49 protein-coding genes and 1 tRNA gene (1 of these 50 only partly in view) are annotated in these 56,388 nt (G+C 73.3%); 27 read left to right on the plus strand and 23 right to left on the minus strand.

The genetic code is table 11. From position 1 onward, the window contains the following. Positions 1-177 precede the first annotated feature (177 nt). Positions 178-1,416, plus strand: a complete 1,239-nt coding sequence (gene manA, locus ABZ565_RS08735; RefSeq protein WP_361022235.1) for a mannose-6-phosphate isomerase, class I — start codon at positions 178-180, stop codon at positions 1,414-1,416. A gap of 286 nt (positions 1,417-1,702) precedes the next feature. Here manA and ABZ565_RS08740 read toward each other — a convergent pair whose 3' ends face one another. The 3 genes from ABZ565_RS08740 to ABZ565_RS08750 form a co-directional block, all read right to left on the minus strand. Continuing rightward, positions 1,703-2,605 (minus strand): carbohydrate ABC transporter permease, encoded by a 903-nt coding sequence (locus ABZ565_RS08740; RefSeq protein WP_361022238.1) that lies wholly within the window; start codon positions 2,603-2,605, stop codon positions 1,703-1,705. Then, positions 2,602-3,573, minus strand: a complete 972-nt coding sequence (locus ABZ565_RS08745) for a sugar ABC transporter permease (RefSeq protein ID WP_361022241.1) — start codon at positions 3,571-3,573, stop codon at positions 2,602-2,604. The genes ABZ565_RS08740 and ABZ565_RS08745 overlap by 4 nt, the downstream gene beginning before the upstream one ends. Positions 3,574-3,659: 86 nt before the next feature. Further along, the gene (locus ABZ565_RS08750; protein ID WP_361022244.1) at positions 3,660-4,982 is read right to left on the minus strand and encodes an ABC transporter substrate-binding protein; all 1,323 of its coding nucleotides are present in this window, start codon (positions 4,980-4,982) and stop codon (positions 3,660-3,662) included. Between the two features lie 268 nt (positions 4,983-5,250). On the opposite strand from ABZ565_RS08750, the gene ABZ565_RS08755 reads away from it, so the two are divergent. Both ABZ565_RS08755 and ABZ565_RS08760 read left to right on the plus strand, forming a co-directional pair. Continuing rightward, positions 5,251-7,650, plus strand: a complete 2,400-nt coding sequence (locus ABZ565_RS08755) for a glycoside hydrolase family 2 protein (protein WP_361022247.1) — start codon at positions 5,251-5,253, stop codon at positions 7,648-7,650. Beyond that, positions 7,647-8,672 (plus strand): LacI family DNA-binding transcriptional regulator, encoded by a 1,026-nt coding sequence (locus ABZ565_RS08760; protein ID WP_361022250.1) that lies wholly within the window; start codon positions 7,647-7,649, stop codon positions 8,670-8,672. Before ABZ565_RS08755 ends, ABZ565_RS08760 begins: the two co-directional genes overlap by 4 nt. Positions 8,673-8,718: 46 nt before the next feature. On the opposite strand, the gene ABZ565_RS08765 is transcribed toward ABZ565_RS08760, so the two are convergent. Then, a complete protein-coding gene (locus tag ABZ565_RS08765; protein ID WP_361022253.1) occupies positions 8,719-9,054 on the minus strand; it encodes a DUF6204 family protein in 336 nt (111 codons plus the stop codon). Positions 9,055-9,259: 205 nt separating this feature from the next. Between ABZ565_RS08765 and ABZ565_RS08770 the strand changes: the two genes are divergently transcribed. Then, complete coding sequence (locus ABZ565_RS08770; protein WP_361022256.1) at positions 9,260-11,227, plus strand: DUF5107 domain-containing protein; 1,968 nt, start codon at positions 9,260-9,262, stop codon at positions 11,225-11,227. A gap of 16 nt (positions 11,228-11,243) precedes the next feature. After that, positions 11,244-11,780 (plus strand): AAA family ATPase, encoded by a 537-nt coding sequence (locus ABZ565_RS08775; RefSeq protein ID WP_361022259.1) that lies wholly within the window; start codon positions 11,244-11,246, stop codon positions 11,778-11,780. 52 nt (positions 11,781-11,832) lie between these two features. On the opposite strand, the gene ABZ565_RS08780 is transcribed toward ABZ565_RS08775, so the two are convergent. The 3 genes from ABZ565_RS08780 to ABZ565_RS08790 form a co-directional block, all read right to left on the minus strand. Then, on the minus strand, positions 11,833-12,186 hold the full coding sequence (locus tag ABZ565_RS08780) for a VOC family protein (protein ID WP_361022262.1): 354 nt from the start codon (positions 12,184-12,186) through the stop codon (positions 11,833-11,835). Between the two features lie 57 nt (positions 12,187-12,243). Next, positions 12,244-13,053 carry a methyltransferase domain-containing protein gene (locus ABZ565_RS08785; protein ID WP_361022265.1) on the minus strand — a complete coding sequence of 270 codons (810 nt, stop codon included), beginning with the start codon at positions 13,051-13,053 and terminating at the stop codon, positions 12,244-12,246. A gap of 177 nt (positions 13,054-13,230) precedes the next feature. Next, a complete protein-coding gene (locus ABZ565_RS08790) occupies positions 13,231-14,727 on the minus strand; it encodes a phosphatase PAP2 family protein (RefSeq protein WP_361022268.1) in 1,497 nt (498 codons plus the stop codon). A gap of 116 nt (positions 14,728-14,843) precedes the next feature. Between ABZ565_RS08790 and ABZ565_RS08795 the strand changes: the two genes are divergently transcribed. The 3 genes from ABZ565_RS08795 to ABZ565_RS08805 all read left to right on the plus strand — a co-directional run bounded on the left by ABZ565_RS08795 (position 14,844) and on the right by ABZ565_RS08805 (position 18,092). Further along, the gene (locus tag ABZ565_RS08795; RefSeq protein WP_361022271.1) at positions 14,844-15,617 is read left to right on the plus strand and encodes an IclR family transcriptional regulator; all 774 of its coding nucleotides are present in this window, start codon (positions 14,844-14,846) and stop codon (positions 15,615-15,617) included. Between the two features lie 96 nt (positions 15,618-15,713). Continuing rightward, the gene (locus ABZ565_RS08800) at positions 15,714-16,964 is read left to right on the plus strand and encodes an aminotransferase class I/II-fold pyridoxal phosphate-dependent enzyme (protein ID WP_361022274.1); all 1,251 of its coding nucleotides are present in this window, start codon (positions 15,714-15,716) and stop codon (positions 16,962-16,964) included. A 36-nt stretch (positions 16,965-17,000) separates the two neighbouring features. Further along, the gene (locus ABZ565_RS08805; protein ID WP_361022277.1) at positions 17,001-18,092 is read left to right on the plus strand and encodes an MBL fold metallo-hydrolase; all 1,092 of its coding nucleotides are present in this window, start codon (positions 17,001-17,003) and stop codon (positions 18,090-18,092) included. On the opposite strand, the gene ABZ565_RS08810 is transcribed toward ABZ565_RS08805, so the two are convergent. After that, positions 18,040-18,666: a VTT domain-containing protein gene (locus tag ABZ565_RS08810; RefSeq protein WP_361022280.1), complete on the minus strand. Its 627-nt coding sequence runs from the start codon at positions 18,664-18,666 to the stop codon at positions 18,040-18,042. The two genes, ABZ565_RS08805 and ABZ565_RS08810, sit on opposite strands and share 53 nt — an antisense overlap. Beyond that, positions 18,663-19,445: an MBL fold metallo-hydrolase gene (locus ABZ565_RS08815; protein WP_361022283.1), complete on the minus strand. Its 783-nt coding sequence runs from the start codon at positions 19,443-19,445 to the stop codon at positions 18,663-18,665. The genes ABZ565_RS08810 and ABZ565_RS08815 overlap by 4 nt, the downstream gene beginning before the upstream one ends. 225 nt (positions 19,446-19,670) lie before the next feature. On the opposite strand from ABZ565_RS08815, the gene ABZ565_RS08820 reads away from it, so the two are divergent. Together ABZ565_RS08820 and ABZ565_RS08825 are read left to right on the plus strand one after the other, a co-directional pair. Beyond that, positions 19,671-20,075: a hypothetical protein gene (locus ABZ565_RS08820; RefSeq protein ID WP_361022286.1), complete on the plus strand. Its 405-nt coding sequence runs from the start codon at positions 19,671-19,673 to the stop codon at positions 20,073-20,075. Positions 20,076-20,158: 83 nt separating this feature from the next. Then, positions 20,159-22,249: a phage holin family protein gene (locus ABZ565_RS08825; RefSeq protein WP_361022289.1), complete on the plus strand. Its 2,091-nt coding sequence runs from the start codon at positions 20,159-20,161 to the stop codon at positions 22,247-22,249. Here the strand turns inward: ABZ565_RS08825 and ABZ565_RS08830 are convergent, their stop codons facing one another. The 3 genes from ABZ565_RS08830 to ABZ565_RS08840 all read right to left on the minus strand — a co-directional run bounded on the left by ABZ565_RS08830 (position 22,250) and on the right by ABZ565_RS08840 (position 24,962). After that, positions 22,250-23,302, minus strand: a complete 1,053-nt coding sequence (locus ABZ565_RS08830) for a LacI family DNA-binding transcriptional regulator (protein ID WP_361022292.1) — start codon at positions 23,300-23,302, stop codon at positions 22,250-22,252. A 74-nt stretch (positions 23,303-23,376) separates the two neighbouring features. Next, entirely contained in the window at positions 23,377-23,949 is a 573-nt protein-coding gene (locus tag ABZ565_RS08835; protein ID WP_361022295.1) for a DUF305 domain-containing protein, read from the minus strand. Positions 23,950-24,026: 77 nt separating this feature from the next. Further along, positions 24,027-24,962, minus strand: coding sequence for a DUF1996 domain-containing protein (locus ABZ565_RS08840; RefSeq protein ID WP_361022298.1), 936 nt, complete (start codon positions 24,960-24,962; stop codon positions 24,027-24,029). A 284-nt stretch (positions 24,963-25,246) separates the two neighbouring features. Here ABZ565_RS08840 and ligA point away from each other — a divergent pair, with 284 nt between their 5' ends. The 4 genes from ligA (at position 25,247) to secD (ending at position 31,251) form a co-directional block, all read left to right on the plus strand. After that, positions 25,247-27,346, plus strand: coding sequence for an NAD-dependent DNA ligase LigA (gene ligA, locus ABZ565_RS08845; protein WP_361022637.1), 2,100 nt, complete (start codon positions 25,247-25,249; stop codon positions 27,344-27,346). A 163-nt stretch (positions 27,347-27,509) separates the two neighbouring features. After that, on the plus strand, positions 27,510-28,322 hold the full coding sequence (locus tag ABZ565_RS08850) for a rod shape-determining protein (protein WP_361022301.1): 813 nt from the start codon (positions 27,510-27,512) through the stop codon (positions 28,320-28,322). Beyond that, positions 28,319-28,915 carry a hypothetical protein gene (locus tag ABZ565_RS08855; protein ID WP_361022304.1) on the plus strand — a complete coding sequence of 199 codons (597 nt, stop codon included), beginning with the start codon at positions 28,319-28,321 and terminating at the stop codon, positions 28,913-28,915. The genes ABZ565_RS08850 and ABZ565_RS08855 overlap by 4 nt, the downstream gene beginning before the upstream one ends. 44 nt (positions 28,916-28,959) lie before the next feature. Then, positions 28,960-31,251, plus strand: a complete 2,292-nt coding sequence (secD, locus tag ABZ565_RS08860; protein WP_361022307.1) for a protein translocase subunit SecD — start codon at positions 28,960-28,962, stop codon at positions 31,249-31,251. A 50-nt stretch (positions 31,252-31,301) separates the two neighbouring features. On the opposite strand, the gene ABZ565_RS08865 is transcribed toward secD, so the two are convergent. Next, the gene (locus ABZ565_RS08865; protein ID WP_361022309.1) at positions 31,302-32,111 is read right to left on the minus strand and encodes a helix-turn-helix transcriptional regulator; all 810 of its coding nucleotides are present in this window, start codon (positions 32,109-32,111) and stop codon (positions 31,302-31,304) included. Between the two features lie 63 nt (positions 32,112-32,174). Here ABZ565_RS08865 and ABZ565_RS08870 point away from each other — a divergent pair, with 63 nt between their 5' ends. Further along, positions 32,175-32,480, plus strand: a complete 306-nt coding sequence (locus ABZ565_RS08870; RefSeq protein ID WP_361022312.1) for a 4a-hydroxytetrahydrobiopterin dehydratase — start codon at positions 32,175-32,177, stop codon at positions 32,478-32,480. 4 nt (positions 32,481-32,484) lie between these two features. On the opposite strand, the gene ABZ565_RS08875 is transcribed toward ABZ565_RS08870, so the two are convergent. Beyond that, positions 32,485-33,447, minus strand: coding sequence for a LysR family transcriptional regulator (locus ABZ565_RS08875; protein ID WP_361022315.1), 963 nt, complete (start codon positions 33,445-33,447; stop codon positions 32,485-32,487). 101 nt (positions 33,448-33,548) lie between these two features. Between ABZ565_RS08875 and ABZ565_RS08880 the strand changes: the two genes are divergently transcribed. Together ABZ565_RS08880 and ABZ565_RS08885 are read left to right on the plus strand one after the other, a co-directional pair. Then, positions 33,549-34,289: a methyltransferase domain-containing protein gene (locus tag ABZ565_RS08880; protein ID WP_361022318.1), complete on the plus strand. Its 741-nt coding sequence runs from the start codon at positions 33,549-33,551 to the stop codon at positions 34,287-34,289. A 78-nt stretch (positions 34,290-34,367) separates the two neighbouring features. Beyond that, positions 34,368-35,303: a class I SAM-dependent methyltransferase gene (locus ABZ565_RS08885; protein WP_361022321.1), complete on the plus strand. Its 936-nt coding sequence runs from the start codon at positions 34,368-34,370 to the stop codon at positions 35,301-35,303. Between the two features lie 85 nt (positions 35,304-35,388). Here the strand turns inward: ABZ565_RS08885 and ABZ565_RS08890 are convergent, their stop codons facing one another. The 3 genes from ABZ565_RS08890 to ABZ565_RS08900 form a co-directional block, all read right to left on the minus strand. Next, positions 35,389-36,225 carry an aldo/keto reductase gene (locus ABZ565_RS08890; protein WP_361022324.1) on the minus strand — a complete coding sequence of 279 codons (837 nt, stop codon included), beginning with the start codon at positions 36,223-36,225 and terminating at the stop codon, positions 35,389-35,391. A 94-nt stretch (positions 36,226-36,319) separates the two neighbouring features. Continuing rightward, positions 36,320-38,119 (minus strand): AMP-binding protein, encoded by a 1,800-nt coding sequence (locus tag ABZ565_RS08895; RefSeq protein ID WP_361022327.1) that lies wholly within the window; start codon positions 38,117-38,119, stop codon positions 36,320-36,322. A gap of 336 nt (positions 38,120-38,455) precedes the next feature. After that, the gene (locus tag ABZ565_RS08900) at positions 38,456-39,340 is read right to left on the minus strand and encodes a LysR substrate-binding domain-containing protein (protein ID WP_361022330.1); all 885 of its coding nucleotides are present in this window, start codon (positions 39,338-39,340) and stop codon (positions 38,456-38,458) included. A 135-nt stretch (positions 39,341-39,475) separates the two neighbouring features. On the opposite strand from ABZ565_RS08900, the gene ABZ565_RS08905 reads away from it, so the two are divergent. Then, complete coding sequence (locus tag ABZ565_RS08905) at positions 39,476-40,489, plus strand: bile acid:sodium symporter family protein (RefSeq protein WP_361022333.1); 1,014 nt, start codon at positions 39,476-39,478, stop codon at positions 40,487-40,489. On the opposite strand, the gene fdhD is transcribed toward ABZ565_RS08905, so the two are convergent. Next, complete coding sequence (fdhD, locus tag ABZ565_RS08910; RefSeq protein ID WP_361022336.1) at positions 40,486-41,322, minus strand: formate dehydrogenase accessory sulfurtransferase FdhD; 837 nt, start codon at positions 41,320-41,322, stop codon at positions 40,486-40,488. The two genes, ABZ565_RS08905 and fdhD, sit on opposite strands and share 4 nt — an antisense overlap. 268 nt (positions 41,323-41,590) lie before the next feature. Between fdhD and ABZ565_RS08915 the strand changes: the two genes are divergently transcribed. The 7 genes from ABZ565_RS08915 (at position 41,591) to ABZ565_RS08945 (ending at position 49,872) form a co-directional block, all read left to right on the plus strand. After that, the gene (locus ABZ565_RS08915) at positions 41,591-42,541 is read left to right on the plus strand and encodes a beta-ketoacyl-ACP synthase III (RefSeq protein WP_361022339.1); all 951 of its coding nucleotides are present in this window, start codon (positions 41,591-41,593) and stop codon (positions 42,539-42,541) included. A gap of 147 nt (positions 42,542-42,688) precedes the next feature. Continuing rightward, on the plus strand, positions 42,689-43,870 hold the full coding sequence (locus tag ABZ565_RS08920) for an ROK family transcriptional regulator (protein WP_361022342.1): 1,182 nt from the start codon (positions 42,689-42,691) through the stop codon (positions 43,868-43,870). 65 nt (positions 43,871-43,935) lie between these two features. Next, positions 43,936-45,462 (plus strand): sugar ABC transporter ATP-binding protein, encoded by a 1,527-nt coding sequence (locus tag ABZ565_RS08925; RefSeq protein WP_361022345.1) that lies wholly within the window; start codon positions 43,936-43,938, stop codon positions 45,460-45,462. Further along, the gene (locus ABZ565_RS08930; RefSeq protein ID WP_361022348.1) at positions 45,459-46,493 is read left to right on the plus strand and encodes an ABC transporter permease; all 1,035 of its coding nucleotides are present in this window, start codon (positions 45,459-45,461) and stop codon (positions 46,491-46,493) included. Before ABZ565_RS08925 ends, ABZ565_RS08930 begins: the two co-directional genes overlap by 4 nt. A 58-nt stretch (positions 46,494-46,551) precedes the next feature. After that, positions 46,552-47,592 carry a substrate-binding domain-containing protein gene (locus ABZ565_RS08935; protein ID WP_361022351.1) on the plus strand — a complete coding sequence of 347 codons (1,041 nt, stop codon included), beginning with the start codon at positions 46,552-46,554 and terminating at the stop codon, positions 47,590-47,592. A gap of 49 nt (positions 47,593-47,641) precedes the next feature. After that, entirely contained in the window at positions 47,642-48,853 is a 1,212-nt protein-coding gene (locus tag ABZ565_RS08940) for a Gfo/Idh/MocA family oxidoreductase (RefSeq protein WP_361022353.1), read from the plus strand. A gap of 14 nt (positions 48,854-48,867) precedes the next feature. Further along, positions 48,868-49,872, plus strand: coding sequence for a sugar phosphate isomerase/epimerase family protein (locus ABZ565_RS08945; protein ID WP_361022356.1), 1,005 nt, complete (start codon positions 48,868-48,870; stop codon positions 49,870-49,872). A gap of 24 nt (positions 49,873-49,896) precedes the next feature. Here ABZ565_RS08945 and ABZ565_RS08950 read toward each other — a convergent pair whose 3' ends face one another. Next, on the minus strand, positions 49,897-51,201 hold the full coding sequence (locus tag ABZ565_RS08950) for a DUF2254 domain-containing protein (RefSeq protein WP_361022359.1): 1,305 nt from the start codon (positions 51,199-51,201) through the stop codon (positions 49,897-49,899). Positions 51,202-51,447: 246 nt separating this feature from the next. Here ABZ565_RS08950 and ABZ565_RS08955 point away from each other — a divergent pair. Both ABZ565_RS08955 and ABZ565_RS08960 read left to right on the plus strand, forming a co-directional pair. Further along, positions 51,448-51,532: transfer RNA gene (locus ABZ565_RS08955), tRNA-Leu, on the plus strand. Positions 51,533-51,641: 109 nt separating this feature from the next. Further along, the gene (locus ABZ565_RS08960; protein ID WP_361022640.1) at positions 51,642-52,463 is read left to right on the plus strand and encodes an RNA methyltransferase; all 822 of its coding nucleotides are present in this window, start codon (positions 51,642-51,644) and stop codon (positions 52,461-52,463) included. A 12-nt stretch (positions 52,464-52,475) separates the two neighbouring features. On the opposite strand, the gene ABZ565_RS08965 is transcribed toward ABZ565_RS08960, so the two are convergent. The 4 genes from ABZ565_RS08965 to ABZ565_RS08980 form a co-directional block, all read right to left on the minus strand. Then, positions 52,476-53,072 carry a class F sortase gene (locus ABZ565_RS08965; RefSeq protein WP_361022362.1) on the minus strand — a complete coding sequence of 199 codons (597 nt, stop codon included), beginning with the start codon at positions 53,070-53,072 and terminating at the stop codon, positions 52,476-52,478. A gap of 91 nt (positions 53,073-53,163) precedes the next feature. Then, positions 53,164-53,520, minus strand: a complete 357-nt coding sequence (locus tag ABZ565_RS08970) for a sortase-dependent protein (RefSeq protein WP_361022365.1) — start codon at positions 53,518-53,520, stop codon at positions 53,164-53,166. Positions 53,521-53,622: 102 nt separating this feature from the next. Beyond that, positions 53,623-55,683: an ATP-binding protein gene (locus tag ABZ565_RS08975; RefSeq protein WP_361022368.1), complete on the minus strand. Its 2,061-nt coding sequence runs from the start codon at positions 55,681-55,683 to the stop codon at positions 53,623-53,625. Further along, positions 55,667-56,388 carry the 3' portion of a response regulator transcription factor gene (locus ABZ565_RS08980; protein WP_361022372.1) on the minus strand. Its footprint extends 7 nt past the window's final position, so the window shows 722 of its 729 coding nt (coding positions 8-729); its start codon lies off the right edge, out of view; the stop codon is at positions 55,667-55,669. The genes ABZ565_RS08975 and ABZ565_RS08980 overlap by 17 nt, the downstream gene beginning before the upstream one ends.

Consider the following 56,388-nt stretch of genomic DNA (forward strand, 5'->3'; position numbering starts at 1 on the left):
CGGCCACCGGGCCCGTACCGGCCACCGGGCCCGTACCGGCCACCGGGCCCGTACCGGCCACCGGGCCCGTACCGGCCACCGGGCCCGTACCGGCCACCGGGCCCGTACCGGCCATGCACCCCTGACCCCCGCGAATCCGGGCATGGCGACGCCTGCCGGACCCGTAAGGAAGTACACGTGGAACCACTCGTCAACACCGTGCGCCCCTACGCCTGGGGCTCCACCACGGCCCTGCCCGGCCTGCTGGGGGTCGCCCCGGACGGCCGGCCCCAGGCGGAGCTGTGGATGGGCGCGCACCCCGGCGCCCCCTCACTGGTCCGGCGCCCGGAGGGGGACCTGCCGCTCGACGCCGTGATCGAGGCCGCGCCGGCCGCCGAGCTGGGCGATGCGGTGCTCCGGCGCTTCGGCGCCCGGCTGCCGTTCCTCCTCAAGCTGCTCGCGGCGGACGCGCCCCTTTCGCTCCAGGTCCATCCCGACCTGGCCCAGGCCGCGGTCGGCTTCCGGATCGAGAACGCCGCCGCCGTCCCGCTCGACGCCCCGCACCGCAACTACCGCGACGACAACCACAAACCGGAGATGGTCGTCGCCCTGGGGGAGTTCGAGGGGCTGTGCGGCTTCCGGACGCCAGGGGAATGCGCCGGGCTGCTCTCCGCGCTCCGGGTCGCCGGACTGGACCCGCACTGCGTGGCCTTGCGTACGCACCCCGAGGAGGAGGAGGCGCTGCGGGCGGTGTTCTCCGCGTTTCTCGCGCCCTCCCCGGCCCTCGTCGCGGCGGTGGCCGAGGCGGTCGCGCGCGAGGCGCGGTCGGACGGGCCCCACCAGAAGGACTTCGCTCTCTACGACCGCGTGGCGCGGGCGCACCCGGGAGACGCCGGACTGCTCGCCGCGCTGATGCTGCGGACCGTCCGGCTGGCACCCGGCGAGGGGCTGTTCCTCGGGGCCGGTGTGCCCCACGCCTATGTGCGCGGGCTGGCGGTCGAGATCATGGCCGCTTCGGACAACGTGCTGCGCTGCGGTCTGACGGCCAAGCACGTGGACACCGCGGAACTCCTGCGCGTCGTGCGGTTCGACGCACCGCCCGTGCGCGTCGTGAGGCCGGCCCCGGACGGGCCGGAGGAGGTGTACCCGGCGCCGGTGGACGACTTCCGGCTCTCGCGCGTCCGGGTGGCGGAGGGCGGCCCGGCCGTGGTCCTGGACGCGACAGCTCCGCACATCCTCGTCTGCACGCGCGGGCGGGTGCGCCTGAGCGGTCCGCGGGGTGTCGTCCCACTTGGTGCGGGCGGCTCGGCGTACGCGCCGGCGGGGGAGCGGGTGGCGGTCGACGGGGACGGGGAGCTGTACCGGGCCACCGTCGACACGGGCGCTCCACGGGCCCGCGTCGATGCGTCGATTCACCCGTATTCGGAAGCCCCGTGACTTGACCGGTTTTGTGCAGAGGCGCCAAGGGTCTCCCTCTCCTTTCCCGCTTTACGCGTATCGGTGAGAAAGGGGACGGGCCGTCACATCGCATCGTGCTCGGCAGCGGGCGACAAGGACGATAAGCACTCGCCGGCTCAGCGGCCTTCCGCCGCTGAGCCGGCGAGTGCGTGAACCGGGTCAGGCGTGCGCCCTCGGACACCCGAACCTTCCGTCTCTGCGGGGCACGGCAGTGCACCGACCCTCTTCGGAGGTCGGTGCCGGCCGGGTTCGGGTGGGCGGGCCGCTACTTCGTCGCGCCCTGGGCGAAGCCGTTGTAGATGTAACGCTGGAGGAAGAGGAAGGCGATCAGCGTCGGGATGATGACGAGGACGGCCCCCGCGGAGATGTTCTCCCAGTGCGCTCCGAACGGACCCTTGAAGCGGAACAGTGCGGTGGAGACCGTGCCGAGCTCCGGTGAGGGCATGTAGAGGAAGGGGATGTAGAAGTCGTTGTAGACGGTGATCCCCTTGATGATCACCACGGTCGCGATCGCCGGCTTGAGCAGCGGGAAGATGATCTTCCGGTAGATCGTGAACGAGTTCGCCCCGTCCAGCCGCGCGGCCTCGTCCAGGGATACGGGGATGCCGCGGATGAACTGCAGGAAGATGTAGATCGAGACGATGTCCGTGCCCATGTACAGCAGAATCGGGGCCCAGCGGGTGTCGAACAGGCCGAAGCTGTTGACGACCTGGAAGGTCGCGACCTGCGTGGTGACCCCGGGCACGAGGGTGGCGATCAGGAAGAGCGCCATCACGAGCTTCTTCGCCCGGAAGTGGAACCGGTCGATGGCGTAGGCCGTCATCGAGCCGATCAGCACCGTGCCGGTGATGGAGAACAGCAGGATGAACGCGGTGTTGCCGAAAGCCGTCAGCATCTGGCCGTCGGAGAACGCGGTCGCGTAGTTGTCGAAGTTCAGCCAGTCGCCCGGGAGCGACAGGGCTCCGCCGTCGGTGGCCTCCGAGGAGGTCTTCAGCGAGGTGAGGAAGACGACGGCGAGCGGGAGGACGACCACCAGCGAGGCGATGACGAGCGACAGGTAGACGAGCGACTGGCCGATCCGGCCGCGCGTGCGGGCACGGGGGCGGCCGGGTGCGGTGCGGGCGTGGCCCGCGGTCTTCGGGGCAGCGGTCTGCGGGGCCGTGGTCATACGAGGTCCACCTTTTCGTCGGGCACGAGCCGGCGCTGGATCCAGGTGATCAGCAGAATGATCAGCAGCAGCACCACGGCGGCCGCCGATGCCAGCCCGGTCTTGTTGAACTGGAACGCGAGCTTCACGGTCTGGATGACGAACGTGGAGGTGCCGGTCGCGCCCCCGGTCATGATCCAGGGGATCTCGAACACCGCGAGTGATCCGGAGATCGCGAGAATGACGCTCAGGCTCAGCACGGGCCGGATGCTCGGAGCGATGATGTGCCGGAACTGCTCCCACCTGTTCGCCCCGTCGAGCTGGGCGGCCTCGTACAGCTCCCCGGGAATGGACTGGATCGCGCCGAGGAACAGGACGAAGTTGAGGCCCGTGAAACGCCACACCGCGACGCCGGCGAGTGACGTGTTGGCAGAGGCGGGGTCGCCCAGCCACGCGTGGTCGGGGCTCCGGCCGAACCAGGACAGCACCGTGTCCAGGGTGCCGCCGTCCTGGAAGAAGTACAGGAAGACGAACCCGATGGCGACGCCGTTGATGAGGTAGGGGAAGAAGAGCAGTCCCTTGAAAAGGTTGCGGAACCGCAGGTCGAAGCTGAGCACCGTGGCGAAGTACAGCGCGATCACGATCTGGACCGCGGACGCCGCGAGGTAGTAGAAGCTCACGAAGAAGACCCGGAAGAGCTCGGGCCGGGTGAAGATCTGGACGTAGTTGTCCATGCCCGTGAAGTTCCGGTCGGGGCTGATCCCGTCCCAGTCCGTGAAGCTGTAGTAGAGCATGTTGCCCACCGGCACGTAGGTGAACGTGATCAGCAGGGCCAGCGGCGCCACCAGGAACAGCCACGGCGTCGCGCGGCGGAGCGACCGGCCCCGGGGCCTGCGCCGGCGGGGGCTGCTGCCCGTGGGGGAGGTGCCGCGCCGCTGGGGCGTCGCGCGGGGCGTTTTCACGCTCACCGCCTCGGTCGTCTCGGTCATGTCGGGCCTTTCGTCGTCCGCGTCGGTCATGCGGTGTGCGCGGGAAGGGTCCCAGCCGCTCCTCTGCGGCCGGGACCCGCGCCGGGTCAGGAACCGGCGGTCTTCGCGGCGTCGTCCCATTTCTTGTTCAGCTCGCCGAAGTAGCTTTCGGTGCTGCCCTTCTGCGCCCCCCGGGCGATGTCGATCAGCTTCTGCCGGTAGTCGGGCTTGTTGAGGCCGATCTCGGCGGCGTTGTCGATGTCGTTCACCGTGCCCGTCTTGCGCTCCGAGCGTTCGACGAACATGACATCGTTGTCAACGAATTCCTTGAGGGTGTCGGGCATGGGGGCCGACTTCAGGGTGGGGACGGCTCCCTCCTTGGCGGAGTAGCCGGACTTCTCCGTGAACCAGTCGATCCAGGCCCGGGCCGCTTCCTTGTGGTCCGAGTGGATGTTGACGGCCTGCTGGTAGTCCGAGACGAGCGTCGCGCACTGCTGCCCTTCGTCCTGCTGGACGGGGACGGGCATGTAGCCGATGTCGTCGGGGCTCTTGCCGGCCTTCTCGGCGGCGTCGCGCATCTGTGTGATCGCCCAGGAACCGACCATCATGGAGCCGATCTCACCCTTGGCGAGCTTGCTCTTGGACGCTTCCCAGTTGGTGGTGCTGGGGTCCTTCTCCGAGAGCCCGTCCTTGACGATGTCGAAGAGCAGGTTGTCGATCACTCCGAGTTCGCTGCCCGCCTTCCAGGGCGAGACGGCGCCCGCCAGCTTGTTGTTGGCCTCCTTGTCGCAGCTGACGGAGCCGATGTTGGCGGACCACTGGACCAGCGGCCAGCCGTCCTTGAAGTTGGTGTAATAGGGAGTCGACCCGGTCTTCGCCTTGACCGCCTTGAGGTCCGCGATGAACTCCTGCGGAGAGTTCGGCCAGGCGGTGATGCCGGCCTTCTTCCAGAGGGCCTTGTTGTAGACGAAGCCGTTGGCCGTACCGAACTGGGCGATGCCGTAGGTCTTGCCGTTGACCTCCGACTTGTCGCTGAAGCGGTACTTGTCCGCCATCTCGATGGACGACCCCAGCGGCGCGAAGAACTTGGGGTAGTCGTTCTTGGCGACCGCTGCCGGAATCATCAGCACGTCACCGTATTTGTCCGTGTTCATACGGATCTTGACTTCGCCCTCGTAATCGGTGAGGCCCTCGAACTTCACCTTGATCTTGGGGTAGACCTTGTTGAACTCCGCCGCGTAAGCCTTCATGGCCCCGCTCTTGATCAGGTCCGTCCGCTGCGTCAGGACCGTGATGGTGCCACTCGCCTTGCTCGCGTCCGCCGGGGCGGAGGCCGTCTCGGTCGACGGCGTACCGCTGCCACTGCAACCCGTGGCGGTCAGTGTCGCGATGGCCAGAAACGCACCTGTGAGTGTCCTGGTCTTCCCCATGTGCCCAACTCCTTCGGACGGCGGCTCGGGTCTGCGCCGGATGTCGGCACTATGGCAGGGCGGGGGTGAACCGGTAAAGCGTTTGTTTCCCCTGCGATGCGGAATCGTTACCGCGCCTTGCGTTGTTGCAGGTGAGCGGCGTGTGCCGAGGCGGGCGTGTTGCCGTCCCGTGACTAGACCGGTTTATGGACAGTGATCCATCGGCGGGTTAGGTTGTGCGGCGTCGAACATCTGTCAGCGCGCGCACTGGGCCGATTGGAGCCGCACCATGAAGGACATCACCCCGCTTGCCGAAGGCTGGAAGCTGCGCCATGACGAGGCGCTGCTGCCCGCCCGGGTCCCCGGCTGTGTCCACACGGACCTGCTTGCCGCAGGCCTCATCCCGGACCCCTTCCTCGAACGGAACGAGGCCGAGGTCGCCTGGGTCGGCCGACGGGACTGGGCGTACGTCACCGACGTCTCCCACGACAGTGCCCACGAGCGCACCGACCTGGTCTTCGAAGGCCTCGACACCGCCGCGCGGATCACCTTCGCCGGCCGGGAGCTCGGAGCCACCCGGAACATGCACCGCACGTACCGGTTCGACGCCACAGGCCTGAAGGGGCAGTTGGAGGTGCGCTTCGCCTCCGCGTACGAGGAGGCCGAATCCGTACGGGCGATCACCGGCGACCGGCCCAACGTGTATCCCGAGCCGTTCCAGTACATACGCAAGATGGCCTGCAGCTTCGGCTGGGACTGGGGGCCGACGCTCGTCACGGCCGGCATCTGGCGGCCCGTACGCCTGGAGCACTGGTCGACCGCCCGTCTCGCCACCGTTCGCCCCCTCGTCACCGTCGACGGGGACCGGGGGGCCGTGGAGGTGAGGCTTCAGGTGGAACGCACGGCGTCCGGGGCCGCCACCGGGCTGCGGGCGCGGGCCGCGGTGGCAGGCGAGGAGGCGGAGGTCCGCTTCGAGGGGGACGAGGCGGTGGTGCGGCTGACGGTCGACCGTCCTCGGCTCTGGTGGCCGCGCGGTTACGGGGAGCAGCCTCTCTACGAGCTGGAGGTCACCCTGTACGACGAGGGGGGTGCGCTGGACACCTGGCAGCGGCGCATCGGCTTCCGCACCGTCGGGCTGGACCGCACCCCGGACGAGCACGGCACCGGCTTCACCCTCGTCGTCAACGGCGAGCGCGTCTTCGCCCGGGGCGTCAACTGGATCCCGGACGACGTGTTCCCCTCGCGCATCACCCCCGAGCGCTACCGGACCCGGCTGCGGCAGGCGGCCGACGCCAACGTCGACCTGGTGCGCATCTGGGGCGGCGGCATCTACGAGGACGAGGCGTTCTACGACGCCTGCGACGAGCTGGGGCTGATGGTCTGGCAGGACTTCCTCTTCGCCTGCGCCGCGTATCCCGAGGAGCAGCCCTTGCGGGGTGAGGTCGAGGCCGAGGCGCGTGACAACGTTGTCCGGCTCATGCCGCACGCCAGTCTGGTCCTGTGGAACGGGAACAACGAGAACCTCTGGGGCTTCCGCGACTGGGACTGGGAGCCCGGACTCGCCGGTGACTCCTGGGGTGAGGGCTACTACCTCGGCCTGCTGCCCCGCGTAGTGGCCGAGCTCGACCCCACCCGTGCCTACAGTGCGGGCAGCCCCTGGTCGGGATCGTGGGACCACCACCCCAACGACCCGGCCCACGGGACGTACCACTCCTGGGAGGTGTGGAACCGCCAGGACTACGCCGAGTACCGGGCGAACGTCCCCCGGTTCGTCTCGGAGTTCGGCTGGCAGGCCCCGCCCGCGCTGGCCACGCTCCGGCGCGCCCTCCCCGGCGAGGACCTGGCGCCCGACTCACCCGGCATGCTCCACCACCAGAAGGCCGAGGACGGCAACGGCAAGCTGGACCGCGGGGTCGCCCGCCACTTCGCCCTGCCCGAGGGCGACTTCGACCGCTGGCACTACCTGACCCAGGTCGTGCAGGCCCGTGCCGTCGCCGCCGGCATCGAGCACTGGCGCTCCCACTGGCCGGTCTGCGCCGGCACCGTCGTCTGGCAGCTCAACGACTGCTGGCCGGTCAGCTCCTGGGCCGCCGTCGACGGGGACGGCCGCCTCAAGCCGCTCCACCACGAGCTCCGCCGGGTCTACGCGGACCGCCTGCTGACCCTGCAACCCGGTGACCGGGGGCCGGTGCTCACCGTGGTCAACCAGTCCCCGACACCCTGGCGCACCGAAGTGACCCTGCGCCGCATCGAGGCCGACGGGTCGACCACGGGCCGGGGCGCCCAGGAGGTGACGGTCGCCGCCCGCTCCGTGGTCCGGCTCCCCGTCCCCCCGGGGCTGGCGCCCGCCGAGCTCAGCACCAAGGAGTTCCTGGTCGCCGACGCCGACGGACTGCGGGCCACCTTCTTCCCCGTCCCCGACAAGGAGTTCGCCTACGAGCGGCCGGCCTTCGACATCGTTGTGGAGCCCGGTCCGGACGGCAGTGGTAACGTCCACGTGGTGGTCATAGCACACACACTCATCAGGGATCTTCTCCTGCAGGCGGACCGGCTCGCCCCCGGCGCCACGGCCGACCGGGGCCTCACCACACTGCTGGCCGGGGAGCAGGTCCGTATCCGGGTCGACGGGTGCGGCGACGTCACCGCCGACGACGTCCGGGGGGCCTTGTTCTGCGTGGGCGAGCGGTGAGCGCTCCGGTCCGCGTGACCATCAAGGATGTCGCAGCCCGGGCGGGCGTCTCCAAGGGTGCGGTCTCCCTGGCGTTCAACCAGAAGCCCGGGGTGTCGGACGCGACCCGGGAGCGCATTTTCGCCGCGGCCCGGGAGCTGGGCTGGGCGCCCAACCAGACGGCGCGCACCCTCTCCGGCCGGCGTGCCGACATCATCGGCCTCGTGCTGTGCCGCCCGGCCCGCCTGCTCGGCCTGGAGCCCTTCTACATGGACTTCATCTCGGGCATCGAGGCCGTGCTCGCCGAACGGTCCTGCTCCCTGCTCCTGCGCCTGGTGCGTGATGTCGATGAGGAGATCGAGCTGTACCGCACCTGGTGGCGCAGCCAGACCATCGCCGGCGCGGTCCTCGTCGACTTCCGGGCCGACGACCCACGCGTCCCGGCGCTGGAGGCCATCGGGCTGCCGGCGGTCGCCGTCGGCCATCCGTCGCTCACCGGCTCGTTCCCCGCGGTGTGGACCGACGACGCCACGGCGACGGCGGAGGCCGTCCGCTATCTGGCCGCCCTCGGACACCGGCGACTGGCACGGGTCGGCGGTCCCGCCGGATTCGGGCACAGCGCGATCCGGACGCGGGCGTTCGACGCCACGGTCAGGGAACTCGGGCTGGAACAGGGGACCCAGATCGCGACGGGCTTCGATGAGCGGGAAGGCGCCCGGGCGACGCGCTCCCTGCTGCTGGCGAGCAACCGGCCGACCGCGATCGTCTACGACAACGACATCATGGCGGTCGCGGGGGCCGGCGTCGCGGCGGAGATGGGGTTCGTCGTCCCGGACGACGTGTCACTGCTGGCGTGGGACGACTCCCAGCTGTGCCGGATCACCCATCCCACCCTGTCGGCGATGAGCCACGACGTCCATCACTTCGGCGCCGAGGTGGCCCGCACCCTGTTCGCCCTGACGGAGGGGAAGCACAGCGGTTCCCTCCAGGTGCCGACCCCGTCCCTGACGCCCCGGGGCTCCACGGCGCCGGCGCCCCAGTAGCAGCGGTGCGCCGCGCGCCCGGTCCTCCCGGCCGCGCGGCCCCGCGTCACCGCCGCTTGTAGTTGATCTTCATCGTGTCCATGTCCGTCACCGTGGACCGCAGCTCCCCGTGTCCGTACCCCGCCTCGCGCAGTGTCGTCAGCGCCCGGTCCTCGGCGATCGCGCCGGCCATCTCCTCGCCGTCCTCGGCGTCCGAGACGACCACATAGCGGAAGCTGAAGTGCTTGAGGACCCGGTCGTAGGTGAGCGACCCCTCCTCAGTGAACTGCATCGCGGCCAGCCCGTGCTCCTCGACCTCGGCCAGCAGCCGCTCGCGCGCCGCGTCCGTCAGGTCCTGCCACGTGCCGCGCACGATCACCCGGTACGTGTGCTGCGTACTCATCTGTTCCGCTGTTCCTCTCGGCTGCCGCGTACGTGTCCGCAGGGAGCGTACGGGGGCCGGGAGCGGGACGGAAACGGAATTCCGGGCGCCGCGGGGGTCGGCTCCGTCGGCAAGACACCCCTTGTCCGGGCGGCGACCGGCGTGTTCCATGGTCATCGGGGGGCGCCCGGACCTGTGGCGGCCCGCGCGAGGGAGCGAGGTTGCCTTGGCCACCACCGTACGGCGTGCCGTCCTGACCCTGCCCGCGGCGGCGACCGGGCCGGAGAACCCGCTGCCCGCGCTGCGGCCGCTGGACGAGACCCACGTCATCGACGACCGGGACCGGGCCGGGCTCCCGCGCGACATGGCCCGCCGGCTCGGCCACGCGCCCCTGACCACCGTCCTGCCCGTCCGCCTCCTCGACGGGTACGGGCGCGAGCGCACCCCCACGGACCTCGACGCGATCGTCATCGAGAACGAGCACCTGCGCGTCACCGTGCTGCCCGGACTCGGCGGCCGCATCCACTCCCTCGTCCACAAGCCGTCCGGCCGCGACCTCGTCTACGCCAACCCGGTCCTCCAGCCCGCCGACTTCGCGCTCAACGGCGCCTGGTTCTCCGGCGGCATCGAGTGGAACATCGGCGCCACCGGGCACACCACGCTCTCCTGCGCCCCGGTGCACGCGGCGCTCGTCCCGGCGCCCGACGGTGGCGAGATGGTCCGGCTCTGGGAGTGGGAGCGGCTGCGCGACCTGCCGTTCCAGGTGGACCTGTGGCTCCCCGCCGACTCCGCGTTCCTGCACGTCGGCGTACGGATACGCAACCCGCACGAGCAGCCCGCGCCCGTCTACTGGTGGTCCAGCACCGCCGTCCCCGAGGACGCGGGCACCCGGGTGATCGCCCCGGCCGACGAGGCGTGGCACTTCGGGTACGAGCGCGCCCTGACCCGGGTCCCGGTCCCCGGGAGCGGTGGCACCGACCGCACCTACCCGCTGCGCGGCGAGTACCCCGCCGACTACTTCTACGAGGTGCCCGACGGCGCCCGCCGCTGGATCGCCGCCCTGGACGAGCAGGGCCGCGGACTCGTCCAGACCTCCACCGATCTGCTGCGGGGCCGCAAGCTGTTCCTCTGGGGCAGCGGGCGCGGCGGGCGGCGCTGGCAGGAACGGCTCACCGAGCCCGGCACCGGCGGCTACGCGGAGATCCAGGCCGGACTGGCCCGCACCCAGCTGGAACACGTCCCGCTGGAACCGGGCGGCGAGTTCAGCTGGCTGGAGTCGTACGGGCCGCTCGCCGCCGACCCCTCCGTCGTGCACGGCGACGACTGGGCGGCGGCCCGCGCCGAGACCGAGCGGCGGCTCGCGGACGCCCTGCCGCGCGCCGATGTGGACGCCGCGTACACCGCCTGGCGCGCCCACGCCGACACCGAACCGGGCGAACGCCTCGCCACGGGGTCCGGCTGGGGCGCCCTGGAGGTGCGACGCGGCCGGTACAAGCTGCCCGGCACGCCGTTCGGCGAGGACACGCTGGGTGAGGAGCAGGCCCCCTGGCTCGAACTGCTGGACCAGGGCACGTTCCCCGGCCCCGAGGGGACGGTCCCCGGGCCCACCCTGGTCTCCCGGCACTGGCGCGACATGCTGGAGACGGCCCCCGCCGAACCGCACACCGAATACCACCTCGGCATCGCGCAGTGGCACGCCGACGACCGCGCCCAGGCGGTCCGCAGCTGGGAACGCGGTTTGGCCACGGCCGCCTCCCGCTGGCCGCCGCTGCGCTGCCTGGCCGTCGCCGCCCTGGTGAGCGGCCAGCGCGAACTGGCCGCCGAGTACTACGCGGAGGCGTTCGACGGGCTGAGCGCGGAGCGCCGTGACGGCGACGAGGCGTGGACGGCGGCGACCGCCGCGCTGGGCCGGGAGGCGATCGAGGCGCTGCTCACGGCGGGGCGAACCGAGGCCGCCCGCACGGTGTGGACAGGGCTGCCCCCAGAGGTCCGGACGCGCGGCCGGTTCCGGCTGCTGGAGGCGCAGTTGCTCGTCGCGGAGGGCCGGAAGGACGCCGCGAAGGCCGTGTTCGACGCGGGCTTCGAGGTGGCGGACCTGCGCGAGGGCGCGGAAATCCTCGAGGAGGTGTGGCACCGGCTCACGGACGAACCGCTGCCGGACGCGTACAACTACCGGATGCGCCCGCGCACCTGACAGGGAGAAGCACGACATGATCATCTGGATCAACGGGGCCTTCGGCAGCGGCAAGACCACCCTGGTCGCCGAGCTGCACCGCAGGCTGCCGGACGCACTCGTCTTCGACCCGGAGCACGTCGGCTTCCTGCTGCGCGAGATCGTGGAGGCGCCGGGCGGCGACTTCCAGAACCTTCCGCTGTGGCGCGGGCAGGTGGCCTCGCTGGCCCAGGGGCTGGTCGAGGAGTACGGCCGGCCGGTCCTGGCGCCGATGACCGTGGTCCGCAGACCGTACGCCGACGAGATCTTCGGGGCCCTGGAGAAGGCGGGCGTCCCGGTCCACCACTTCTTCCTCGACGTCTCCGCCGCCGTCCTCGAACAACGGCTGCACGACCGGGTGTTGATGCCGGACGATCCTGAGCGCGACGAGGCGGCACGGCGCTGGGGCAAGGCGCGGATCGCCGAGTGTGTGGCGGCGGTGGGCAGCCTGCGGGAGGACACGGTGGTGCTGGACGGCGAGCTGCCCACGGATGAGCTGGCGGCGCTGGTGCTGGAGCGGGCCGGACTCGGCTAGGCGCTGTCCATCGGATCACGCGGCGAGCCCGGCGTGATCCGAAAGACCCGTCCTAGACCGGCAGGTTGCGGTCGACGTACTCGAAGACCGAGCCGTCCGGGTGCACCGCGATCAGGTTGCGGCCGACCGGGGTCGGGACGGGCCCCGCGATGACGCGGGCGCCGACCCGGGTCAGGGACGCGTGGGCCTCGTCCACGTCCTTCACGGCGATGGTCGCGGTGACCTTGCGCAGGATCTCCAGCTCCGATTCGGGGCCGCTCATCAGCAGGAAGCAGCTGATCGCGGCGACGGACACCCCGCCGCGCTCGAAGCGGAGGGCCCGAGCGCCGGTCAGCTGCTCGTAGAAGGCCACGGCGGCCTCCAGGTCGTCGACGCAGATACGCAGCGTGGTTCCCAGGATCTCCATGGCGGCCAGGTTAGTTGGCCGCCCGCCGCCATGTGATCCCTTCGGCCCCGGTCGCGCTCAGACGCGGCAGAGCACCTCGCCGTGCGGCACCATGAACCAGCCGTCGTCCTGCGCGCCCCACTCGCGCCACGCCTCGGCGATCTCCGCCAGCTGCTCCGCCGTGGCGTGCCCGCCGTCCACCGCGAGCTTCGCGTACGCCGATCCGACGGTGCGGTCGGCCCACAGCCCGCTCCACCAGGCCCGGTTCTCCGGCGTGGCGTAACACCACGAGCCCGCCGTGGGCGTGATGTCGGTGAACCCGGCCCGCCGCGCCCAGGACAGCAGCCGGCGTCCGGCGTCCGGCTCGCCGCCGTTGGCGCGGGCCACCCGCCCGTACAGGCCCGCCCAGCGGTCCATGCCCGGCGACTCGGGGAACCAGGTCATCGCCGCGTAGTCGCTGTCGCGTGCCGCGACGACGCCCCCGGGGCGGCACACCCGGCGCATCTCGCGCAGCGCCTGGACCGGGTCGCCGACGTGCTGGAGGACCTGATGGGCGTGGACCACGTCGAACGAGTCGTCGGGGTATTCCAGCGCGTGGACGTCCGCGACGGCGAACTCCACGTTGTCCAGGCCGCGTTCGGCGGCGACCTCGGCCGCCTGGGCCAGGATGTCGTCGGTGGTGTCGACGGCGGTCACCCGGCCCGGGGCGACCAGCGCGGCCAGGTCCGCGGTGATGGTGCCCGGGCCGCAGCCGACGTCCAGCACGTCCAGGCCCGGGCGCAGTTCGCCGACGAGGTAGGCCGCGGAGTTGGCGGCGGTGCGCCACCGGTGCGAGCGCAGCACCGACTCGTGGTGGCCGTGGGTGTAGACGGCGGTCTCCTTCGGCATGGCCGTGCGTCCTCTCTCGAAACCCGAACCGCGAAAGCGCTGATCGGTAGGACCACCGTAGGGCCTGTCGCCGAATAATGAGATGGGTATCTTGCAATGTGGACAACGCTCCGGGCGTGCGAAGGGGCGGCCGGCTCCGCGTCGACCGCCCCTCGTCGGGCCCCGGGCCCGGTCGTGCTACACCGGCCGCGGGCAGTACACCGTCAGCGCCTCCGGCAGCTTGTCGATCATCAACTCCATCTCGCTGTGCGCCACTTCGCCGTCGTACGCGTACGGCGTCCCCGGCTTCAGGCCGGAGACCCGCACCCGCTGCTGGCGCACCGCCGCGTGCATGGGGGAGCGGGTCAGCGGGCCCGCGACCGCCGCGGCGAGCAGCCTCAGGCCGGGCGTGCGGCCGCCGTGCACCACGCGGACGTCCAGCAGTCCGTCGGCGAGGTTGTGCCGCCGGCCCGGCGCCGGGCCCACCCGCTGGAAGAGCCCGTTGCCGATGAACAGCAGCCACAACGGGCGGCACCGGCCCTGGAGTTCGGCCTCCAGGGGGCGCTCGCCGCGCAGCACGTGCAAGGCCGCGAGCACGCCCGCCGGCCAGCCGCCGATCCGGGACGACCACCGCTCCCGCATCCGCACCAGCTCCGGGTACACGCCCAGGCTGAAGGCGTTCAGGAAGTAGCCGTCGGCGCCGCCGGGCCCCGGCCGGAACCGGCCCACGTCCGCCCGGACCGCGCTGCCGACGACGAGCGCGGAGCAGGCGTCGGCGACGGTCTCGATGCCCAGGTCGTACGCGAAGTGGTTGAGGGTCCCGCCGGGGAACACCGCGAGCGGCACCTCGTGCTCCACCGCCACCGAGGCGGCCAGGTTGACCGTGCCGTCCCCGCCGCACACCCCGAGCGCCGTGCATCGGTCCGCCGCCTGCGCCAGTTCCGAGGCGAGCCGGCCGGGCGGGCACTCCACGATCTCCGCCTCCGGCAGCGCGCTCCGGATCAGCGAGGCCGTCGCGGTCGCCGTCCCCGACTCCTGGTTGGCGACCACCACCAGGCCCCTGCCCCCGGGCAGGGCGGGAGCGTCGGCCGGCGGTCTCCCCGGCGCGGGCAGCTGCCCCCTGGTCGGTATCACCCCCCGCAGGGCGAACGCCGCACCCACGCCCAGCGCCGCGCCCGCCAGCACATCGCTCGGGTAGTGCACCCCGGTGTACACCCGGGACGCCGCCACGGACAGGGCCACGGGCGCGACGACCGCCCCCCAGCCCCGCGACTCCAACGCGACCCCGGTGGCGAACGCGGCCGCCGACGCCGCGTGCCCGGACGGGAACGACGTGGTCACCGGCTGCCGCTTCAGCTGCCGTATCACCGGCACGGCGTCCAGGAGCGGCCGCTGCCTGCGGACCGCCCCCTTGCCCACCGTGTTGATCGCGGCCGACGCCACCGCGAGCGAGGCGATGCCCCGCAGCGCGGCCCGCCGGGCCCGGGCACTGCCCCCGAAGGCGGCCATGCCGGCCGCCGCCCCGACCCACAGGAGCCCATGATTGGCGCTGCGGCTCAGACGGGGCAGCACCGGGCCCGCGGCCGGCCAGTGCCGCTGGGCCAGATTCTGGAACACGGCGAGATCGCGCCGGTGGAACCGGTCGCGCAGCCCGGCGATCCGGGACGGGGCGGAAGCATTGCTCGCTGACGACATGCGACAGCGGATACCCCGCATCGCCGCCCCGAACCAGCAGCCACGCCGAAGGTAGCCTGTGATCGTCATAGCGGTCACCGGCCTGGACGCCGGACAGGAGAGGGGGGTGCACGGCCATGGGGCGACTCGTCCCCGCGGTGACCAGGGCGCTCGACGTGCTCGAACTCTTCCTCCAGGGCGACGGCACGCTGTCCGCCCCCGAGGTGACCCGCAAGCTCCAACTGCCCCGCACCACCGTCCACGAGCTGCTCACCACGCTCGCCGCCCGGTCGTACCTGGTCACGGAGCCGGAGCGGCCCGGACGCTACCGGCTGGGCGTGCGCACCTACCAGCTCGGCAGCCGGTACGCCGAACAGCTCGACCTCGCCGCCGAGGGCCGCCAGGTCGCCCGGCGCGTCGCCGAGCGGTGCGGCGAGTCCGTGCACGTGGCGATCCTGGACGGCACCGACGCCGTCTGCGTGGCCCAGGCGGACTCCACCCACGCCGTCCGCACGGTGTCGGCGGCCGGCCACCGGCTTCCCGCCCACTGCACGTCCGCCGGCAAGATGCTCCTCGCCTCACTGCCCGCCCCGGAGCTCGACGCCCGGCTCGACGGCCTCGAACCGGCCGCCCTGACCCCCCACACCCTCACCGGCGAGCGCGAGCTGCGGGCCGCGCTCGACGCCGTACGGGAACGGGGCGTCGCTACGGAGCACCAGGAGTCCGGCCCGGGGGTCTCCTGTGTCGCCGCGCCCGTGCGCGACCGGTCGGGGCGGGTCGTCGCCGCGCTCTCCGTCTCCGTCCCGATGATCCGCTGGACCGAGGAGCGCGAGCGGGAACTCGCCGCCCTCGCTCTCGAAGGCGCCGACGAGCTCTCCGGCCGCCTCGGTCACGACCGGGGCACGGTGTGAACCGCATCAGAGCAGGCGCCCCGCCCCGTTCCCTCGTATAAAGGTCCGGAGGGCGAACGGTGGGGCGGAGTGGCGGGCGGCGGCGAAGGAGGCCCGATGGGCCGGGAGCGGACCGGGCGGCACCAGCGCGCCACTGACACGGTCCGGGAGGACCGGGGCCCCGTACGGTACGGGCCGCCGGCTCCCTGGCCGGGCCTGCCCGTGCTGCCGGAACTGGCCGAGGTGCTGGCCCGCGCCGCCGGCCGCGCCGCCCCCGAACCCGCCGGCGGATCGGCCGCCCTGCGCGAGGCCGCCTGCGCCTACTGGGACCGGCGCGGACTGCGCGGCGGCCCCGAGCGCGTCGCGGCGGCCCCCGGCACCGCGCCCCTGCTCCTCGCCCTGATCGCCGCGCACGGGGGCGACGTGCTGCTGCCGCGCCCCTGCCCCGCGTCCTGGATCCCGCAGGCCAGGCTGCTCGGCCGGCCCGCCTACCAGGTGCCCACGCCCGCCGAGTGCGGGGGAGTGCCCGACCCGTACGCCCTCCTCGAAACCGTGCGGCGGGTGCGCGCCGAGGGCGGCCGGCCCAGGCTGCTGCTGCTCTCGGTGGCCGACGACCCCACCGCCACGGTCGCCCCGCCGGAACTCGTGCGCGAGGCCTGCGAGGCCGCCGTGGACGAGGGGCTGCACATCGTCAGCGACGAGACCTGGCGCGACACCCTGCACCGCCCGCACGACACGGTCCTGGTCAGCCCGGCCGAGATGTGCCCCGACGACGTCACGGTGGTCTCCGGCCTGTACGGCGCGCTGACCCCGGCCGCCTGGCCGGTCGCCGTCGCCCGGTTCCCGGACACCGCACGCGCCGCCGCCCGCCACGCCCGTACGCTCGACGTCCTCACCGCGCTCGGTGCCTCCGTCGCCGGGCCGGTCGCGGCGGCCGCCGCCCACGCGCTGCGCGAACCGGACGCCGTGACCGACCGCGCCCGGCGCTCCGCCGCCCTGCACGCCCGGCTCGCCACCGAGGCGCACCGCGCCGTCCTCGGCTGGGGCGCCCTCGCCCGGCCCCCGCAGGCCGGCCGCCACCTCTACGCGGACCTCGGCCCGCTCCGCTCCCGGCTCGCCGCCCGGGGCGTCACCGACTCGCTCGAACTGGAGGAGTTCCTGTCCGCCCGGCTCGGCGGCCCCGCCCCCGGCGGACACCGCTTCGGCGACGAACTGGGCGCGCTCCGGGTCCGTCTGGGCACCGGCTCGCTCCTCGGCACGGACCCGGAGCGGCAGACCGAGGCGCTCACCGCCCCGGACCCGCTCGAATTGCCGCACATCGCGGCAGCGCTGAGCATTTTCCGAGCAGCCCTCGACACACCGCGCTGACCCACCGCGCCGGCGCACTCCTGGACGGGAGCCCCGATGACGGACCAGACCCAGAGCCCGGTCGCACCCCCCGTGGTCCGCGGCGCGCTCGTTACCCCGCGCCCCCTCGGCGAGGTACGGACCTGGCCCCGGAGCTTCGCCGACCGGCTCACCGCCCCGCTCCCCGGCGTCCGGGGCATGTCCCGGCTGGCCCGCGAGCACGCCATCCGGCCCAACGCGGAGGGCCTGCGCCACATCCACCGCCTGCCGTACGCCCCCGAGCCCCTGCCGCCCGTGCCGGCGGGGGCCGCGTGCGTCACCTGGGCCGGGCACGCCAGCTGGATCATCCGCACCGGAGGCCTCACCGTCCTCACCGACCCCGTGTGGTCACGCCGCATCCTCGGCACCCCGGCCCGCATCACACCCGTCGGGGTCCGCTGGGCCGACCTGCCACCCGTCGACGCGGTCGTCATCAGCCACAACCACTACGACCACCTGGACGCCCCCACCCTGCGCCGGCTGCCGCGGGACACCCCGCTCCTCGTCCCGGCCGGACTCGGCCAGTGGTGCCGCCGCCGGGGCTTCGGCAACGTCACCGAGCTCGACTGGTGGGAGTCCGCCGAGCTGGGCGGCGTCCGCTTCGACTTCGTGCCCGCCCACCACTGGTCCCGGCGCACCCTCACCGACACCTGCCGCTCGCTGTGGGGCGGCTGGGTCATCCGGGACACCGCCGGGCCGGGGGACGGCGGCCGGATCTACTTCGCCGGCGACACCGGATACGGCCACCGGTTCGCCGAGATCGGCCGCCGCCACCCCGGCATCGACCTCGCCCTGCTGCCGATCGGCGCGTACGAGCCCCGCTGGTGGCTCGGCGACGTCCACATGGACCCGGAGGAGGCCGTGCAGGCGTACGAAGACCTCGGCGCCCACGCGATGGCCCCGATGCACTGGGGGACCTTCCTGCTGTCCGCCGAACCGGTCCTCGAACCGCTCACCCGGCTGCGCACCGCCTGGCAGCGCGCCGGGCACGCCCGCGACCGGCTCTGGGACCTGCCCATCGGCGGCTCCCGTCTGCTGCCGCCCCGGCCGTCCGGCGTCACCGCGCCCACCACGCCCGCGTCCGGCGCCACACCGCGGGCCCCCCGCTGATCAGCAGCGTCAGGCCCACCGCCGCGACCACCCCCTGCCACGGCTCCGGGAACAGCGAACCGCCCAGGATGCCGATCAGCTGGTACGTCGCCGCCCACGCCAGACACGCCGGCACATCGCCCCGGGCGAACCGCCGCAGCCCCATCCCGCCCAGCAGGCACGCCAGCATCACCGGGATCCGCCCGGCCGGCACCAGCCGGGACAGCACCAGGACCGCCGCCCCGTGCTCGTCCAGCTTCCGCTGCGCCTGTTCGAGCCGCTCCGGCGCCGCCCGGTCCCGGATCGTCCGCAGCCACCGCGACCCGTTCTTCGACCGCACCCCCCGCTGCCCCAGCCAGTACAGGGATATGTCCCCCAGGAACGCCGCCGCCGACGCCACCGCGAACACCACCAGCAGCGAGAACGGCGACGACTGGTGGAACGCCACCACGGCCGCCGAACTCACCAGGGCGCCCGTCGGCACCACCGGCACCAGCGCGCCCAGCGCCACCAGCAGGAAGAGCGACGGATAGCCGACCGCCTGCTGCGTCGACTCGGCGGGCAGCTGCGCCGTCTGGCGCAGGAACTCGATCACGCGCAGCCCTCCGGCCGCACCCGCTCGCCGTGTGCCAGCCGGTGCACCGCGACCTCCGGCGCCACCAGCGCCGCCTTGCGCACGAACTCCTCGCCCGGCGCGTGGAACTCGTGCGGCCGGACCCCGTCCATCCCGATCGGCCAGTACGTGCCGTAGTGCACCGGCACCGCCGCGCGCGGCCGCAGCCGGGTCAGCGCCTGCGCCGCCCGCCCCGCGTCCAGGTGGCCGTGGCCCAGGTAGGGCCCCCAGCCGCCGACCGGCAGCAGCGCCACGTCCACCGGGCCGACCGCTTGCGCCATGTCCTCGAAGAGCCCGGTGTCCCCGGCGAAGTACGTACGCGCCGCGCCCTCCACCACGTAACCGAGCGCGGGCGAGCGGTGCGGGCCCAGCGGCAGGCGCCGGCCGTCGTGCAGCGCCGGGACGGCCCGGACCCGCACTCCGCCCACCCGCACCTCGTCGCCCGCGACCACCTCGGTGATCCGCAGACCGCGCGCCCGGCGCAGCAGCCGCAGTCCCGGCACCGACCGCACCGAACCGCGCGGCACGACCACCAGCGCCCCCGGGGCGACCCGTGCCAGCGACGGCAGGTGCAGATGGTCGGAGTGCAGATGCGAGATGAGGACCACATCGGCGACGGCCGCGTCCGGACCGGGCAGCGCGCCCCGGCGCCGCCGCAGATGCGCGAAGCGCCGTACGAACAGCGGATCGGTGAGGAAGCGGACCCCGGAGTCCTCGATCGTGCACGTGGCATGACCCCACCAGGTGATCTCCACCGGCACGCGACGCCTCCTCCTGCTCAACGGACCCTTCGGACCCCTCCACACCTGCCCGGAGGAGCCTACGGCCAGTCATGCCCGGGCGGCCCGCGCACCCCGGCGCACCCGTGGATCACCGGTTCCGGCCCGTGCCCCCGTGCGCCCCCTCGCCGCCCCGGAACGCTCCCTCGGCCTTCGCGCACGGGCGCATAGGGTCGGGGAACGACGAGCACGGGGAGAAGACGGGCCATGGGGGACGTACGCGTGGCGGCCATCGCCAGCCTGACGCCGCTGGAGGAACTGGACGGCGATCCGTTCCTCGTGGACACCAGGGGCCAGCACGTCATGTGCGCCCGCTGGGCCGCCGACCAGGGCTATGTCGTCACCCGGCAGCTGCGCCTCTACGGGCTGCGCCCCGACCACCCGGCGCTCTGGTCCGACATCGAGAGCGGCGAGGTCGAGCTGTTCGTCGCCCCCTGCGACCGGGTCCTCGCCCGCGCCCTGGCCTCGGTGCCGGAGTTCACCGCCGAGTGCGAGCGGCGCGGCGTACGCCTGGAGATCGCCGGGCTCGCCGAGCCGTCCTACACGGCCGAAGGCAAGGCCGGCGTGCACCGCCGCCTCTCCATGCCGACCGCCGGATACGACGGCTGCTGACCGGCCGCAGGGCCCTCCGGCCCGCTGTGAAAGGCTGGGACAGGGCCCGGAACGGGAGGGCCCGGACGTGAGGTGACGACGGCGTGGGCGACAGACGATGGCGGCGGACCGGCGCCGCGCTGATGCGCGTGATCGCGGTCTGGGCCGTCTCGACGCTCACCATGCTCGCGCTCGCCGGTATCCTCCCCGACTTCCGGCTCCAGTCCCCCGACGGCGACAGCACCACCAAGACCGCCTTCACCGCGGCCTGGGGCGCGGGCGCCTTCGGACTGCTCTCCGCGCTGGTCTGGCCCGTGCTGGTACGGGCCCTGCTCATCGTCCCGGCCCTCGTCCTCGGCGCGCTCGTCTTCTTCCTCAATGGCTCGCTGCTGCTGATCGCACTGCGGCTCATCCCGGACGGCCGGGGCGCCGCGGCCCCGGAGACCGCGGTCGCCGTCGCGGCCGTGATGTCCGCCGTCGCCTCCGCGACCTCCACCGCCCTCGCCGTGCGCGACGACAACGCCTACCGCCGCCGCCTCTCCCGCCTGGCCGACCGGCGCCGCCGGCGCAGCGGCACGGACGGCGACGCGCGCGGAGGCCCGCCGGGCACCGTCTTCATCCAGCTCGACGGGGTCGGCCACGACGCCCTCCTCGCGGCGGCCGCCGCCGGGTTGATGCCGACCGTCGCCCATTGGCTGGCCGGGCCCGACGAGCACCGGCTCATGCCCTGGCGCACCGACTGGTCCAGCCAGACCGGCGCCAGCCAGCTCGGCATCCTGCACGGCAGCAACCACGACGTGCCCGCCTTCCGCTGGTACGAGAAGGAGACCGGCGATGTCATGGTCTCCAGCAGACCTGCGAGCGCCCTGGAGCTCCAGCGCCGCGCCGTCGCCCGCACCCGGGACGGCGGGCTGCTCACCCTCGACGGCGCCAGCCGGGGCAACCTCTTCAGCGGCGGCGCCGACCAGCTCGCGCTCGTCCTGTCGATGGCCGCGAGGCTCGGCAAGGGCCGCCGCTCGCGGGCCGGGTACTTCGCCTACTTCTCAGACCCGGCCAACGCCGTCCGCACCGCCGGCTCCTTCGTCGCGGAGGTCTGCCGGGAGATCGCCCAGTCGACCCGCTCCCGCCTCCGCAAGGAGACGCCCCGCATCAAGCGCGGCGGCCTGTACCCCTTCATCCGCGCCTTCGCGACCGTCGTCGAACGCGATGTGGTGGTCGCCGCCGTCATCGGCGACATGTTCGCCGGGCGGACCGCCGTCTACGCCGACCTCGTCGCGTACGACGAGGTGGCGCACCACTCCGGGCCGCGCAGCCGCGACGCGGAGAAGGTGCTCGCCCGCCTCGACCGGGCGCTCGCCCTGATCGCCAAGGTCGCCGAGCAGGCCCCGCGCACCTACCGGATCGTGCTCCTGTCCGACCACGGCCAGAGCCCGGGGGACACCTTCGCCGGGGTGTACGGGCTGACCCTCAAGGACCTGGTGCGTGCGGGCAGCGGACTGCCCGTGCCCCGGCGCGCGCAGCGCACCCGCAGCGCCTCCGAGGCGCGCGACGCGGTCCGCATCGCCCTGCACCGGCCGGTCGCCGAGGGCCAGGAGGAGCACGTCGCGAAACCCTCCGACCCGATAGTCCTCGCCTCCGGGAACCTCGGCCTGATCGCGTTTCCCGACATCGAGGGCCGCGCGTCCCTGGAGCAGCTGGAGCGCCGCCACCCCGCGCTGCTCTCCACGCTCGCCAACCACCCGGGCATCGGCTTCCTGCTCGTCCGCAGCGAGCGGTACGGCTCGGTGGTGCTGGCCCGGGGCGGGGTGCGGATACCCGTGGCGGAGCTGGCGGATGGGCAGGGCCCACTCGCCCCGTACGGTCCCGGGGCGGCGGACGCGATCCGGCGGACGGACACCTTCCCGCACGTCGCCGACGTGATGGTCAACTCCATGTACGACCCCGCCGCCGGCACGGTGCACGCCTTCGAGGAGCAGATCGGCTCGCACGGCGGCCTGGGCGGCGACCAGTCCCGGCCGTTCCTGCTGTGGCCGCGCTGGACGGACCCGCTGGACGCCGTCGCCGGCGAGGACGGGGAGCGCCCGGACGCACTCGTCGGCGCAGAGGCGGTGCACCGGGTCCTCAGGTGCTGGCTCCAGGAGGCGTCGGGGCCCCAGGTGCCGGTTCGGCCGGAGGAGCGGGCCCGCCGCCCGTGATCAGGCGGACTGCCGGCGCACGAGCGTCGGGTGGAAGATCACGGACGCCGGCGGGTCCACCGGCGCGCCGATCTGCTTGAGCAGCAGCCGCGCCATCTCCGCCGACATCTCCTCCACCGGCTGCCGGACCGTCGTCAGGGGCGGATCACAGGCCAGCGCCGCGCTGCTGTCGTCGAACCCGACGAGCGCGACGTCGTCCGGGACCTCCTTCCCGGCCCGCAGCAGCACCGGCACGGCCCCGAGCGCCATCAGGTCCGACGCGATGAACACCGCGTCCAGGTCCGGACGGTCCGCCAGCAGCCGCCGCATCGCCGCCGCGCCGCCGGCATGCGTGAAGTCGCCCTCGGCGGTTGCCACGTCCCGGATGCCGTGCGCCGCGAGCGCGTCCAGGAACCCGGTGAGGCGCGCCTGACCGGCCGGCATGTCCTGCGGGCCCGACACCGTGCCGACGCGGCGGCGGCCCAGCGCGGCGAGGTGGTCGGCCGCCAGCCGCGCCCCGGCCCGCTGGTCCGCCTCGACGTAGGTGAGCGGCGTCGGCCTGCGCGGCTGCCCGGCGAGCACGGCCGGCAGCCGGGTCCCGTGCAGCAGGCCCGGCAGCGGGTCGTCCGCGTGCGACGAGATCAGCACCACCCCGTCGACGTGCCCGTGGCGCAGGTACGAGAGCAACTGGTCCCGCGACTCCTGGTCGTCGGCCAGCATCAGGACCAGTTGGATGCCCACCGGGCGCAGCACCTCCAGGAGACCGGTGACCACGCGCCCGAAGTACGGATCGGAGAACATCCGGCCGACGAACGGCTCGGGCACGGTGCGCCGTTCCCGCTCCGAGACGACCAGCGCGATCGAATCGGTCCGCCGGGTCACCAGAGAACGGGCCGCGCGGTTGGGGACGTAACCGGTGGCGTCCACCGCCGCCTCCACGGTCCGCCGCAGCGCCGGGTCCACGGTGGTCGCCCCGTTGATCACCCGGGAGACCGTCGCCCGTGACACCCCGGCCACTCCGGCGACGTCCTCCAAGGTCACGGGACGGGCGGGCGGCGGCGCGTCGGCAGGCATGCAGTCTTTATACCGGGTGGTACGACCGGCGCGGTAACGGCCGTGCGGGGCTTGGGAGTACGTTGACCCGGAGGTCAGCCGGAGCCCTCGGGCAGGGCGGGCAGCCGGGCGATCTCGGCCGTGCGGGCCGCGACCAGGGAGGCGGCGAGCCGCTTGGCGTCCTGCCGGGTACCGGCCCCGGTCTCCGACCGTGAGACCTGTGCGGTCTGGCGCAGGTGGTCCCCGATCCGGTCCACCAGGAACCGGTCGAAGGCCGCGCCCTTCAGCGAGTGGGCCCTGCGGAGGTCGTCGGCCGTCACCATGCCCGGCATCCGGTGGCCCTCGTGCACATTGGTGTCCGGGAGCCCCATGCGGGTCAGCAGCGGTCGCAGCCGGCCCAGTTCACCGTTCTGGGAGGACCGCAGACGCACGGCCCAGCGCCGTACACCGGCGTCCCCGGAGCGGTCGGCGGCGAGGGAGAGGAGCGCCACCGCCTGCTCGTTCATGGGGGTCATCAGCTGTACCCAGGCGGCGTCCGTCGGGTCGGCGGGGGCGCCGGTGGCCGAGGGGGACGGTGGGGGAGTGCTCCGCGTGCCGGCCGCCGGGGAGCCGCAGCCGGCCAGGAGGAGGAGCAGGGTGAGCGCCGACACGCGGCGGGCCGCATTCATCGCGGGCTCCCTCGGGAGAGGGCCCGCCCGGGGCGCGCGGCTCCGGACGGGCGGGTGGAGACGGGGACGCGGAGGGGTCAGGGGGTGCCGTCGGCCCCGCACTTGATGATGGCGTTGATGCAGTCGCGGACGCGCTGCGCCAGTTCGTTCTCGGGCCACACGTTGAAGAAGTCGCCGTGCATCGTGTAGCCGGGCCCGGACGCCAGCCGGAACCGGGACGGGTCGCCGTTGACCGGGTACCGCAGCACCTGGCGGAGCTTGGGCACCGGCACGGGGTGCGTGGACGGGCACCCGCCGTTGACCGGGTACGACATGTGGCTCTTGTGGTCGGGTGAGTCGAGGTCCTTGCCGTTCCAGCACTGCGGGAAGTCGAGGTACGACTCCAGCATCGCGCCCGCCGGGCAGTTGACGAAGTCGTGCGACGGGTTGACCTCGCCGTGGTGCAGGCACGACCAGCGCGAGATGGTGTTGTCGTTCGGTCCGGTCGCCTTCGCGTTGCCCGCCACGATCCTCAGCCCCCGGGGAAAGGGCCTGATCTGCCGGATGACGTCGTCGCGGACGCCCTCGCCCAGGTAGTAGAACGTGGTGCCGGTGGGCTCCACCTCCTTGTTCCCGTCGTACAGGGTGGGCACCCAGTACGACGACAGGTCGATGTCGGGCGAGCAGGTGGTGCGGGCCTTCTCCAGCGAGGCGAGGTCGGAGCGGCCGTTCGTGGAGTCGTTGCCGAAGAAGCTGTGCATGTGCGAGGCGCCGGGCAGGCCCGGGAAGACGATCGGGTCGTCCGGGGCCCGGTGCGTGTAGGGGCACTCCGCCAGGAACTCGGCCACTCGTACGACGTCGGCGGCGGCCTTGGGGGCGGCGGCGGAGGGGCCGGCGGAGGCGCTGCCGGTGGTGGCCTGGAGGAAGGTCAGGGCGAGCGCGGCGGCGGCGAGCGCCGCCGTGCGGTACCGCCGGGGCGGTGAGGTTCTGCGGTGGCTGTCTGAGCCGCTGCGTCGCGGACGGAAGAAGAGCACGGCACTCCTGTTCGGGGAAGCGGTGGGGGGATGTGCCCTGATCATGGGCGGCTGATCAGGCGAGAGAGCGCTCTCTGTGAGGGAACGTAGAAGCGTGGCGAGGGCATGTCAACAGAGGGTGTGACCCTTCGATTACTTGCGTTTCGCCGCCGAATGGGTGGCGCCAAGGGCTGGAGAGCGCTCTCTCGCGATAATTTTGGCTGTTCCTGCCGCCCGACAGGTGGAGAGAGCGCTCTCCGGGGTTCCGTCGCGCGGCGAGGGCGTTGTCAGTGGCGAACGGCAGGATGGAGGACATGACGAACTCAGCAGTCGTGCTCGCCGATTACGCCTCCTACGCCGCCGCCGTCGAGGAGGCCGCGCAGGCCGCCGCCGCGTACTACGCCACGGGCGAGAGCACGCTCGACGACGACGCGTACGACCGCCTGGCGCGCGGCATCGCCGCGTACGAGCGGGAGCATCCGCGGGAGGTGCTGCCCGCCTCGCCGACCGGCAAGGTGGCGGGCGGCGCGGCCGTCGGGGACGTGCCGCACACCGTGCCGATGCTCTCCCTCGACAACGTCTTCTCCGCCGAGCAGTTCGCCACCTGGACCGCGTCGCTGGAGCGCCGGATCGGACGGCCCGTCACCGCGTGGAGCGTCGAGCCGAAGCTCGACGGGCTCGCGGTCGCCGCGCGGTATCACGGGGGCCGCCTGGAACGGCTGATCACCCGGGGCGACGGGACCGCCGGTGAGGACGTCTCCCACGCCATCGGGACCGTCGTCGGGCTGCCCGAGCAGCTCGCGGAGCCGGTCACGGTCGAGATACGCGGCGAGATCCTGATGACCACCGAGCAGTTCGAGCAGGCCAACGCGGTCCGCACCGAGCACGGCGGCGCCCCCTTCGCCAACGCGCGCAACGGCGCCGCGGGCACCCTGCGCGCCAAGGACCGCGCGTACACGGTGGAGATGACGTTCTTCGCGTACGGCGCCCTGCCGCTGCCCGACTCCGGCGAACCGGCCGCCGCGCTCGCCGAGCTGCCGCACAGCCAGGTGCTCGGCCGGGTCGCGGAGCTCGGCGTACACACCGCCGCGGACACGGAGGTCGCGCCGCGCACCGCCGCCACCGTCGAGGAGGTCCAGGCCCGGATCGAGGAAGTCGCCGCGCTGCGCGCCGCGTTGCCGTTCGGGATCGACGGCATCGTCATCAAGGCGGACCTGGCCGCCGACCGGCGCGACGCCGGTTCCGGCTCCCGGGCCCCGCGCTGGGCCATCGCCTACAAGCTGCCCGCGGTCGAGAAGGTCACCCGCCTCCTCGGCGTCGAGTGGAACGTGGGCCGCACCGGCATCATCGCGCCGCGCGCCGTGCTGGAGCCCGTCGAGATCGACGGCTCGACCGTCGGTTACGCCACCCTGCACAACCCGGCCGACATCACCCGCCGGGACCTGCGCGTCGGCGACCACGTGATGGTCTACAAGGCGGGCGACATCATCCCCCGCATCGAGGCGCCCGTCGCCCATCTGCGCACCGGTGACGAACAGCCCATCGTCTTCCCCGAGGCGTGCCCCCAGTGCGGTTCGGAGATCGACAGCAGCGAGCAGCGCTGGCGCTGCGTGCGCGGCCGTGACTGCCGTGTCGTCGCCTCCGTCTCGTACGCCGCCGGGCGCGACCAGCTCGACATCGAAGGGCTCGGCACGACCCGGGTCGTCCAGCTGGTCGACGCCGGGCTCGTCACCGACTTCGCCGACCTGTTCATGCTGGAACGCGAGCAGCTGCTCACGCTCGACCGGATGGGGGAGACCAGCACCGACAACCTGCTGGCCGCGATCGACGCGGCCCGCTCGCAGCCCCTCTCCCGGGTGTTCTGCGCCCTCGGCGTGCGCGGCACCGGGCGCTCCATGTCCCGCCGGATCGCCCGCCACTTCGCGGAGATGGACCGGATCAGGGCCGCCGGTGAGGAGGAGTTGCAGCAGGTGGACGGCATAGGCAAGGAGAAGGCGGCGGGCGTCGTCGCGGAGCTGGCCGAGCTCGCCCCGCTCATCGACAAGCTGGTCGCCGCCGGTCTCACGATGACCGAACCGGGCGCGACCCCGCCGCCCGCACCCGGGCAGGAGCCCGACGACGAGACGGCCGCCGGTGCCGACGGTGCCCCGCTGGCCGGGATGACCGTGGTGGTCACCGGTGCCATGACGGGCGTGCTGGAGAAGCTGTCGCGCAACCAGATGAACGAGCTGGTCGAGCGGGCCGGCGGGAAGTCCTCCTCCAGCGTCTCCAAGCGCACGACGCTCCTGGTGGCCGGCGAGAAGGCGGGCTCCAAGCGGGCCAAGGCGGAGGACCTGGGGGTGCGGATCGCGACGCCGGAGGAGTTCGCGGAGCTGATGGCGGATTTCCTGCCGGTCGACGCGTAAGCGTCACGCGCTTCGTGCTCGGGGCCGGGCCGTGTCCTTCGATTTTGCGTGGGAGTGGCTTTCTTTGCCTCCCTATTGCATAGTGAGGGCTCGGCCATGCCTCGCGATCAGCGGGTCACTGGGTGTGTGTACGGCCGCGGCTGCGTGCCGGGGGTGAGGGGCGATGCGTTCTTTGCGCGACGGACGGCACCACGACCGCTCCGTCCACCGGCACTACCGGGGCGCCACCCGGGGCCTCGCCCTCGACCTCGGCAGCTCCCGCACCAGGGCGTGGGTCCCCGGCCAGGGAGTCGTCGCGGACACCGTCCATGGGACCGGTGAGTACGGGCCCGGCCGTCCCGTCCGGCGCGGACGCATCGTGGACCCGGAGTCGTGCGGCCGGATGCTGGCCCGCATCGCGGACCGGGCCCTGGGCGAGCGCCGCGAGGACGCGGTCATCGTCCTCAGCCACCCCGTGCTCGCCGGCCCCGGACACCGGGACGCGGCCCGCGACCTGCTCCGCGCGCTCGGCCCCTCGGACGTCATCGTCCTGGACAGCGCCCGGGCCGCCGCCGCGTGCGCCGGGCCGGGGGACGGCGGCCCGCTCCTCGTCCTCGACATCGGCGCCGAGCTGACCGAGGCGACCCTGCTCGTGGACGGCCTGGTGCGCGACGCACGGCTCGCCGAGACCGGGCTCAGCGACCTGGAACCGGGCGAACCGCCCACCGCCGCCGTCCGCGCCGTCCTGGACATGGTCATGGCCATGTGGCGGCAGGATCCGCACGGCGCGCTGCTCGGCGCCCTGCGCAGGGGGCCGCTGCTCGCCGGAGGCGGTGCGCTGCGCCCGGACGTCACCAACCGGATAGCGGTCCGCCTCGGCGTCCCGGTCCGGCGCACGGACGACCCTGCCACCACGGTCGTGCGCGGGGCCGGACTGGTCCTCAGCTCCGTCCTCCGCCACGCCACGGCGCCCGCCCTGCCCGGCCGCCCCCGGTGACCCCGCTCCCGGGGCCGCCCCCGGGGAGCGCGCACCCGGGGCGCCCGTCCGCCGCGCGGCACTGCCTCGTCGCGCTGCTCCTCGCCGTGCTCGCCCTCGTCGGCGGCGCGCCCGCGGAGTCCGGGGCGGGCCTCCCCGTACGCGCGACGGCGGCCCATGCCGCGACGGCCGCCTCCGGCCTCCCCGTACGGGAGGCGACCGCCGAGCGCTCCACCGGGGCGGCCGAGGCGTCCGGGGCGCACCGGACCGCCCCGCCCACCGCACCCCGGACCGCCCCGCCCGCCGCGGCCGTCCCGCCGCCCGCCACCGTCGACCGGGGCCAGGACACCACCCCGTGGGCCGCCGCCGAGCACCCCCGTACCGCACACCAGTTGCCCCCGCCCGGCCCCGGCGGGCTCGTCCCGTGCCCCGCGCGGGCCCCGCTTCCGCGTCGCGCCCCCTGGTCCGTCCGTACCGCCCCCGCCTCCGCCGTCCAGCGCCCGCGCGTGGCGCTGCCCGGCGTGCGCGGGCCTCCGAGTGCCGGTGTCCACCGGCCCGGGGACCGCGTTCCGGTCCCGCGACCCATCAACGCCGTGCCGTTCCCGCCGTCCTGACCGGGGTGGGGGCGCGCCCGGCGCTCCCTCGGAGGAAACCCGCAATGACGCGCGCCACCACGGTGCGGGCGGTACTGGCTGCGGCCGTGCTGCTCGTCTCCGTGTTCATCACGCTGACCATGTCACCCAGACTCGGCCTCGATCTGCAGGGCGGCACCCGCATGGTGCTCCAGGCCGAGGACTCCGACACCGCGAAGGCCGACCGCGAGAGCACCGACCGCACCCTGGAGGTGCTGCGCCGGCGCATCGACTCGCTCGGGGTGACGGAGCCGACCCTCACCCGGTCCGGCGAGGACCGGATCATCGTGGAGCTCCCGGACGTCCAGGACCCGCGCAAGGCCGCCGACGTCATCGGCAAGACCGCCCAGCTGACCTTCCACGCCGTCCAGGGCCCCGGCGCGACCGCCGAGGACGGCAAGGGCCCGACCCTGCCCGACGAACAGGGCCGCGCACTGGCCCTCGGCCCCGCCGCGCTCTCCGGAGCCGGGGTCAAGGAGGCGTCCGCGTCCTTCGACGCCCAACAGGGCGCCGGCTGGACCGTGTCGCTCGACTTCCACAAGGACGCCGGCCGAAACTGGACCCGGCTGACCGGCGAGGCGGCCTGCCACCCGGTGCAGGACGAGCGGCGCCGGGTCGCCATCGTGCTCGACAAGCGGGTCATCTCCTCGCCGCAGGTCTCGCCGACGGTGTCCTGCGGCACGGGCCTGCCCTCCGGCTCCACCCGGATCACCGGCTCGTTCAGCGCGGACGAGGCCCGCGAACTCGCCCTGCTGATCGAGGGCGGCGCGCTGCCCGTGCCCGTCGAGATCGTGGAGCAGCGGACGGTCGGCCCGACGCTCGGCGCCGCCGCGATCGACGCCAGCGCGCGGGCCGCCCTGATCGGCGCGGCGGCCACCGCGCTGTTCATCATCGTCATCTACCGCCTCTTCGGCGCCCTCGCCGCCGTGGCGCTCGCGGCGTACGGAGTGATCTCGTACGCGGCCCTCGTCGCCCTCGGCGTCACGCTGACCCTGCCCGGGCTCGCCGGTTTCGTGCTGGCGATCGGCATGGCCGTCGACGCGAACGTGCTGGTCTTCGAGCGGGCCAGGGAGGAGTACGCCGGGCGGCCCGGCAGGAGCCTGCGCGCCTCGCTCGCCGCCGGGTTCAAGGGCGCCTGGACCGCCGTCGCCGACTCCAACGTGACGACGCTCATCGCGGCCGGACTGCTGTTCCTCCTCGGCTCCGGACCGGTCAAGGGGTTCGGTGTCACGCTCGCCATCGGCGTCCTGGCCTCGATGTTCTCCGCGCTGGTCGTCGCCCGCGCCCTCACCGAGATCGCCGCCCGTTCGCGCTTCGTCGCTGACTACCGGGGCGTCAACGGCATCGCGATCCCGGGCCGGGTGCGGACCTGGCTCACCCGGCGCGAGCCGCAGCTCATGCGCTTCCCGCGCCGCTGGCTGACGGTCTCCGCCGTCCTGATCGCGGTGGCCGTCGCGGGCATCGTGGTGCGCGGGGTGAACCTCGGCGTCGAGTTCACGGGCGGCCGGCTGGTCGAATACTCCACCAGCCGCCCCGTGGACGTGGAGACCGCGCGCACCGCCCTGGCGGGCGCCGGGTTCGGGGACGCGGAGGTCACCACGGCCGGCGCGGGCGACATCTCCGTGCGCACCGGGGAGCTCGACAACGACGGCGAACACGCGCTACGGGCCGCCCTGGCAGCGGAGGGCGGCGAGACCACCAAGGTCCGCGACGAGCTGATCGGCCCCAGCCTCGGCGACGAACTGCGGCGCAACGCCCTGATCGCCCTGGCCATCGCCGTACTCGTGCAGCTGGCCTATCTGGCGGTCCGGTTCCGCTGGACGTTCGCCGTCGCCTCGGTCGGGGCGCTCGTGCACGACGTGATCATTCTGATCGGGGCCTTCGCCTGGCTGGGCCGCACCGTCGACGGCATCTTCCTGGCGGCGCTCCTCACCGTCATCGGGTACTCCGTCAACGACTCGGTCGTGGTCTTCGACCGGGTGCGGGAACTGTGGGCGAAGGCCCGCCGCACACCACTGGCGGACGTGGCGAACCGAGCGGTCCTGCAGACCGTGCCCCGGACGGTGAACACCGGGATGGGCGCCCTGTTCATCCTCACCGCCCTCGCCGTTCTCGGCGGTGACTCGCTGGCGGACTTCGCGCTCGCCCTGCTGATCGGCATCGTCGTCGGTACGTACTCCTCGGTGCTGACCGCCGTACCGGCCGCGCTGCTGCTGGAACGCACCAGCAAGGTGCCGCCGCCCGCCCGCACCCGGGCCCCGCGCGCCCGGCAGGGCGCCGGACGCCGCGACCCGCACGACAACGGGGCGCGGGTGTAGCGCGGACGGGCCCGTGTCACCCCCACCGGCGGACACGGGCCCGGCCCCCCTCAGGGCACCAGCGAGCGCAGATACGCGGCGGTGTCCGCATCGGCCGGCAGCAGCGTCTCGATGGCCAGCTCCGCCACCGTCACGTCCATCGGCGTGTTGAACGTGGCGATCGAGGCGACGAAGGACAGCACGTGCCCGTCGTGCTCGATGACCAGAGGCAGGGCGAACGGCACCGACGACGAGGGCGGCTGCCAGTCCTCGTGCCCGTCCGGGCCCGCCGCCAGCGGGTACCCCGCGACCTCCTCGTACAGCTCGCGCAGCTCCGGCGAACGGACCAGCGCGATCTGGCGCTCCATCTGGGCCAGCAGATCCGCCCGCCACTCGCGCAGGTTCCGGATGCGCGGGGCCAGGCCCTCCGGGTGCAGGGTGAGCCGCATCGCGTTCAGCGGCGGGGCCAGGAGGTGTTCCGGTACGCCGTCGAGCAGCCGGGTCATCCCCTGATTGGCCGCCACCACGGTGTACGTCCCGTCCACGACGAACGCCGGATACGGGTCGTAGCCCCGCAGCAGCCGGTCGAGGCCGTCCCGGAGCGCCCCCATCGCCGGGTCGTCGAGCGCGGTCTCCGCGTAGTGCGGGGCGTAACCGGCCATCACCAGCAGGGCGTTGCGCTCCCGTACCGGCACGTCCAGGTGCTCGGCGAGCCGCAGCACCATCTCCTCGCTGGGGCGCGAGCGGCCCGTTTCGATGAACGAGATGTGCCGGGCCGAGGAGCCGGCCCGCAGCGCGAGCTCCAGCTGACTGATCCGGCGCCGCTCCCGCCAGCTGCGCAGCAGCGGTCCTACCCCCGTGTCGAGCGCGACAGTTGTCATACGGAGACCGTAACGTCACCGGCACCGCCGACCGGCATCGACCACCAGTGAGGGAGCCGCCCCATGCCCGCCGCACCGCTGCCGCGGAACGAGATCGAGGACCGGCTGCGCGAGCTGCCCGGCTGGTCGCTGGATGAGGACCGGATCGGCCGCACCTACCGGCTGCCCTCGCACTTCGCCGCCGCCGCCCTCGCGATGCACGTCGCCGCGATCCAGGACGAGCTGAACCACCACAGCGACCTGACGCTCGGCTACAACACCGTCGCCCTCTCCGTGAACTCGCACGACGCGGGCGGCAAGGTCACCGAGAAGGACCTCGGCCTCGCCACCAGGGTCGCGGCGGTGGCGCCGGGCCACGGGGCGGAGTAGCCCCTCACACCGCGGCGCCGAACCCGGGGTGCGCGGCGAGCCAGCGCGTGTAGCTCTCGCTGCGTTCCACCGCCTGGGCGTACGCCGCCCGGGTGTGCCCGCTCACCGCTCCGGCCGCCGCCGACGCGGCGGCCGAGCGGGGGTGCCACCCCAGCAGGTGGCGCCAGCTGAGCGGCGCCCCGGCGACCGGACGCGTCACGACCCCCGGCGTCGGCGGGAACGTCGCCCGGCACAGCCCCACCGCGCGCCCCACCTGGACGAGATGGACGACGGACGAGGTGTCCGTCTCGTACACCGACACCGGGCGGAAGCCCGCCCGCGCGCACGCCGCCACGAAGCAGTCGGCGAAGCAGCCGTCGCCCGGCACATCCGCCCAGCACTCGTCCGCCAGCTCGGACAGCCCCAACTCGTCCCGGCCGGCGAGCGGATGGGTCTCGGGCAGCATGACGAAGACGGGGTCGACCCCGATGACCTGCCACTCCAGCCGGTCCGTCTCCGGCGGGGCACTCTCGCCGCAGGTCCCGATGAGCGCGAAGTCGAGCCGCCCGTCCACCAGTTGGGAGGCGATCTCGGCCACGGACCAGGAGGTGTAGGTGGACACCGGCGCGGCCGGGTGCGCGGCCGCCAGCCGGTCCACGAGGCCGCCGAGGAGCGGGCCGTGCGTGCCGCCCAGCCGGAACCGCTCCATGGACCCCGTCGCGTTGGCGAACCGGACCGCCTCCTCCTGGAGTTCGCTGACGGCGGGCAGGACGACACGGGCGCGCTCCAGGACGAGTTCGCCCAGCGGTGTCGCCCGCGCGCCCGTGTGGTCACGGTCGAACAGCGGGCCGCCGAGCGCCTTCTCGATCCGCCGCAGCTGTGCGCTGAGCGCGGGCTGGGCGAGGCCCAGCGCGGTGGCGGCCTTGGTCAGGCTGCCCGTGTCGGCGATGGCACGTACGGTTCGCAGATGGCGCAACTCCAGCTCCATCACCGCACGTTATGGCCACCGTCGCCGCACGGCAATACGTTGGTGGTTCAGACCTCTGGTTCGCGCCCACGGACACCGATCATGGCTTGGAGCCCCTCCCGATGCTGGATTACAACCAGGAGGCCGCGGTCTACGACGACACGCGGGGCGGGCTGCCGCGCGCCGAGGCGGCGGCCGCCGCCGTGCTCGGCCTGGTGCCGGACACGGCGCGCTCCCTGCTGGACATCGGCTGCGGTACGGGCCTGGTCACCGGGCGGATCGCCGCCGGCCGGCCCGGGCTGCGGGTGACCGGCTCCGACGCCGCGCACGGCATGGCCGCCGTCGCCCGGCAGCGCGTCGGCGCCGTCGTGCTCGCCGACGCCCGCAGGCTGCCCCTGCCCGACGCGGCGGTGGACGCGGTCTCGGCCGTCTGGCTGCTGCACCTGCTGCGCGAACCGGGCGCGGTCCCGGCGGTGGTGGCCGAGGCCGCGCGGGTGCTGCGGCCGGGCGGGGTGTTCGTCACCACCGTCGACAAGGACGCCGCGCACGACGTGGGCAGCGACATCGACGAGGCGTTCGCCCCGTATCTGGCGCCGACCCCGGCCGACGGCACGGACCTGGTCGTCGCCCATGCGGGGGAGGGCGGCCTCGAAGTGGTGGGCGATGCGTTCTTCACCGGGCACGGGCAGGGCCGGTCGCCGGTCAGCGCGGCACGCGGGGTCCGGCGGGGTTACTACACCTCCCGCCTGGTCCTGCCGGGCGACTCCGCCGAACAGCTCGTCCGGGACCTGGCCGCCCTGCCGGACCAGGACCGCCGGCGCGGCGACCCGGAGTACCGGCTGCTGGCCTTCCGGCGCGGGTAGCCGGTCCACCGCCCTCGGCGACTTGCCGGAACGGCAAGGATGTTTGCCTCCGTGGCGGCGCGTGGTGACCCTGGTGCCATGAGCAACCACTCCGGCCACGGCCACCACCACGACGGCCGCCAGGGCCTGGACCACGAGCCCTCCGCGCACGGGCACCACCACGGCGGGTCCGAACCCGACTGGGACGTCATGGCCCCGCTCCTGGAGCGCAACGCCGAGCTCAGCAGCGCGCAGTACACCGAGGCGGCCCGCTGGATCGCCGCCCTGCCCACCGCCCCGAAGGTCCGCCGGGTCCTCGACGTCGGCGCCGGCCCCGGTGTCGTCGCCTGCCTGCTCGCCGAGGTGTTCCCGGACGCCGAGGTCGTCGCCGTCGACGGCACCCCCGCCCTCCTCGACCGCACCCGGGACCGGGCGCGGCGGCTCGGTCTCGACGGCCGCGTCACCACCCTCCACGCCACCCTCCCCGAGGAACTCTCCGCCCTGGGCGAGGCCGACCTGATCTGGGCCGGAAACACCCTGCACCACATGGGCGACCAGCGCGCCGTGCTCGCCGGCTTCGGCGGGCTGCTGCGCCCCGGCGGCACCGTCGCCCTGGTCGAGGGCGGGCTCCAGGCCCGGCAGCTCCCTCGCGACCTGGGCTTCGGCAGGCCCGGGATCGAGGCCCGGATGGAGGCCGCCGAGGCGGAGCTCTTCCAGGAGATGCGCGCGGAGCTGCCCGACGCCCGGCGCGAGGTCGAGAACTGGGCGGCCCTGTTCGGCGCGGCCGGCCTCACCCCGCAGGGCACCCGCAGCTTCCTGCTCGACCTGCCCGCGCCCCTCGGCGACGCGGCCCGCGAACAGGTCGTCGCGGACTTCACCCGCCGCCGCGACGGGCTGCGCGACCATCTGGACGCCGACGACAACGCCGTGCTCGACCGGCTTCTCGACCCCGAGGACCCGGCGTCCCTGCACCGCCGCCCGGACGTCTTCCTGCTCCTGGCCCGCACCCTCCACCTGGGCCGGCGCGACGCCTGAGCCCGCCCGCGTACGACGAAACCGCCGCCCCCGGCTCGCGTACGAGCGGGGGCGGCGGTCCCGTCAGGCTTCGGCGACCGGGCGATCAGGCGCCGGCGTTGAACTCGCCCGGGTTCGGGCCGAGCCGCTTGCCCTCGTCCAGCGCCGCGAACGCGGCCAGGTCGTCGGCGTCCAGCTCGAAGTCGAACACGTCGATGTTCTCCGCGATCCGCGACGGCGTCACGGACTTCGGGATCACCACGTTGCCCGTCTGGAGGTGCCAGCGGAGCACCGCCTGGGCGGGCGTGCGGTTGTGCTTGCGGGCGACCGCGACGACCGTCGGGACCTCCAGGAGGCCCTTGCCGGAACCGAGCGGCGACCACGCCTCGGTGAGGATGCCGTGCTTGGCGTGCAGGGCGCGCGACTCGGCCTGCTGGAGCTGCGGGTGCAGCTCGATCTGGTTGAGCACCGGCACCACGGAGGTCTCACCGAGCAGCCGCTCCAGGTGCTCCGGGAGGAAGTTCGACACACCGATGGCCTTCGCGCGGCCGTCGGCGTAGATCTTCTCGAACGCCCGGTAGGTGTCGACGTACGCGTCCTTGGCCGGCGTCGGCCAGTGGATCAGGTACAGGTCGACGTAGTCGAGGCCCAGCTTCTCCAGCGAGGCGTCGAAGGCGCGCAGCGTCGAGTCGTAACCCTGCTCGCTGTTCCACAGCTTGGTGGTCACGAACAGGTCGTCGCGGGCGACGCCGGAGGCGGCGATGGCCTTGCCCGTGCCCGCCTCGTTCTGGTAGATCGCGGCGGTGTCGATGCTGCGGTACCCGGACTCGATGGCGGTGGTGACCGCCTTCGTCGCCTCGTCGTCCGGCACCTGCCAGACTCCGAACCCGAGCTGGGGCATCTCGATGCCGTTGTTGAGGGTGAGGGAGGGGACCTGGCTCACGAGCTGAGGATCCTAACGTTGAAGGGGGTGGGACTCCCAGGGTCAACGATCAAGAACGCCCACGCATTCCCGGCCGCCGCGATCCGTCCCCCGCTCAGCGGTACAGCGCGTCCACCTCGGCCTCGTACGCCGTCTCGATCGCCTTGCGCTTCAGCTTCAGCGACGGGGTGAGCAGTCCGTGCTGCTCGCTGAACTGGTGCGCCAGGATGCGGAACGTACGGATGGACTCCGCCTGTGAGACCGCGGTGTTCGCCGCCACCACCGCCCGGCGCACCTCCATCTCCAGGTCCGGGTCGCGGACCAGCTCGCCCGGGGACAGCGACGTGCGCCCCTGCATCGTCAGCCAGTGCTCCACGGCCTCCTGGTCGACGGTGACCAGCGCCGCCACATAGGGCCGGTCGTTGCCGACGACGATGCACTGCGCCACCAGCGGATGCGCCCGCACCCGCTCCTCCAGCGCTGCCGGCGACACGCTCTTGCCGCCGGACGTCACCAGGATCTCCTTCTTCCGCCCGGTGATCGTCAGATAACCGTCCTCGTCCAGCGCCCCCAGGTCCCCGGTGGCCAGCCAGCCGTCGTTGAGCACCGCGTCGGTCGCCTTCGGGTCGCCGAGGTACCCGCCGAAGACGTGGGCCCCGTGCACCCACACCTCCCCGTCCGCCGCGATGTGCACCGTGCTGCCGGGGATCGGCTGCCCGACCGTGCCGTACCGGGTGCGCTCCGGCGGATTCGCGGTGGCCGCCGCCGTCGTCTCGGTCAGCCCGTATCCCTCGTACACCGTCACCCCGGCGCCCGCGAAGAAGAGCCCGAGGCTGCGCTCCATGCCCGAGCCGCCCGACATGGCGTGCCGGATGCGGCCGCCCATCGCCTCGCGGACCTTCTTGTACACGACCTTGTCGAAGAACTGGTGCTGCATCCGCAGCCCGGCCGAGGGGCCGGGGCCGGTGCCGAAGGCCCGGGCCTCCATCGCCTCCGCGTACTTCACCGCGATGTCGACGGCCTTGTCGAACGGCCCCGCCCTGCCTTCCGCCTCCGCCTTGCGCCGGGCCGCGTTGAAGACCTTCTCGAAGATGTACGGCACCGCCAGGATGAACGTCGGCCGGAACGAGACCAGGTCCGGCATCAGGGCCTTCGCGGACAGCTCCGGCTGGTGCCCGAGCTTGACCCGGCCCCGGATCGCGGTGATCTCCACCATCCGCCCGAAGACGTGGGCCAGCGGCAGGAAGAGCAGTGTGACCGCCTCGTCGCCCGGTCTGGAGTGGAAGACCGACTCCCACCGCGAGGCCATGGTGTCCGCCTCGAACATGAAGTTGGCGTGCGTGAGGACGCAGCCCTTGGGGCGGCCCGTGGTGCCCGAGGTGTAGATGACGGTCGCCACCGACTCCGGGGTCACCGCCCGCCGGTGCCGGTGCACCACCTCGTCCTCGACGTGCGCACCCGCCTCGACCAGCTCCGCCACCGCGCCGGCGTCCAGCTGCCACAGCCGCTTCAGCTGGGGCAGCCGGTCGATGACCGAGGCCACCGTCATCGCGTGGTCCTCGTGCTCCACCATCACCGCCGACACCTCGGCGTCGTGCAGCATCCACAGCACCTGCTCGGCGGAGGACGTCGGGTAGACCGGCACCGACTGGGCGCCCACCGCCCACAGCGCGAAGTCGAACAGGGTCCACTCGTAGCGCGTACGCGACATCAGGGCGACCCGGTCCCCGAACCGCACGCCGTGCGCGATCAGCCCCTTGGCCAGCGCCAGCACCTCGTCGCGGAACGCGGCCGACGTCACGTCCTGCCAGTTTCCGTCCGCGTCCTTTCGGCCGAGTGCGACCCGGTGCGGCTCCTCGTCGGCATGCTCGAACACCACATCGGCGAGCCCGCCCACGAGGGGCGCGGCCGCCATGGGGGGGACAGTGAACTCGCGCAATGACCTGCTCCTTGTGGTGCTCCGCACGGCGCCGCGACGCTACCCCAAGGGGCGTCCCCGCGGGAGTGTCCGGAACGGTGCGTACCGCATGGTATCTGCACTGGTCAGGGGCCGAAATTAGGCCAGATGGGCAAGGCTCGGGCGCGCTTGGGACCGCGGGGTAAGCGGCTCGCGCGGGAATCTCCACCGAATCTGTACGCCGCGATCACTGCTGGTGTGGGGGGCTGTGTCCCGGTATGGCCGGTCCGGGGCGATCGGCCCACCCGGCGCCGACGGTCGCGTCCCGGGCATTCTCCCCCTCGTGAGGGCCGGTCATGCCGGTGCACGCCCACGAACCCCGCGGATCAGCCGGTCGCCGCCCGCCAGGATCGCCGTCGCCAGCGCGTCCGCCGCCTGCTGCGCACCGCCCCGGCGCCTGCCGTGCAGCAGGACGAAGTCCACCCCGCCCAGCTCCGGCAGCCCCGCCCGGCCCGGCACCGGTTCCAGGCCGGGCGGCACCAGACCCCGGGTGTGCGCCATCACGCCGAGCCCCGCGTGGGCGGCCGCCACCAGGCCGCTGAGGCTGCCGCTCGTGCACGCGATCCGCCACGAGCGGCCCTGCTCCTCCAGCGCCTCCAGGGCCCGCGCCCGGGTGATGCCCGGCGGCGGGAAGACGACCAGCGGCACCGGACGGTCCGGGTCGAGCCTGATCCCCGGCGCGCCGATCCAGACCAGGGCGTCCTGCCAGACCAGCTGCCCGTGCGTGTCCCCGGCCCGCCGCTTGGCCAGCACCAGATCCAGACGGCCCGCCTCCAGCTGCCGGTGCAGGGTTCCCGACAGCTCCACGGTCAGCTCCAGCTCGACCTGCGGATGGTCGCGCCGGAACGCCTGGAGGATGTCGGGCAGCCGGGTCCGCACGAAGTCCTCCGAGGCGCCGAACCGCAGCCGCCCGCGCAGCCGCGTCCCGGTGAAGTACGCCGACGCCCGCTCGTGTGCCGCCATGATCGTCCGTGCGAAGCCGAGCATCGCCTCGCCGTCCGCCGTGAGATCGACGCGGTGGGTGTCCCGGGCGAACAGCTGCCGCCCGGTCGCCTCCTCCAGCCGGCGCACATGCTGGCTCACGGTGGACTGCCGCACCCCGAGCCGGCGGGCGGCGGCGGTGAAGGACAGGGTCTGGGCGACGGCCAGAAAGGTGCGCAGCTGCACGGGGTCGTACATGCCCGGCAGGCTATCGCCAAGCGTGATGACAGTCAGAGCGGTGTACGGGTTTCCCGATCGGAGGGCCTCCGAGCAGGATGGTTCCCGGGCACGCCCGACCCCATCGGGACAGACGTCGAGAGAAACGTGGAGCAGATGAGCCGCCGCCGCATCCCGCAGCCGCCGTCCTGGCTGCCGGTCGACCCGTACATAGCGGCGCTGATCGGCACGGTCGTCCTCGCGGCACTGCTGCCGGCCTCGGGCCCGGCCGCCGAGGTGGCCGGCGGGGCCTCCACGGGCGCGGTCGCGCTTCTCTTCTTCCTGTACGGGGCGCGCCTGTCCACGGCCGAGGCGCTGGACGGGCTGCGCCACTGGCGGCTCCACCTCACGGTCCTGGCCTGCACCTTCGTCGTCTTCCCGCTGCTGGGCCTGGCGAGCGCGGGCCTCGTACCGTACGTCCTGGCGCCGCAGCTGCAGAGCGGCTTCCTCTTCCTGTGCCTCGTGCCCTCGACCATCCAGTCCTCGATCGCCTTCACCTCGATCGCCCGGGGCAACGTGCCCGCCGCGATCTGCGCGGGGTCCTTCTCCTCGATCGCCGGGATCTTCCTCACCCCGCTCCTCGCCGCCGCGCTGCTCGGCGGCAGCGGGGGCGGGTTCTCCGGCGACGCCCTGCTGAAGATCGGCGTCCAGCTGCTGCTGCCGTTCGCCCTGGGCCAGCTGCTGCGGCGCCGCATCGGGGGCTTCGTCGCCCGGCACCGCAAGGTCCTCGGACTGGTCGACCGGGGCTCGATCCTGCTCGTCGTCTACACCGCGTTCAGCGAGGGCATGGTCGCCGGCATCTGGCACCAGGTGACCCCGGCCAGGCTCGGCGCGCTCCTCGCCGCCGAGGCGGTGCTGCTCGCGCTGATGCTCGCGGTGACCTGGTACGGCGCGAAGCGCCTCGGCTTCGGCCGGGCGGACCGCATCGCGATCCAGTTCGCCGGGTCCAAGAAGAGCCTGGCCTTCGGGCTGCCCATGGCCGGCGTCCTCTTCGGCGCACAGGCGAGCCTGGCGGTGCTGCCCCTGATGCTCTTCCACCAGATGCAGCTGATGGTCTGCGCGGTGATCGCCAGGCGGCGCGCCCGCGACGCCCAGGAGGCGCCGACGCCCGAGGCCGTACCGGTGGGTTAGCCCGCGTCCAGCGCGATGCGGTGCTCTCCGGCGTACACGTTCATCGAGGGCCCCCGCAGGAAGCCGACCAGGGTCAGGCCCGTCTCGGCGGCCAGGTCGACGGCGAGGGACGAGGGCGCCGAGACGGCCGCCAGTACCGGTATGCCGGCCATCACCGCCTTCTGCGCCAGCTCGAACGAGGCCCGCCCCGACACCAGCAGGATCGACCGGGACAGCGGCAGCCGCCCGTCCGTCAGCGCCCGGCCCACCAGCTTGTCGACGGCGTTGTGCCGACCGACGTCCTCCCGTACGTCCATCAGCTCGCCGGTCTCCGAGAACAGCGCCGCCGCGTGCAGGCCCCCGGTCCGGTCGAAGACCCGCTGGGCCGCCCGCAGCCGGTCAGGGAGCCCGGCCAGCAGCGCGGGCTCCACCAGCAGCGGGGGAAGGTCGGCGACGGGGTGCCGGGTCGTGGTGCGGACGGCGTCCAGACTGGCCTTGCCGCACAGCCCGCAGGAGGACGTGGTGTAGACGTTGCGCTCCAGCGTGATGTCGGGGACCTCGACGCCCGCTGCGAGCCCGACGTCCACCACGTTGTACGTGTTGGCCCCGTCGTCGGTCGCGCCCGCGCAGTACACGATCGACCGCACATCGCCCCGGTCGCCGATCACGCCCTCGCTGACCAGGAAGCCCGCCGCCAGCGCGAAGTCGTCGCCCGGGGTGCGCATGGTGATGGCCAGCGGCTTCCCGTTCAGCCGGATCTCCAGGGGCTCCTCGGCGACGAGGGTGTCGGGGCGGGTGGAGACGGCCCCGTCCCGGATGCGGATGGTGCGGCGGCGCTCGGTGACCCGTCCCATGACCGTTGGACCCGATTCTGTACGTGAGGGGCCTGACGGGCCCCGGGATGGTGGCTGCTCGCGGGCGCACGAGACGCGTCCCCGACGGTGACATTGTCGTGCACGCCGGACAGGGCGCCGCAACCGGATGTGCCGTCCGCGATCACCTGCGGCTGTCGAGCCCTCCAAGCCGGGACCGGTATTCCTGTGGGATCACCTGCCCCCGTACCGGGCGGTAGCGACCAAGACTGGTTGGTTCCTGACAGATGGAGCGAGGGGACCTTTGTTTATGACCGGCTCACGTGTCGTGGCGCTCGGCCACTACCAGCCCGCCAAGGTGCTCACCAACCACGACCTGGCGGCCATGGTCGACACCAGTGACGAGTGGATCACCAGCCGCGTCGGCATCAGGACCCGCCACATCGGCGGCCCCGACGAGCCGGTGGACGAGCTGGCCGCGCACGCGGCAGCCAAGGCCCTCGCCTCGGCCGGTCTCCAGCCGGCCGACATCGACCTGGTGCTGGTCGCCACCTCCACCGCCATCGACCGCTCGCCGAGCATGTCGGCCCGGGTCGCCGCCCGCCTCGGCATGGAGGCGCCCGCGGTCATGGACATCAACGTGGTGTGCTCCGGCTTCACCCACGCCCTCGCCACCGCCGACCACGCGCTGCGGGCCGGTGCCGCCACCCGCGCCCTGGTCATCGGCGCCGACAAGATGGGCGACATCGTCGACTGGACGGATCGTTCCAGCTGCGTGCTGATGGGGGACGGCGCCGGTGCGGCCGTCGTCGTCGCCGACCCGGCGGAGACCGGACGCCCCGGCATCGGACCGGTGCTGTGGGGGTCGGTCCCCGCCATGGGGGACGCGGTCCGCATCGAGGGGACGCCGCCGCGCTTCGCGCAGGAGGGACAGTCCGTCTACCGCTGGGCCACCACCCAGCTGCCCCCCATCGCCCGCAAGGTCTGCGAGAAGGCGGGCCTCACCCCGGAGGACCTGGCCGCGGTCGTCCTGCACCAGGCCAACCTGCGGATCATCGAGCCCGTTGCCCGGAAGATCGGCGCGGTCAACGCCGTCGTCGCGCGCGACGTGATCGACTCCGGCAACACCTCCGCCGCCTCCATCCCGATGGCCCTCTCCAAGCTGGTCGAACGGGGCGAGATCCCCACCGGGGCGCCGGTCCTCCTCTTCGGCTTCGGCGGCAACCTCAGCTACGCGGGACAGGTGATCAGCTGCCCGTGAGCCGTGGGCGGCACAGCCTTTGTCCTCGGAGTGGAGAAAGTTCGCCGGATTCCTGCGCTACTTCTTCCCAGTCCCGGCAACCGCTGCTACGTTCCCCTCCCAAGCCCGACGGACAGGCCGACGAGGCGGGAGGGGCGCGTGAGACGTATGACGGCACGACCCGCGAACGCCCACCAGGCGCGACTGCTCCGGCTGTTGCGTGACGGTGGGCCCAACTCCCGGGCGAAGCTGGGCGATCAGGTCGACCTCTCCCGGTCCAAGCTGGCCGTCGAGGTGGACCGGCTGCTGGAGACCGGACTCGTCGTCGCCGACGGGCTCGCCGCGTCCCGGGGCGGACGCCGCTCGCACAACATCCGGCTCGCCCCGCACCTGCGCTTCCTGGGCGTCGACATCGGCGCCACCTCCGTCGACGTGGCGGTCACCAACGCGGAGCTGGAGGTCCTGGGCCACCTCAACCACCCCATGGACGTACGTGAAGGTCCCGTCGCGGTCTTCGAGCAGGTGCTGTCCATGGCGGCGAAACTCCGGGACTCCGGGCTCGCCGCCGGCTTCGACGGCGCCGGGATCGGCGTCCCCGGACCGGTCCGCTTCCCCGAGGGCGTCCCCGTCGCACCCCCGATCATGCCCGGCTGGGACGGCTTCCCGGTCCGCGAGGCGCTCAGCCAGGAGCTGGGCTGCCCGGTCATGGTCGACAACGACGTGAACCTGATGGCCCTGGGGGAGCAGCAGGCGGGCGTCGCCCGTTCCGTGGGCGACTTCCTCTGCGTCAAGATCGGTACGGGCATCGGCTGCGGCATCGTCGTCGGCGGCACCGTCCACCGGGGCGCGACGGGCAGCGCCGGCGACATCGGCCACATCCAGGTCGAACCCGGGGGCCGGCTCTGCGCCTGCGGCAACCGGGGCTGCCTGGAAGCCCACTTCAGCGGCGCCGCCCTGGCCCGCGACGCCGAGGACGCGGCCCGCGCCGGACGGTCCGAGGAACTCGCGGCCCGCCTGGAGGCGTCCGGCCGGCTCACCGCCGCGGACGTGGCCGCCGCCGCGGCCGCCGGGGACGCCACCTCGCTCGTCCTGATCCGCGAGGGCGGCAACCGCGTCGGCCAGGTCATCGCGGGCCTCGTCAGCTTCTTCAACCCCGCCCTGGTGGTGATCGGCGGCGGTGTGACCGGACTCGGCCACACCCTGCTGGCCGCCGTCCGGGCCCAGGTCTACCGGCGCTCCCTGCCGCTGGCCACCGGCAACCTGCCGATCGTCCTGGGCGAGCTGGGACCCGCCGCCGGAGTCACCGGCGCGGCCCGGCTCATCAGCGACCACCTCTTCTCACCCGCCTGACCCGCCCGGCCCGCCCGAGCGGCCGGCCCCACACACCCACACCTCGTCCGCCGAGGGGATTCGTCATGGCTCCGCAACCACCGCTGCTCACCATGTCCGGCATCACCAAGTCCTTCCCCGGTGTCCGCGCCCTCGACGGCGTCGACCTGGAGGTCCAGGCCGGCGAAGTGCACTGCCTCCTCGGCCAGAACGGGGCCGGCAAGTCCACCCTCATCAAGGTCCTGGCCGGTGCCCACCAGCCCGACGACGGCGAGATCACCTGGTGCGGCGCACCCGCCGAACTCAAGTCGCCGCTCGCCGCGATGCGCCTCGGCATCGCCACGATCTACCAGGAACTCGACCTGGTCCGGGGCCTGTCGGTCGCCGAGAACGTCTTCCTGGGCCACGAGTTCACCAGCGCCGGCTTCGTCGTCCGCTCCCGCCGCGCCCGTGCCGGGGCCGCCGCCCTGCTGGCCCGGCTAGGGCACCCGGAGATCGACCCGGCCCGCCCGGTCGGTGAACTCTCCGCCGCCCAGCAGCAGATCGTGTCCATGGCCCGGGCCCTCTCGCACGACGTACGGCTCATCGTGATGGACGAGCCGTCCGCCGCGCTCGACCCCGACGAAGTCGGCAACCTCTTCCGGGTCATCGCCTCGCTGACCGCCGAGGGCGTCGCCGTCGTCTACATCTCGCACCGCCTGGAGGAGATCCGCCGCATCGGCGACCGGGTGACGGTGCTCAAGGACGGCCGGGCCGTCGCCTCCGGGCTGCCCGCCGAGTCCACCCCGACACACGACATCGTGGCCCTGATGACGGGCCGCAGGGTGGAGTACGTCTTCCCGCCCCGCACCCCGCCGCCGGCCGGGCGCGCCGAGGCCGCCCCCGTGCTCACCATCGAAGGGCTCACCAGGGACGGGGAGTTCGCCCCGGTCGACCTGGAGGTGCGGCCGGGCGAGATCGTCGGCCTCGCGGGACTCGTCGGGTCCGGGCGCTCCGAGATCCTGGAGACGGTCTACGGTGCCCGCCGGGCCACCGCCGGGCGGGTCACCGTCGAGGGGAAGGCGCTGCGGCCCGGGAGCGTGCGCTCCGCCGTCGCCGCAGGCATCGGCCTCGCCCCCGAGGAGCGCAAGGCCCAGGCCCTGCTGATGCTCGAATCCGTCACCCGTAACGTCTCGCTGTCCACCATGTCCCGCTACTCCAGGGCCGGTTGGCTTGACCGTATCGCGGAGCGCCGGGCGGCGGGCGAGGCCACCCGGGCCCTGTCGCTGCACCCCGACAACCCGGACACTCCCGTCCGCAACCTCTCCGGCGGCAATCAGCAGAAGGCGGTCCTGGCCCGCTGGCTGCTGCGCGGCTGCCGGGTGCTGCTGCTCGACGAACCGACCCGCGGCGTGGACGTAGGTGCCCGCGCCGAGCTCTACGCCGTGATTCGCCGGCTGGCCGACGAAGGGCTGGCCGTGCTGCTCGTCTCCAGCGAAGTGCCCGAAGTCCTGGGCCTCGCCGACCGGGTGCTCGTCCTGCGCGAAGGGCGTGTCGTGCACACCGCCGACGCCACGGACCTGGACGAACACCGCGTACTCGACCTCGTGATGGAAGGGAGCCCGACGTCATGACCCACCCCGTTCCCACGGCGCGGCAGAGCGGGCCGGACCAGGGCCCCGCCCCCGTGACCCTGAAGAAGAGCGGGCCCCCGCGCACCCTCGGGCTGCGCCTGGACCTGCACACCCTGTCCCTGCTCGGCATCCTCGCCGTGCTGGTGGCCGTCGGGGGATTCACCGAACCCGACGCCTTCCTGGACACCGGAAACCTCCAACTCATCCTGACCCAGGCGTCGGTGATCGGTGTCGTCACCGTCGGCGTGACCTTCGTCATCACCTCGGGCGGCATCGACCTCTCGGTCGGCGCCATGGTCGCCCTGGCCTCCGTCTGGGCGAGCACCGTCGCCACCCAGGAGTTCGGGCTCGCGGGCATCCTGTTCACCGCCGTGCTCGTCGGCCTCGGCGCCGGTCTGGTCAACGGGGTGCTCATCGCGTACGGGAGGGTGGTGCCGTTCATCGCGACGCTGGCGATGCTCGCCTCGGCGCGCGGGGTCGCCCTCATGATCACCGACGGCAAGACCCAGATCGTCACCGTCGACCCGGTCCTGGACCTGGGGCTCCCGGACTCCTACGTCCTGGGCATCCCGCCGCTCGTCCTGATCTTCGCCGCGGTCACCGTCGCCGGCTGGCTGCTGCTGAACCGTACGACCTTCGGCCGCCGCACCGTCGCCATCGGCGGCAACGCCGAAGCGGCCCGGCTCGCGGGCATCGACGTCCGCAGGCAGCGGCTCTACCTCTACCTGCTGTCCGGGCTGTGCTGCGGCATCGCGGCCTTCATGCTGATCATCCTGTCCGGCTCCGGCCAGAACACCGCCGGCAACCTCTACGAACTCGACGCCATCGCCGCCGCGATCATCGGCGGCACCCTCCTCAGCGGCGGACGCGGCACCATCACCGGCTCCGTCCTCGGCGTCCTGATCTTCACCACGATCACCAACATCTTCGCGCTCAACAACCTCCAGAGCGACGTCCAGCAGATCGCCAAGGGCGCGATCATCGTCGCCGCCGTCCTCGTCCAGAGCCGCACCGCCCGTACCGAGACCTGACCCACCGCCGGCCCCACCGCTCCCCGCACCCACCCACCGGATGAAGGGTTCCACCGCCATGCCGCAAACCAGTCGCAGAGGGCTCCTGTTCGGCACCGCAGCCGTCTCCGCGAGTGCCCTCCTCACCGCCTGCACCAGCAACGAGCCCAAGGAGGAGGACGCACCCGCGCAGAGCGGGGCGCCCGCCGCCGACGACAAGCCGGGCAAGCCCGTCACCATCGGCTTCGCCGGACCCCAGGCCGACCACGGCTGGCTCAACGCCATCAACGAGAACGCCAGGTCCCGGGCCGAGAAGTACTCCGAAGTGACCCTGGAGACCACCGAGGGCTCCAACGACACCGCCGCCCAGATCGGCCAGGTCAAGACCCTCATCAACAAGAAGGTCGACGTACTGGTCGTGCTGCCCGCAGACGGCAAGGCGCTCACCCAGGTCGGCCTGGAGGCCATGCGCGCGGGCATCCCCGTCATCAACCTGGACCGGATCTTCGCATCGCCGCAGGCGTACCGCTGCTGGGTGGGCGGCGACAACTACGGCATGGGCCTCAACGCCGGCACCTACATCGGCGAACAGCTCAAGGACAAGAAGAACGCCAAGGTGGTCGAGCTGGCCGGGATCGACAACCTGGAGCTCACCAAGCAGCGCAGCAAGGGCTTCTCCGACGCGCTGAAGAACTACCCCAACATCGAACTGGTGGCCCGTCAGGCAGCGGACTTCACGGTGGAGTCGGGCCAGGCGAAGATGGCGCAGCTCCTCCAGGCGCAGAAGAAGTTCGACGCCCTGTGGAACCACGACGACGACCAGGGCGTGGGCGCCCTCCGCGCGATCAAGCAGGCCGGCCGCGACGAGTTCCTGATGGTCGGCGGCGCGGGCGCCAAGTCCGCCATGGACGCCATCAAGGCCGGCGACAGCGTCCTGAAGGCCACCGTCCTCTACCCGCCGACGATGGCGGCCTCCGCCATCGACCTGGCCCGCGCGCTCGGCCAGTCCAAGGGCGTGTCCGGACTCGCCGAACTGGAGATCCCCACCAGCCTCACGCTCTACTCCGCCGTCGTCACCAAGGACAACGTCGACCAGTACCTGCCGACGGGCTTCAACTGACCGCCCCGCGACCGTACGTGCCGCACCACCGACGAGGAGGAAGCCCCGGATGGCCCAGAGGGATCAGACGCAGGAGACGGCAGCGCCGCCGACGCTCGGGATCGGCATGGTCGGATACGCGTTCATGGGAGCCGCCCACTCACAGGGCTGGCGCACCGCCGGACACGTCTTCGACCTGCCGATGCGGCCGGTGCTCGCCGCGGTCTGCGGACGCGACCGCACCGCCGTCGAGGCCGCGGCGGACCGGCACGGCTGGGCCGCCGCCGAGACCGACTGGCGCGCCCTGATCGCCCGCGACGACGTGCAGCTGGTCGACATCTGCACCCCCGGCGACAGCCACGCGGAGATCGCCGTCGCCGCCCTGGAGGCCGGTAAGCACGTCCTCTGCGAGAAGCCGCTCGCCAACACCGTGGAGGAGGCGGAGGCCATGACGGCGGCGGCCGGGCGCGCCGCCGCCCGGGGCCGGTCGGCCTTCGTGGGCTTCAACTACCGCCGGGTGCCCGCCCTCGCCCACGCCCGCCGGCTCATCGCCGACGGCCGCCTCGGCGCCCTGCGCCACGTGCGCGCCGTCTACCTCCAGGACTGGCTGACCGACCCCGCCTCCCCGCTCACCTGGCGCCTCGACAAGGACCGCGCGGGCTCCGGCGCGCTCGGCGACCTCGGGGCCCATGTGGTGGACCTCGCGCAGTACCTCGCGGGGGAGCCGCTGGCCGCGGTGTCGGCGCTGACCGAGACCTTCGTACGCGAACGTCCCCGGCCGGCCGGACCGTCCGGGGGCCTCGGCGGCGGGGCGGCTGCCGGGGACACCGGCCCGGTCACCGTGGACGACGCCGCCGTCTTCACCGGCCGGCTCGCCTCCGGCGCCCTGGCGTCCTTCGAGGTGACCCGGATGGCGGCCGGCCGCAAGAACGCCCTGCGCCTGGAGATCAACGGGGAGCGCGGCTCGCTCGCCTTCGACCTGGAACGCCTCAACGAACTGTCCTTCCACGACCACACGGAGCCCGCCGCCACGGCCGGCTTCCGGCGCGTCCTCGTCACCGAGCCCGAGCACCCGTACCTGGGGGCGTGGTGGCCGCCGGGCCACACCCTCGGCTACGAGCACACCTTCGTCCACCAGGCCCGGGACGTGGTGTGCGCCATCGCCGGAGGAGGCGCCCACTCCGTGCCGTCCTTCGCGGACGGCCTCCAGGTGCAGCGGGTGCTGGCCGCGGTGGAGGAGAGCGCCGCGAAGAACTCCGCCCTCACCCCCGTAACCCTCTAGGAGGTCCCGTCCCCATGCCCCGTCCCTTCACCCTCTTCACCGGCCAATGGGCCGACCTCCCGCTGGAGGAGGTCTGCCGGCACGCCCGCGACTTCGGCTACGACGGCCTCGAACTCGCCTGCTGGGGCGACCACTTCGAGGTCGACAAGGCCCTCGCCGACCCGGCGTACCTGGACGGCCGCCGGGCCCTGCTCGACACGTACGGCCTGAAGTGCTGGGCGGTCTCCAACCACCTGGTGGGCCAGGCCGTCTGCGACCACCCCATCGACGAACGCCACCAGGGCATCCTGCCCGCCCGCATCTGGGGCGATGGCGAGCCGGAGGGGGTGCGCCGGCGTGCCGCCGCCGAGATGGCGGACACCGCGCGGGCCGCGGCCGCCTTCGGCGTGGACACCGTCATCGGCTTCACCGGGTCCTCGATCTGGCACCTGGTCGCGATGTTCCCGCCGGTTCCGCCGCACATGATCGAGCGCGGCTACGAGGACTTCGCGGAGCGCTGGAACCCGGTCCTGGACGTCTTCGACGCGGAGGGCGTGCGCTTCGCCCACGAGGTGCACCCCAGCGAGATCGCGTACGACTACTGGACCACCCACCGCGCCCTTGAGGCCGTGGACCACCGCCCGGCCTTCGGACTGAACTTCGATCCGAGCCATTTCGTCTGGCAGGACCTGGACCCGGTCGGCTTCCTGTACGACTTCCGGGACCGGATCTACCACGTGGACTGCAAGGAGGCCCGCACACGGCTCGACGGCCGCAACGGCCGCCTCGGCTCCCATCTGCCCTGGGGCGACCCCCGCCGGGGCTGGGACTTCGTCTCGGCCGGCCACGGGGACGTGCCCTGGGAGGACGTCTTCCGGATGCTGCGGTCCATCGGCTACGAGGGGCCCGTGTCGGTGGAGTGGGAGGACGCCGGCATGGACCGGCTGGCGGGCGCCCCGGAGGCCCTGGCGTCCCTGAAGCGGTACGACTTCGACCCGCCGAGCGCGTCCTTCGACGCGGCGTTCGGCGGCAAGGACTGAGGGACCGCTCAGCAGGGGGCCCGCTCAGCCGATCCCCTGCCGGTCGGGCAGCAGCGAGAACTGCCGCTCGTCGGCGTCCGGCACCGCGTGCTCCACCGCCTGGACGAGGAGCGTGCGGTGCCGGACGAGCGGCCCCCGCCGGTCCGGCCCGGCCGGCGGCAGCAGGTCGTCGATCCCGGCGAGCAGCCGCCGCGTCACCTGCGGGACGCCCGCCGCACACCGGCGCACCTCCTCGAAGCCCAGGTCCACCAGGTCCTCCCACCCCGGCACGTCCTGCACCAGCCGCACCGCACCCGTGCGGTCCCGGTGGTGCACCGTGCCCAGCGGCAGCCGCACCGCCGCCGCCAGGAACTGCACGATCCGGTCCAGGCACTGCACGGCCGTCGTCGGGTCGTTCACCGCGGCGGACAGCGCCCGCAGCGCGATGTCCGACAGCTGGCGCAGCCCGAACGCCAGGTCCTGGTGCAGGGTGCGTTCCACGCCCACCGACACCGTGTACCGCAGGGCGTGCCGGGCCGGCGCCGCCCCGCCGTGCACGGCGAGCACCGGCGTACCCGGCACCACGAAGTCCCCGAGCCGGGGGATCAGCCGGAGCACCACCCCCTGTCGCCGGGCGGCCCGGACCAGCCGGGCCACGTTGACATCGCGGAGGACCCCGGCCCGCCCCTCGTACAGGATCTGCCCGGTCTCGCCGGGCAGCGGCTCCGGCCCCGGACGGCCGGCGGGCATCCGGCCCAGCACCCGGAAGGTGTCCCGGGTGATGTGGTCGAGGACGGGCCCGATCTGCATCAGGCGCAGCGTGGAACTGACGTACGCGATGAAGAGGAGCAGGCTCAGCCCGACGAGCAGGGCGGTCAGCACGCTCTGCACGAACGGCAGCGAGGTGACCCGCCGCGGGTCGGTCTCGCTCTCGTACGAGCTGAGGACCAGCAGCGAGAACACGAACGTCGCGAGGAACACCGACAGGGTCAGCTTGCTGATCCGGCTCCGTACGAAGATCCGCACCACCCGGGGCGTGAGCTGGCCGCTCGCCATCTGCACCGCGACCAGCGAGATGCTGAAGACCACACCGATGAAGGTCATCATCGCCGAGCTGACCGTGACCACGATCTGCTTGGTGTCCTCGGCGACCTTCACCAGCTCTTGGATCTCGTCGTACGCCCGCTCCTCGCGCAGGTACGAGACGATCCGCTCGTCCAGCGCCGAGGCGGCGAACCAGAGCACGCACGCGCAGACCAGCGTCAGGGCCGGGGCGAACCAGAACGTCTCACGCAGGTTCTCGCGCAGCGGCGACAGCGTGCGGGGAGGACGGGAGCCGCGATCACTCATGCGAGCGAACGTAACCCGCCCCGTCCGCCCGCCGGTGGAACCCGCCGCCGACCCTCCGGCGGCACGGTCCGTACGTACGCGACGACGGTCCGTACGGGCATGAAGTGACCCCGGGCCGAAGCGCGCCCCCGAGACGCCGGCACCGCACTGACCAGCGCAGTCGGCCAGCGGATATGCAGGTGAGAGCCATGACGAATGGCTGGTATTGTTTTCTTGTCGCCGCGGGAAACCGGGGCGGATCACCTGGTCCGGGTGGCGGAATGGCAGACGCGCTAGCTTGAGGTGCTAGTGCCCTTTATCGGGCGTGGGGGTTCAAGTCCCCCCTCGGACACTCATCCAGTTCCCACGGTTCATCGCGAACCGTGGGAATTTCTGGTTTCCGGGGCGGACCCGTGCCGCCGCCGGAGCGGCCGATCACCCCTTGGAGGACCCCGGTGGCTGTGCAGCGGATCACGACCCGCAACGCCCGCTTTCAGCAGTTCCAGACGCTGCTCACCAACCGGACCAAGCGCGGGCGGGCCCGCGAGTTCATCGTCCAGGGCGTCCGGCCGATCACCATGGCCGTCGAGCACGGCTGGACGATCCGCTCCCTCCTGTACGACGCGAGCCGCCCGCTCTCCCGCTGGGCGGAGGAGCTGATGCGCGGGATCACCACGGAACGCATCGCCATGGCCCCCGACCTGCTCGCGGAGCTGAGCGAGAAGGCCGAGGGCGCCCCGGAGGTCCTGGCCGTGGTCGAGATGGAACCGGACGACCTGACCCGCCTCCGGGTCGACGAGGACTTCCTCGGCCTCGTCTTCGACCGCCCGACGCAGCCCGGCAACATCGGCAGTATCGTCCGCTCCGCCGACGCCTTCGGCGCACACGGGCTCATCGTGACGGGGCACGCGGCCGACCCGTACGACCCGAAGGCGGTCCGCGCGACGACCGGCTCCTTCTTCGCCCTCCCCGTCGTCCGCACCCCCTCCCACCGCGAGGTCGGCGAGTGGCTGGACGCCGAGCGCGACCGGGGACGTCCCGTGCTCGTCGTCGGCACCGACGAGGACGGCGAGTGCGACGCCTCCGACTTCGACCTGACCCAGCCCGTCCTGCTGCTCATCGGCAACGAGACGGCGGGCCTGAGCAACGCCTGGCGCGAGCGCTGCGACCACGTCGTCAGCATCCCGATGACGGGCTCCGCCAGCTCGCTCAACGCCTCGAACGCGGCGTCGATCGTCCTGTACGAGGCGCGACGGCAGCGGTTGGCGAAGGCGCGGGGCTGAGCGCCGCGAGAGTCACTTCCGCTTCGCGTACACGATCAGGTTGTCCACCGGGTGGCCGGCGGTGTCGAACGCGCCGTCGCAGGTGATCAGGCGCAGGGCGCGTTCCGTGGTGCGGCCGTAGACGCGGGCCGTCGGGAAGGCGTGCTTGCTCACCGTCTCCAGGGCGGTGACCTCGAAGCGGACGTCCTTGCCCCGGGCGTCCCGGACCACGATCTCCGCGCCCTTGGCGATCTTCTTCAGGTCGTGGAAGACGGCCCGGCCGAAGCGGGTGTCGTTGTGGCCGATCAGCACCGCCGCGCCGGGCTCGCCGGGCACGGCGCTCCCCGTGTACCAGCCGGTCGTCATGCCCTTGTCGGCCGGTGGGACCTCGACCGAGCGGTCCGGGTTGAGGCCGAGCCGCATGATGTCGCTGTCCACGCCCAGGGACGGGATGGAGACATGGGCGGGCGGCCCGGCGGTGGCGGTGGCGCTGGGGGCGGGTGCCTCGGCGGCCGCCGCCGACGCGGGGGCCTTGGAGGGCTGCGGGGCGGGGTCGCCGGAGCAGCCGGTCAGCGCCGCGAGCGCGGCGAGGGTCAGGGCGGCGGTGACGGGCAGGGCGGTGCGGGGCATGGGACAGGGCTCCAGGGGGCGTACGTACGGCAGTGGCGCCGCCCGGTTCGAACAGGCGGCGCCACTGCGGCTCATCGGCTAGCGGGACGGGTCAGCCGTCGCGGCGGGCGGTGCGGCGGCGGACGACGACCGTCCCGGCGCCGCCCAGCAGCAGCGCGGCGGCCGCGGAGCCCGCGAGGGCGGTCGTGCCGCTGCCCGAGGAACCGGCAGGCTGTTCACCGGCCGCGACGCCGCCGCGCGGCGCCTCGGACGGGACCGCCGAGGGCGCCTCCGTCGCTTCGGCCGACGGCACGGCGGAGGGTTCGGCCGACGGGGCCACGGTCGGCTCGGTGGGTGCGGGCGAGGGGGTGGCCGAGGAGTCGGCGAACGCCGCGGTGGCCGGCACGCAGACCGCACCGGCCGCGACGGCGGCGAGGAGGGCGGTACGCAGGGTGGTGCGCAGGGTCATGGGCAGGGCTCCGTTCCGGATGGCCTCAGGGGCGGCCGCGGTGCGGTGCGCACCGCGGCGCGAGGCGTGCGGACAGGCTCGCGCCACGTTGTGAGGAAGCTGTCAGATCGTTGTGTTCATCGCATCAGGGTCGGGGACGGTGCCGGAGGACGCGGTCTCCCCGGCCGGAAAGCGCAGCGTGAACACCGAGCCCTCGCCGGGGGTGCTCACCGCCGTGGCCGTGCCGCCGTGGGCCTCCGCCAGCTTCCGCACGATCGCCAGGCCGAGACCGCTGCCGCCCGTCCGCCTGGACCGGGACTTCTCGCCGCGCCAGAACCGGTCGAAGACGCGGACCAGGTCGTCGGCCGGGATGCCGCTGCCGGTGTCGGCGACGTCCACCAGCACCGCGTCCCCGTCCTCGGAGCCGTACGCCCGCAGCGTGACCTCCCCGCCCTCCGGGGTGTGGCGCACCGCGTTCGACACCAGGTTGCCCACCGCCTGCCGCAGCCGGACCGGGTCGGCCGTCAGCGGCGGCAGCGGGCGGTCCGGCGGCCGGACGCCCAGCGCGACGCCCGCCGCGTCGGCCCGGGCCTGGTGCGCGGCGGCGACCTGCCCCAACAGCTCCGCCGCGTCCACCGGTTCGGGGTGCAGCCGCAGCGCGCCCGCGTCGGCCTGTGCCAGGTCCTGGAGGTCGTCGATGATGTGCTGGAGCTGGACCGCCTCCGTGTGCAGGAAGGCGATGAACTCCGGGTCCGGGTCGGCCACTCCGTCCTGTGCCGCCTCCAGCCAGCCCCGGATGTTGCTGAGCGGGGTGCGCAGTTCGTGGGCGACGTCGCTGACCATGGCCTTGCGCTGCGCCTCCAGGCGGGCGCGGTGGGCGGACATGTCGTTGAACGTGGCGGCGAGCCGCCCGATCTCGTTGTCCGCGGCGACCACCACCGGCGCGGTGTCCTCCCCGTCCCGCATCCGTTGGGCGGCCCCCGTCAGCGCCCGCAGCGGGCGTACGAGACGGGCGCCGACGAGCACCGACGCGCCCACGGTCAGGGCCAGCACCAGGGCCGCCGCGCCCGCGATCCGCGCCGTGTTCGCCGGCGAGAGGTCGAAGCCGGGCACGGTCGCGCCGCCCGGGTCGCCGATGAACAGCAGGGCGGGCGAGGCCACGTACGAGCTGAGCTGCTCCCGGCGGGCCGTGCCCACGCAGGAGGCGACGGCCCGGTCGTTCTCGCCGGTGGCGGCCGCCTGCTCGTCACCCGGGCCCGGCACCGCGCTGGGCTCGGCGCTGGGTTCTACGAGGGGCGCCTCGGTCGGCACCGCGCTCGGCACGGCGGTCGGCGGCATCGTGGCCATCGGAGCCGCGGGCACCGGCACCGCCCCCGCCGGTACGGGCTCGGCCGCCTGCCCCCAGGACAGGCCCAGCGTGAGGTGGACGCCGTCGCGGCCCTGGCGCTCCAGACAGGCGTCGGCCAGCTGGTTCAGCGCCTTCAGCGCCTTCCGCTCCGTGGCCGTCGGGGCGTCCAGCGCGTCCACGGCGCAGCCGGTGCCCCGGATGCGTTCGGGGTCGTTGCCGCCCACCACCTGGATCAGCGGGCGGCCGCTCGCCCCGGCCACCACATCGGCGGCGATCCCGAAGTCGTCCAGGCAGGCCACGCCCCGGTCGGCGGTCTTCCGCAGCCGGGTCCGCTCCGCCGCGGGCAACCGGAACGGCCCCACCGCGCGGGGGTCGACCCGGTCCGTGGTGGTGCCCGTCGCGCCGGCGCCCGCCGACAGCGCGGTGTCCACGGACAGCGGATCGACCACCGCCGACGCCTGCGCCGGGAGCGCCGCCGCGCCCGGGGCCGCCGAGTCCGCCAGTGGGGCGCGGGCCTGGGTCGTCAGCGCGATCCGCCGCCCGGACTGCTCGGCCAGCTCGCGCACCGTGGCCCCGACGCCGTTCCAGGTCGGATGAGCCGCCGCGTAACCGAGCAGACGGTGGTAGATCCGGGCGTCGGCGGCCAGGTTCTGGCCCTGCTCCTGCCGGATCGCGCCCGAGGTCGTCTGCACGGCGAGCCAGGCGGTCGCCGCCACCGAACAGGCCGCGACCAGGGCGGAGACCGCCAGCAGCCGGGCGAACAGGCTCTTGCGCAGCGGGACGCGCCGCCGTGCGCCGCCCGCTCCCGGACGCCCCGGGCTACGAAGTCGCCGCACGGGCCGCCGCCTTCGCCGGGTCCGTCAGCTTGTAGCCGACGCCGAAGACGGTGAGCAGCCGGACGGGCCGGCGCGGGGCGGGTTCGATCTTCTTGCGCAGGTTCATCACGTGCACGTCGACGGTCCGGTCACTGATGTAGCGGTCGAAGCCGTGCAGTTCCCCCAGCAGCCGCTGCCGGGAGAACACCCGGTCCGGCTCGGCGGCGAGCGCGGACAGGATCCGGAACTCGCCCGGGGTGCACTCCACGGCCCGCCCCTCCACCGACACCACGTGCCGGACCGGATCGACGACCAGCGCCCCCACCCGCAGCACCCCGGCATCCTCCGGCTCGCCGCCCGTGCCCCGCCGGCTGCGGCGCAGCAGCGTACGCACCCGGGCCATCAGCTCGCGCGGGCTGTACGGCTTGGTCATGTAGTCGTCGGCGCCCAGATCGAGACCGAGCAGCAGATCGTCCTCCGTGGTGCGGGCGGTGAGCATCAGCACCGGCAGCTCCCGGTGCTCCGCCCGCAGCACGCGCACGACGTCGAGGCCGTCGGCCCGGGGCATCATCACATCGAGGACCAGCAGATCGGGTTCCTGGTGCCGGACCGCGTCGAGCGCCGCGAGGCCGTCGGGCGCGACGGTCACGCGGTGGCCCTCCCGTTCGAGGTAGCGGCGGAGGAGTTCGGCCTGATTCTCGTCGTCTTCGGCAACGATCACATGTG

This window comes from Streptomyces sp. NPDC016469 (assembly GCF_040632905.1).
Lineage (GTDB): Bacteria > Actinomycetota > Actinomycetes > Streptomycetales > Streptomycetaceae > Streptomyces.

Bases quoted from the DNA above. Each gene is read 5' to 3' on its own strand.
- ABZ565_RS08740 (WP_361022238.1), bottom strand. From the start codon at position 2,605: ATGACCACGGCCCCGCAGACCGCTGCCCCGAAGACCGCGGGCCACGCC.
- ABZ565_RS08745 (WP_361022241.1), bottom strand. From the start codon at position 3,573: ATGACCGAGACGACCGAGGCGGTGAGCGTGAAAACGCCCCGCGCGACG.
- ABZ565_RS08750 (WP_361022244.1), bottom strand. From the start codon at position 4,982: ATGGGGAAGACCAGGACACTCACAGGTGCGTTTCTGGCCATCGCGACA.
- ABZ565_RS08755 (WP_361022247.1), top strand. From the start codon at position 5,251: ATGAAGGACATCACCCCGCTTGCCGAAGGCTGGAAGCTGCGCCATGAC.
- ABZ565_RS08765 (WP_361022253.1), bottom strand. From the start codon at position 9,054: ATGAGTACGCAGCACACGTACCGGGTGATCGTGCGCGGCACGTGGCAG.
- ABZ565_RS08775 (WP_361022259.1), top strand. From the start codon at position 11,244: ATGATCATCTGGATCAACGGGGCCTTCGGCAGCGGCAAGACCACCCTG.
- ABZ565_RS08780 (WP_361022262.1), bottom strand. From the start codon at position 12,186: ATGGAGATCCTGGGAACCACGCTGCGTATCTGCGTCGACGACCTGGAG.
- ABZ565_RS08785 (WP_361022265.1), bottom strand. From the start codon at position 13,053: ATGCCGAAGGAGACCGCCGTCTACACCCACGGCCACCACGAGTCGGTG.
- ABZ565_RS08790 (WP_361022268.1), bottom strand. From the start codon at position 14,727: ATGTCGTCAGCGAGCAATGCTTCCGCCCCGTCCCGGATCGCCGGGCTG.
- ABZ565_RS08795 (WP_361022271.1), top strand. From the start codon at position 14,844: ATGGGGCGACTCGTCCCCGCGGTGACCAGGGCGCTCGACGTGCTCGAA.
- ABZ565_RS08800 (WP_361022274.1), top strand. From the start codon at position 15,714: ATGGGCCGGGAGCGGACCGGGCGGCACCAGCGCGCCACTGACACGGTC.
- ABZ565_RS08805 (WP_361022277.1), top strand. From the start codon at position 17,001: ATGACGGACCAGACCCAGAGCCCGGTCGCACCCCCCGTGGTCCGCGGC.
- ABZ565_RS08820 (WP_361022286.1), top strand. From the start codon at position 19,671: ATGGGGGACGTACGCGTGGCGGCCATCGCCAGCCTGACGCCGCTGGAG.
- ABZ565_RS08830 (WP_361022292.1), bottom strand. From the start codon at position 23,302: ATGCCTGCCGACGCGCCGCCGCCCGCCCGTCCCGTGACCTTGGAGGAC.
- ABZ565_RS08835 (WP_361022295.1), bottom strand. From the start codon at position 23,949: ATGAATGCGGCCCGCCGCGTGTCGGCGCTCACCCTGCTCCTCCTCCTG.
- ligA (WP_361022637.1), top strand. From the start codon at position 25,247: ATGGAGGACATGACGAACTCAGCAGTCGTGCTCGCCGATTACGCCTCC.
- ABZ565_RS08850 (WP_361022301.1), top strand. From the start codon at position 27,510: ATGCGTTCTTTGCGCGACGGACGGCACCACGACCGCTCCGTCCACCGG.
- secD (WP_361022307.1), top strand. From the start codon at position 28,960: ATGACGCGCGCCACCACGGTGCGGGCGGTACTGGCTGCGGCCGTGCTG.
- ABZ565_RS08865 (WP_361022309.1), bottom strand. From the start codon at position 32,111: ATGACAACTGTCGCGCTCGACACGGGGGTAGGACCGCTGCTGCGCAGC.
- ABZ565_RS08870 (WP_361022312.1), top strand. From the start codon at position 32,175: ATGCCCGCCGCACCGCTGCCGCGGAACGAGATCGAGGACCGGCTGCGC.
- ABZ565_RS08875 (WP_361022315.1), bottom strand. From the start codon at position 33,447: ATGGAGCTGGAGTTGCGCCATCTGCGAACCGTACGTGCCATCGCCGAC.
- ABZ565_RS08880 (WP_361022318.1), top strand. From the start codon at position 33,549: ATGCTGGATTACAACCAGGAGGCCGCGGTCTACGACGACACGCGGGGC.
- ABZ565_RS08885 (WP_361022321.1), top strand. From the start codon at position 34,368: ATGAGCAACCACTCCGGCCACGGCCACCACCACGACGGCCGCCAGGGC.
- ABZ565_RS08895 (WP_361022327.1), bottom strand. From the start codon at position 38,119: ATGGCGGCCGCGCCCCTCGTGGGCGGGCTCGCCGATGTGGTGTTCGAG.
- ABZ565_RS08900 (WP_361022330.1), bottom strand. From the start codon at position 39,340: ATGTACGACCCCGTGCAGCTGCGCACCTTTCTGGCCGTCGCCCAGACC.
- ABZ565_RS08905 (WP_361022333.1), top strand. From the start codon at position 39,476: ATGAGCCGCCGCCGCATCCCGCAGCCGCCGTCCTGGCTGCCGGTCGAC.
- fdhD (WP_361022336.1), bottom strand. From the start codon at position 41,322: ATGGGACGGGTCACCGAGCGCCGCCGCACCATCCGCATCCGGGACGGG.
- ABZ565_RS08915 (WP_361022339.1), top strand. From the start codon at position 41,591: ATGACCGGCTCACGTGTCGTGGCGCTCGGCCACTACCAGCCCGCCAAG.
- ABZ565_RS08920 (WP_361022342.1), top strand. From the start codon at position 42,689: ATGACGGCACGACCCGCGAACGCCCACCAGGCGCGACTGCTCCGGCTG.
- ABZ565_RS08925 (WP_361022345.1), top strand. From the start codon at position 43,936: ATGGCTCCGCAACCACCGCTGCTCACCATGTCCGGCATCACCAAGTCC.
- ABZ565_RS08930 (WP_361022348.1), top strand. From the start codon at position 45,459: ATGACCCACCCCGTTCCCACGGCGCGGCAGAGCGGGCCGGACCAGGGC.
- ABZ565_RS08935 (WP_361022351.1), top strand. From the start codon at position 46,552: ATGCCGCAAACCAGTCGCAGAGGGCTCCTGTTCGGCACCGCAGCCGTC.
- ABZ565_RS08940 (WP_361022353.1), top strand. From the start codon at position 47,642: ATGGCCCAGAGGGATCAGACGCAGGAGACGGCAGCGCCGCCGACGCTC.
- ABZ565_RS08945 (WP_361022356.1), top strand. From the start codon at position 48,868: ATGCCCCGTCCCTTCACCCTCTTCACCGGCCAATGGGCCGACCTCCCG.
- ABZ565_RS08950 (WP_361022359.1), bottom strand. From the start codon at position 51,201: ATGAGTGATCGCGGCTCCCGTCCTCCCCGCACGCTGTCGCCGCTGCGC.
- ABZ565_RS08965 (WP_361022362.1), bottom strand. From the start codon at position 53,072: ATGCCCCGCACCGCCCTGCCCGTCACCGCCGCCCTGACCCTCGCCGCG.
- ABZ565_RS08970 (WP_361022365.1), bottom strand. From the start codon at position 53,520: ATGACCCTGCGCACCACCCTGCGTACCGCCCTCCTCGCCGCCGTCGCG.